The following is a 51,728-nucleotide window of genomic DNA, read 5'->3' as shown; positions in this document are numbered from 1 at the left end:
CACCCAGGCGTGCTGCGAACGCCGCACCCAGGCGGGCAAGGGCCGACGCGAGATCATCCGACGCCTCGGGCGGTATGCCGCCCCAGAGGTCTTCGACCTGGTCGGTACGGGCATCCGGCGTCCCCCGGTATAGGGGCGTCGGTGATACGGCGAGACCCCACCGAGGTCCGTCCGGGCGGGATCTCTGCGCGGATCCGTGAGACGGCGAAGCCGCACCGGAGCACTCCGGTGCGGCTTCGCCGTGAGGGCGAACGCGCTGGCGCACAAGACGCGTTCGGCTCCTCACTCCGTCAGGTTCCTGCGTTGCTTGTGGGGACGACGGATTTGCGATCGCATCCGCTGTCAACATTGCAGCCGTAAGACGACGGAACCCCGCGGGGAGGCAGGGCGGGGCTGGCGCCAGAAAGGTTGCGTGCCAGGGACCATTGAAGCTCCGCCGTGGCTGCGACCACCGACCGACCCGGAGTTTCAGTGCCCCGTCACCGTGGTGAGGGGGTCGTGCTCATGCGCGCAGCTCTCGCAGGAGCCGTAGGTGTCCCAGGCAGGGAAGGGATCGGAAGCGGGCAGAGCTACGCCTTCCTGCATGAGGCAGCCGTTCTGGTCGGCCCGCAGCACCTCCGCGTCCCTCTGGGCGCCGATGAAGACGAGTTCCTGCGCATAAGAGCTGGCGGTGTCACGAGCAGAGGAAGGCTCGAAGCGAGGCACCGAACCGGCCTGCGGCCACAGTCCCGTCACCCAGGGCCGACTGGCGAGGGTGAAGAAGCCCTTGGACCTGAGGACCTGCCCGCAGGCGCCGCTGCCCGGTGTCTCCGTCACCAACGTCCAAACCGGTCCGGGGTGAAAAGGCCTTCCGGAGCAGAGGACGGTCGAGGAGATGGCGTACTGAACGAAGTGTCGAAGGAGGGCGTGAACACCGTGTCGCCGGGCACAAGGGCTATCGCACCGAGATCCTGGCATTCGGAGCTGGTCGGGATCTACCCACCAAGGGACGAACTCAGGCCCTTGTGAAGCTCATACGCACACGCGCCTGAGCCGGAATTGACGATGGAGTTTAAAATGATCATTCTTGGGCTTATTCTGCTGATCATCGGCCTGCTTGTCGGCATGGGTCTGCTGACGACGATCGGTGGCATCCTCATTCTGGTTGGCGCCATCCTGTGGATCTTGGGTGCGACCGGTCGCGCGGTCGGTGGACGCAAGCACTTCTTCTAAAGTCAGGGCGCCTCACCAACTCTCTGCGACGAGTGACGTGTCCATGACTGCCTCCGGGTCGGAAAGTTCACACCGTGAGGAGCTTCTGGACCACTCGAGGCCGGGACGAGGTGAGAGCCCGGCCAGAGAGACAGCTGGGAACCCCGTGGGCGGGGCCATGCGCCGACCCCGCCCTGTCTCGTTGGCGATGGGGTTGCCCTGAGCCGGGCCCTGCCTGCCGGTCGTCGAGGGCAGAGCCTGGCTGCGGGGTGAGGCGGATGCTGCCGCTTTGGTCAGGAAGTGACGGGCGTGCTGCATCGGTGCCCAGAGTGCCCGCCCGATCAAGCTGAACCCCGTGCAGGAGCGCCTGGGGCGCAGGGTGGAACGGGCTCCGGGCCACGGTGCGATCGGGTCCGTCCAGGAGGAGCGCGTTGTGCACGACGCCGATGCCGCTCTGCACGTCGTGGGGGGTGTGTCCCGGGAAAGCTTCCCAGGAGGCGGTTGCGGTGAGATAGCCGACGCCGGTCCAGGCGTGCAATGGTGCCGTAGGGGATCGAACACCTCGGTGTTGCGCGGCATGGGGAACTTGTCGAAGGCCGACCGGTCGACACCGGGATCACGTAAAGCAGGTACGACTCCCCGGTCTCGCCCAGGACGTTGTAGAAGAAGGCGCCGAACGCCTCGCTCCGGCCAGGCGGGTGGCGGCGTCGACCGCGTGCTGGACCAGCGCGTCGAGGTCGAGTTCGGCGGCCAGGACGCTGCCGACCTCCTGCAGCGGCTCGACGATCACCGCCTCCTCGCGCAGCTCCCGCTGCCGCTGCTCCAGCTCCTGCTGAGACCGGCGCAGGTCCGTCGTGGCGGAGCGCAGCTCGGCCACGACCGTCTGCAGGTGAGCGGCCCGCTGCCCTGCCAGGGTCTCCATGCCTTCCAGGAGGGCGCGAGCCGCGTCCGCGGACGGTGATGCCCGTGGAGTCGCAGTAGGAGACGCCGCCGAATGGTGCTGTCCGGAGCTGGGGAATGAGATCGGTCGAAGCAGCCTGGTTGTCACAGGCGAGGCATCTGACTTGTCACACACGCTCATTCAGCAGTCCTATTGACGTCAAATGCGGAGATCGAGAACCTGTGGCTCGTCATGGCGGTTCCATGGGGCATGGCCGCTGCACGTGCTGGGTTACATCAGTGCAGTTGGCAGAAGATTTTCGTGTGTCCCAACACGGTCGAGCAGACGTCCTCATTGGCCCAGGCCCGGAATCTTCGGGTCGCAGAAGACAGGTGATGGAAATGCGAGACGAGGCCGCCAAGCGGGTCGAGCTGGTCTTCTCCCTCTTCGACGCCAACGGCAACGGAGTCATCGACTCCGACGACTTCGATCTGATGACGGGCCGTGTTCTGGAGGCGGCGGACGCTTCGGACGACGGCGCCAAGGCCGCCATCCGGGCCGCGTTCCGCCGCTACTGGACGACGCTGGCCACTGAACTGGACGCCAATGGCGACGGTGTGATCACCGTGGACGAGTTCCGTCCGTTCGTGCTTGACCCCGAGCGTTTCGGTCCCACGATCGCCGAGTTCGCTGAGGCCCTCTCCGTACTCGGCGACCCCGACGGGGACAGCCTGATCGAGCGCCCTCTCTTCGTATCGCTGATGACGGCGATCGGCTTCGAGGAGGCGAACATCCACGCCCTCTTCGACGCCTTCGGTCCGGATGCTGAGGACCGCATCACCGTGGCTACGTGGGCCGCCGGCATCAAGGACTACTACGCGCCGGACATGGCAGGGATCCCGGGCGACCAGTTGGTGGCTGCCCGGGCCGTCTGACACGGTCCGTCAGCGGCTTTCCGGCCGTGGGCGGCACCGCTACGACGTGACCGAACTGCCGCTTCCATCGGGACACGTCCCACCGAGCGGGGCCTTGCGGCGGGCCCCGCCCCTAGCCTGCGGGCGGACGTCGTGAGCGTTGCGGGCGTCAGGGCGAGGGCTTGTGCGCGAACACCCACCGGTTCCCCTCCAGTGCGTCGTTCGGCTCGGGCAGGGGGCCACGTCCGTGCCGGCGGGTGAAGTCGAAGGGGGTGTGTACCGAGGTGGACCAGCCCTTGGCCGTCAAGTCACCCGCGGAGTCGGGTCGTGGTCCCTTGTCGAAGAGGTGAAGCAGGTCGATGCCGATCTGTTCTCGCGTCGCCGTGTAGATCGGGCTGTCGCGGTATTCCAGCAGGTCCTTCTCCAGCTTGGCTTCGAAGGCCAGTGCGCTGCCTTCGGTGGTCAGCCGGTCCACCGTGTCGATGAGGTACGTCTCGGCGGGGCCTGGCAGGTAGAAGAGGAGTCCCTCGGCCAGCCAGACGCTCGGTGCGACCGGGTCGAGGCCGGCGGTGGTCAGCGCGGTGACCCAGTCGGCGCGCAGGTCGACCGGTACGGGGACGCGCTTCACCTTGGGGGTGGCCGACAGGTCCTTGAGCACCTGGTGCTTGAACGCCAGCACGCCCGCTCTGTCGATCTCGAAGACCACGCAGTCGGACGGCCAGTCCAGGCGGAAGGCGCGGGTATCCAACCCCGCGCCCAGCAGGACGACTTGGCGGGCGCTCGTACGGACCGTCCGGAGGAGGAAGTCGTCGAGGACCCTGGTCCGCAGGCCGAAGTAGCGGGCGAACCGCCCCCACAGCGGGTTGCCGTCGCCGTCCGGGACCTGCTGGATGCGCACTGGCCAGTCCGCGCACGCCGGGGCGGCGCGCACGAAGTGTTCCGCGTAGGTGTCCTGGGCCAGGCTGTCGTGGCGGTGGGTCTCGATCGCCCGTGCCGCGGCGACCAGGAGTGCGGTCAGCCCCACGCCTGCGTCCACGCCTTCCGCCTCCGTGTGCTGGGGTGCCGTGCCGACCATGTTTCCTCCGTTGGTGGGAGTGGGGGGCGCGAGGTGCCTGCTTGTCGGATGCGGTGAGGCTGCGGTGCGGTGTGCCTCGCTCATCGGCTTCTTCCCGCCGGAAGGAGTACGGGTTTGACCACGCGGCCCGCGTCGCAGTCGCGTTCGGCCTCGTTGATGTCGGCCAGTGGGTAGGTGCGGATCAGTTGGTCGAAGGGGAAGCGTCCGGCCTGCCACAGCCCGGTCAGCCGGGGTATCAGCAGTCCGGGTACGGCGTCCCCTTCGCAGATGTGGCGGATGCTGCGGCCTCGGTCCAGCGTGCCCGGGTCGAGCGGCAGCGCGGTGTGGAGCCGTGCCACCAGGCCGAGGCTGCCGGTCGGGCGCAGTGCCCGGAGCGCGTCGTTGATGCGCGGGGACGAGGCCGTGGTGTCCAGCGCGTACTGCGCGCCGCCGTCGGTCAGCCGCCGGATCTGCTCGGGCAGTCCGGCCGTTTCGGCGGGCAGCGGGATCGCACCGAACCGTTCGGCCAGGGCCAGCCGCCCGGGATGCCGGTCGACGGCCACGGTCAGCGCGCCAGCGGCGGTGGCCGCCATCACCGCGGCCAGGCCCACCGCTCCCGCGCCGAAGACCGCGAGGGTGTCGCCGGGGCCGGCGCTGAAGGTGTTCAGCACGGCTCCGGCGCCGGTGAGGAAGCCGCAGCCGAGCGGCCCGAGCAGTTCGACGGGCAGTGCGGGGTCGACCCGGACGGCGTTGCGGGCCGGGACGAGCGCGTACTCGGCGAACGAGGACTGGCCGAACCAGCGGGGAGCCAGCGCTCCCCCGGTCGCGTCGGTGAGCCGCGGCGTGTCCTCCTTGCGTCCTCCGAAGAGGTTGAGGGAGGCGAAGGATTCGCAGTAGGCAGGGGCCGCGCCGCGGCAGTTGCGGCAGTGTCCGCAGGAGTCGAAGCTCAGCACGACGTGGTCACCGACGCCGATCGCGGTGTCCGGGCCGCCGCCCGTCCGCACCACGACCCCGGCCCCCTCGTGGCCGAGCACCGCCGGCAGCGGGCTGCGGCCGGCCGATCGCCGGACCGCGAGGTCGGTCCTGCACATCCCGCAGCCCGCGATCTCGACCAGGATCTCACCGTCTGCGGGTTCGGTGTGCAGGGTCACCTCCTCGACCGCGAAGGGGTCCTCGTACGAACGCAGTACGGCCGCCTGGAACCTCACCGTCATGCCTCCTGCGGGCGGTGGACGACGAACGGCCGGAGGTTGCCGTAGAGCCCCCACGGCCCGCCGGCGACGCCGACACCGCTGTTCTTGGCGCCTGCGAAGGGCTGGGCGAGGGACAGTTCGGCGTGGTGGTTGATCCAGGCCGTGCCGCATTCGAGCCGGTCGGCCACCGCCCCGGCCCGGTCGAGATCGGTGCCCCATACGGAGCCGCCCAGGCCGAAGCCGGTGCCGTTGGCCGCGTCGACGGCTTCGTCGAGGCTGCGGTACGGCAGCACCGGCAGGACCGGTCCGAACTGTTCCTTGGTCACCACCGGGCTGCCGGGCGGGACGTCGGTAAGGATCGTGGGAGCGAAGAAGTAACCGGGCCCGTCCAGCCGGTGGCCGCCGGCCGCCGCCCGGGCCCCGTCCGCCAGGGCCTGCTTCGTGACCTGCTCGACCCGGGCCAGCTGGGGGGCGTTGTTGACCGGGCCCAGCCGGGTTTCAGGGTTCAGGCCGGAGCCGACGGCGACGGTCTGCGCGCGCTGGGCGAGGGCTTCGACGACTTCGGCGTGGAGCTGGGCCGGAGCGTAGACGCGTTTGACCGCCATGCAGACCTGCCCGCAGTTGCGGAACGCGGCCCAGAACAGCCGGTCCGCGATCCGGTCCACCGCGACGTCGTCCAGCAGGACGGCGGCGTCGTTGCCGCCCAGTTCCAGTGTGACCCGGGCGAGCGAGGCCGCCGCCGCTTCGGCGACGGCCCGCCCGGTGGGTACCGAGCCGGTGAAGGTGACGTGGCGGATGCCCGGGTGGGAAGCGAGGCGGGCGCCGAGTGGTTCGCGGCCGGTGACGACGGTCAGGACGTCCTCGGGCAGGGCGGTGGCGAGGACGGTGCCGAGCAGCCGGGTGGCGAGGGGGGTGAACGGGGATGGTTTGAGGACCACGGTGTTGCCCGCCACGAGTGCGGGCGCGAACTTCGCCGCCGCGAGCTGGAGGGGAAAGTTCCACGGCACGATCGCGGCGACAGGTCCGAGGGATCGCCAGCGGATCTCGCTGTGTACGGGCCGGCCGTCGGTGATCCGCCGGGTTCTGGGGGCCAGGTCGGCGAAGTAGCGCAGGCGAGCCGCCGTACGGGCGACCTCCGCGTGCGACTCGGCCAGGGGCTTGCCCTGTTCCAGGGTGAGCAACCGAGCGAGGTCATCGCCGGCCGCCTCAACGGCGTTGGCTGCCACGCGCAACGCAGTCGTGCGTACGACGGGGTCGGCCCGCCAGCCGTGCCAGGCCCGGTGGGCCCGGTCGACCACGGCGTCCAACTCGTCCGGCCGCTGGTCGGGGGCCTCGTCGAAGGTCTCCCCGGTGGCCGGGTCGACCACGGCGAAACGCGCGGGTTGACGTCCGGGAACGCGCTCGGACTCGGATGTCGGCATGCCGGTGGTCAGTTCACCGCGGGGACGCCGGCCGCGTGCTCCCGGGCCTGCCGGTCCATCTCCGCCCGGAAGGCGGCCACCAGATGCGGCTGAATCCTTCCAGCGTTGCGGTCGCCACCCTCGCAGACCGCTCCGCGCACGCCCACGATGTCCGTGCCGATGCGGGTCAGCGGACCGAGGTCGGTCTGTTTGACACTGCCCGCGAGGGCGGCGAGCAGACCGGACGCGTGGGCCAACCGGACGAACTCGGCACAGACGTCCGGCGGAACGTGGTCGAACAGCCGCGACCCGTCCTTGACGGCGGTGTCGAGCATGGCCGCGTCGGCCCCGGATCGGGCGGCGATGTCGGGCAGGGCGAGTGGGTTGACGCAGCCGATGCGGTGAGCGTCGGCGTATCCGGAGGCGACGACGAGCGCTTCGGGGCGGTGGTCCTTCACCGCACGGACGACCGCACGCATGACCTCGATGCCCTGATCGGGCGTCGTGCACCCGTATAGGCCGACCTTGATGTACGTGGCCCCCGAGACGACCGCGCCGAGCGCAGCCTGGGCCACTGTGCCGGGCTTGTACGGAACATCCCCCACGGTCGCGGACACCGGCTTGTCCGCCGGGACCGCTTCGCGGATCTCCCTGATGACCCAGGGGAAGTTCGCGCCGAGAGAGCCCTCATCAGGCTTCTTGACGTCGACGATGTCGAGATGCTCCGCAGCCTTGGCGCAATCGAGAGCCTCCTCGACACCGTCCGGGGAGATGAGAAGCAACACCCTGACCTCCTTCGCCGCCAGTCCGCCCGGCCGAGGGACAGGGGACCGCGGATCACCTGGCTCATGTGCGGTGCGCTCATCATTTCCGTCACCCTAGGGAACCGGGAGGGCGCACAGAGTACCCATAGGATGCTCATGTCCACGTACAGTGCGCCGTCGATACCGGTGCAAACCAGCCCACAGGCAACACTTCGCCCGGGCGGTGAATAACTCGGGGCATTGGTGATAACCGGTCTGCCCTTGTGGCGGCTATTGTGCTTCAGCTCACGGGTAGTTGATGTTCGCCATAAATGGGCTCCGAGATCAGTAGTCGAGATCCAGGTAATCGATATGGCCCGGCGGCCACCATGGTGCCCAAATGCCCTCCGCCGTTGGTGAAGTCTCTGCCCACGGTGCCCGTCCGCCGCGGCGAACCGGCACGCGGAACACTGCGTTCTGGCCCCGCTCACCGGCGGGGCAGTGCGGGGCCTGCGTCGCGAAGTCTCTCGCGCTGCGGAGAGGGGCGTTCGAAGCCTCATCCCACCGGCTCAGGAGCTTTCTGACTGCCTCCGTCCATCCCAGCAGTTGCTCCCCGACGAATCCGCCGCCCGCTGTAAGGATCAGGCCCATGGCCAGGACCCCCGCGGTGTGGGTGGCGTAAAGGCCCGTCGTCGCGGACGCCGCCTACCACGGCAAGGCATTGCGCGATCTGCCGGCGACCTGCACCTTCAACACCCGGCTGCCCGCGTCCTCGGTGCTTTTCGCCCTGGCCCGGCCCCCGACCGGCAAACGCGGGCGTCCCGAGCTCAAGGGCGCGCGGTTGGGCACGCCCCCAGCTCGCGGCCGCCGCCGACTTCACTCCGGTGCGGGTCACGCGCTACCAACGCACCGACACCGTGCACTTGGCCGAGGTCACCTGCTTGTGGTACGGCTCCTTCCATACCCGCACTGTGCGCGTGATCCTGCTTCGGGACGACACCACCGACACCGGCTACGACCTCGCCCTGGTCACCACCGCCCTGACCAGCAGCCCGGCCGAGCTGATCACCCGATACGCGATGCGCTGGTCCATCGAGGTCACCTTCGCCGAGGCCCGCCACCTGCTCGGCACCGGCCAGGCCCACAACCGCACCCGCGCCGCCGTCGAGCACACCGTGCCCTTCGGGCTGTACTGCTACACGATCACCGTGGCCTGGTACGCGCTGCACGGCCACCAGCCCGGCGACGTGGCCGAGCACCGCCAGCGCGCACCCTGGTACACCACCAAGACCGACCCCTCGCTGTCAGACATGGTCGCCAAGCTCCGCCGGGTGATCATCGCCGCCCGATGTATGCCCACCCGCCAGGTCGGCCCACCGAGCAAGAAATCCGCACCGTCCAGCAGGCATGGGCCGCCGCCAGCACCAACGCCGCCGCGTGAGCACCCAAACCTGTCAGAACGTCGAAAGTCGAGTGGCCACGCGCCCAGGCGGCCTCAAACGAGCGTGAGTGGCGGGACCGCGTTCCGTATGGTCAACAGTCCTCCGTCCAGACGTAGTTGGAGAGGTGTCGGCTCGGCGCACACGGTACGGCGCAGGTCGGCGGGAATGTAATCCATGGTCGCGAGCCGCTCGGCGTAATGGAGGAAACGGTGGCAGCCGACAGCGTGCAGCGACGAGCCCTCGGCGGCAGCGGCCACCTCAGGTAGGACGAAGCCGCCGTGTCCCTGTGCCTGGATCACGTCGACGGCGTCGACGTGCCGATGGCGCACGCGTTCGGGGAAGAAGCGCGCGGCGAAGTGTCGGTAGAGGACGTACTCGGAGGCGCCCGTCCACTTACAGGGGTCGGCGGTGCGCAGGAACGCTTGCCAGAAGGGTATGCCGTGTGCTTTCTGGGCCCGCTGGATAATTTCGCCCAGAATGGTGCGATCGAAAACCATGTGGTGCTGCATGCCGCTGTAGGCGTCCACAGGCAGCCAGCCCGGGATCAGCCGCCCAGCCGCCTCCAGCGCAGTGTGGTGGTCCGGCAGCCGGTGCACCCGGGTGTTCAGGCGCCAGGAGAGGGGATAGCCGTACGGCAACACGGAGGGCCCCTGGCCGTCGACGAATGCCATGTCTCGCAGGAACACGAAGTCCGCATCTACCACCAGGACGTGTTCCGGCGTGCCTGCGGGAAGGGCATCGAAACACTGCAGCTTCGCCAGTTGCTGGAAGTACCACGAGGCAGTGGACGGATCTCTGCCCAAGCCTCGCAGGTACTCACGCACATCCCGGCTGCTGGGTGCGCAGCTTCGTTCGTCGAACCAGACGACGCGCGAATCTAGATCGTCGAAGGACCGCGCCGGTAGGCGCTGAGCGACAACCTGCACCAGCTCCACGGGGTTCAGGGAGCGAGCGAGTACACCCCGTATACAGACGTCCAGCCCGGCCATGTCCTTCTCCGCAGCCAGGATGACTACGCTGATCGGCGGCAGTTCGCCGCCTCGGTGGCCCATGAGCCGTTCGTCGGCAGCCTCGGACGCCGGGTAGGCGAGGGGGGTGGCTAATGGTTGCTGCACTTGACAGAGCATAGCCAGTACAGCTGAGCGGTTGCCTCCAGGGAAGTGGTTTACGGGTTCCACCCGATCCGAGCGGAGGGCCTTTTGATAGCTCGCGGGTGTTGAAGCCCGAGCGGCAGCAGGCCCCGTGTCGCAGTTGGTTGCTCTTCGCTCCCGCCGTCTGGGGGGCTCTTCGGGGCCCGGCTGGAGACGGTGTCGACGACCTCGCCGGAGACGGACTGGTCCTGATCGCGGCCACCTCCGTCCTCGCCTCGACCCACCCGATGGTGGGGGAGACGAGGACGCGGTGACCCAGGCCACCCACATGACGTTACGCATGCTCGCCGAGCGCAACAGCTCACCGCGCAGATCGACGAGCTCAACCAACGCCTGCCCCGGCTCGTCGAACGCCACGCCCCACAGCTACTCGTACCGGTGGGCATCGGCCCGGACAGCGCAGTCACCTTGCTGATCACTATGGGGGACAACCCCGAGCGGCTGAACACCGAGGCGTCCTTTGCCGCCCTGTGCGGAGTCAGCCCCGTCGAGTGTTCGTGGGGCCGTCGGAGCACGCGTCGGCTCAACCACGGCGGCGACCGCCAGGCCAACGCCGCCCTGCACCGCATCGTGTTCACTCGCCTGCGCCACGCCCCGCGCACCCAGGCGTGCTGCGAACGCCGCACCCAGGCGGGCAAGGGCCGACGCGAGATCATCCGACGCCTCGGGCGGTATGCCGCCCCAGAGGTCTTCGACCTGGTCGGTACGGGCATCCGGCGTCCCCCGTTATAGGGGCGTCCGTGATACGTGAGAGGGTCTGGGGCGTGAGCGAGACACCACCGAACACCCTGCAATACCGCTTTGACGGGCCGGAAGACGCTCCGGTCCTGATCCTGGGGCCCTCACTGGGGACCACCTGGCACATGTGGGACCGGCAGATCCCCGAACTGACCAAGCAGTGGCGTGTGTTCCGGTTCGATCTGCCCGGACACGGAGGCGCCCCCGCCCACCCGGGGGGATCGGTCGGCGATCTCACCGCACGGCTGCTCGCCACCCTCGACGGCCTCGGCGTGCAGCGCTTCGGCTACGCGGGCTGCGCGCTCGGCGGCGCGATCGGCCTCGAACTGGCCCTGCGGCACCCCGGACGCCTCGCCTCCCTCGCCCTGATCGCCGCCTCGCCCCGGTTCGGCACCGCCGACGAGTTCCGCCAGCGCGGGGTGATCGTCCGGACGAACGGGCTCGACCCGATCGCCCGTACCTCGCCCGACCGCTGGTTCACCAGCGGTTTCGCGGCCGCGCAGCCGGCGATCACCGAGTGGGCCGTGCAGATGGTGCGCACCACGGACCCGGGCTGCTACATCGCCGCCTGCGAGGCCCTCGCCTCGTTCGACGTACGGGCCGAACTCACCGGCGTCGGCGTGCCGACCCTGGTGCTGGTCGGCTCGGACGACCAGGTCACCGGCCCCGCCGAGGCCCGCACGCTGGTCGCCGGGGTGCCGGACGCCCGGCTGGCCGTCGTGCCCGGCGCCTCCCATCTCGTGCCGGTGGAGCAGCCCGCCGCCGTCACCGACCTGTTGGTCCGGCACTTCTCCACGGCCTGGCAGCCCGCCTTCGAGCCCGTCACCGGACACATCGCCCTGCCCGCCGTCCAGGTCAGGGCGGGGCATGTGGTCGTGCCGCAGCAGGCCGGGCCCGTCGCGGAGATCGCCGCCGCCGTCCCGCAGCAGGCCCAGGGCGGCGGGACCGACGCGTACGAAGCGGGGATGAAGGTCCGCCGGGAGGTGCTGGGCGACGCGCACGTCGACCAGGTGCTGGCCCACAGCGACGACTTCTCGGGCGACTTCCAGGAGTACGTCACCCGCTCCGTCTGGGGCGAGGTCTGGGACCGGCCCGGCCTGGACCGGCGCACCCGCAGCTGCGTCACCCTCACCGCCCTGGCCGCCCGCGGCCACCTGGAGGACCTCGCCGTCCACACCCGGGCGGCCCTGCGCAACGGCCTCACCCCCGCGGAGATCAAGGAGGTCCTGCTCCAGACGGCCGTCTACTGCGGTGTCCCCGCGGCGAACAGCGCGTTCCGCGTGGCCCAGCAGGTCGTCCGCGAGGAGACCACACCCCAGGAGTGAGACCCGGGTGCCTCGTGCCGGAGCGGGCCGGCGGAGGCAGGATGGACGTATGAGGCTCACGAAGAAGTCGCACTCCTGCGTCCGCCTGGAGAAGGACGGCCGCACCCTCGTCGTCGACCCCGGAGGGTTCAGCGAGGAGGACGCCGCGCTCGGCGCGGACGCCGTCCTCGTCACCCACGAGCACCCCGACCACTTCGACGAGGGCAGGGTCAGGGCCGCCCTGGAGGCCGACCCGGCCGCCGGGGTCTGGACCCTGAAGTCCGTCGCGGACCAGCTCTCGGCCGCGTTCCCCGGCCGGGTGCACACCGTCGGCCACGGCGACACGTTCACCGCCGCGGGCTTCGAGGTGCAGGTGCACGGCGAACTGCACGCCGTGATCCACCCGGACATCCCGCGGGTCACCAACGTCGGTTACCTCGTCGACGGCGGTGCCCTCTTCCACCCCGGCGACGCCCTCACCGTCCCCGACCACCCGGTCCGGACGCTGATGCTCCCCGTCATGGCCCCCTGGAACAAGATCTCGGAGGTCATCGACTACGTCCGCGAGGTCCGGCCGGAGCGCGCCTACGACATCCACGACGCCCTGCTCACCGACCTGGCCCGGCCGATCTACGACCGCCAGATCGGCGCCCTCGGCGGTGCTCCGCACCTGCGGCTGGCCCCGGGGGCGACGGCCGAGCTGTGAGCCGGACCGCGGCCGGCGGCCGCCGGCCGGACATTGTCCGAGGTGCCCGGTAGGTTGTGGGACATGCGCATCGCGACCTGGAACGTGAACTCGATCACCGCCCGCCTGCCGAGGCTCCTGGCCTGGCTGGAGAGCAGCGGCACGGACGTGCTGTGCCTCCAGGAGGCCAAGGTCGCCGAGGAGCAGTTCCCGGTGGAGCAACTGCGCGAGCTGGGCTACGAGTCGGCGGTGCACGCCACCGGCCGGTGGAACGGCGTGGCGGTGCTCTCCCGCGTGGGCCTCGAGGACGTCGTCAAGGGCCTGCCCGGCGACCCGGGCTACGACGGCTCGTCGGAGCCCCGTGCCGTCCGCGCGACCTGCGGCCCGGTCCGCGTCTGGTCGGTGTACGTGCCCAACGGCCGCGAGGTGGACCACGCGCACTACGCGTACAAGCTCCGGTGGTTCGAGGCGCTGAAGACCGCCGTGGCCGGTGACGCGGCGGGCAGCCGCCCCTTCGCGGTACTCGGCGACTACAACGTGGCGCCGACCGACGACGACGTGTACGACCGCGCCGCCTTCGAGGGCTCCACCCATGTCACCCCGGCCGAGCGCGCCGCCCTCGCCGCTCTGCGCGAGACCGGCCTGACCGACGTCGTCCCGCGCCCGCTGAAGTACGACCACCCCTTCACGTACTGGGACTACCGCCAGCTCGGCTTCCCCAAGAACCGCGGCATGCGCATCGACCTGGTGTACGGCAACGAGCCGTTCGCCAAGGCCGTTTCCGACGCCTACGTCGACCGTGAGGAGCGCAAGGGCAAGGGCGCCTCGGACCACGCGCCGGTCGTGGTCGACCTGGACGTGTGATCACCCGCCCCCCGGCGGCAGTTGCCCGCGCGCCCTGTGGTGCGGACGGCGGTACGAATGTCACCCTGGAGGGATGAACATCCCCTTCCTGGGCAACCGGCGCCGGAATCTCCAAGTCCGCGACCCCGAAGGCCTCGCGGAACTCCTCGCCGAGTGCGAACTGCTGCGTTCCCAGGTGGCGCGGGCCGGTGTCCGGCTGGACGACTCCCCGGCCTCGCTGGAGGCGCTGGACCAGCTGGTCCCGGGAAGCTGGCGGGACGACGAGGACACCCTGACCTGGCTGGGCAACGACGTGGGGCTGTATCTGGGCACGGTCGTCGTGCGCACCGTTCCAGGAGCCGTCTGGGAGATCCGGCCCGACGGTCAGCCCGTCGTACGGCTCGCCTCCGGGCGGGAGTTCGACGTCGTGGAATCCGGGCACGCCTGGGCCGCCGGCGGGGTACCCGAACTGTCCCAGCTGTACGCCGAGGTCGCGGAGGCCTGAGACACCGGCCGGCGCTCCGTCCCCGGCCGTCCCCGGCCGGCCCCGACCGCCCCACCGCCCCACCGCCCCACCGCCCCCGCACTCCGGCGCGCACCGGACAGCGGCCGGGCCGGGCACTTCCTCTCCAGGCCCTCTCCAGGCCCTCTCCAGGATTCTCGAGCAGTGGGTGGGGGCTCGCGGAGACGCCCGTCCCCGGCCTCGACTACGATGTTTTCTCCGTCCCGGTGAGGAAGGTGGCTTCGCGGTCAAAGCGGGGACACCGCCGCCGGGAGGGGCCCACCGTCCCACATCCAGGGGCGGCGGTTCACAACGGCCAGTCCCGCCCGGCGGCAGCCGGAGATCACTGCCCGCGTGGCGAAGACGGCCCGTGCCACGGGTCGTTCGCCGACGGGCAGAAGGTCAGCTGCGCGCCGGACGGGTGGCGCCCGGTCGTCACCCGCCCGTGCGCGCCCTGCGGGAGGTCAGGGCTTCTGCTGCTTCCTCCGCGAGGCGGGCGCGGGAGCGGGTGCCGGGTCGGGGGAGGACTCGGTGGGGGCCGGCAGCGGGGTCTGCGCGGCGCGGGTCACGTCCCCGACCACCTCGACGACATCAGGACCGTACGCCTGCGAGTTGACGACCCTCAGCAGCAGGACGAAGGAATGGGAACCGTGCTTGCGTGCCAGCCGCTCGTGATGGCGGGCGAGGTAGCGGGTGGCGGCCTGGTTGGTGATCGCGCGCTGGCCGCAGAACAGGAACACCGGCCGGGCGTCGGGCCGTTCCCCGGCGGTGAGCCGGGCGAGCAGGACGTACTCCCTGACACCCGGCTCCATCCGGTAGAGCTCGGTGCCGATCCGGAAGGCGGCCCGGTCCGGGCCCGGTTCGGGGTCTATGTTGACGCGCACCCCCGGCAGCATCGCCGCCATGTGGGCCATCATGCGCCGGTTCGACGCGGGACCCCCTACGCAGAACTCCGTGCGCTCGCCGAAACCCTGATGGACCATGTCCTGCGTGACCACCTGGACGTGCGCCCCGCAGTCCTTGATCAGCGCCGAGAGCTCCAGCAGCGAGAACACGTCGAAGCGGTGCACGGCCGGTTCCGCCGTGGCCGGATCACGGTTGACGACGAGGAGCGACTGGGAGTGGTCCGGCAGTCCGAAGAAGGCCTGCTTGCGCCGGAGCCTGCGCTTCCACAGGTAGGTACGGGCGATCCAGCCCAGCGCGGCGAAGAGGCCGGAGGCGACCACACCCAGAACAATGTTGCGTACGTCGTCACTCATGGGCGCGCATGCTAGCGGGCTCGGGCAAACCCGTGTTCGAGACGTCCGGGAAAGGACGTCCGGGGAAACCGCGACGGCACGCCCCACGGCGTGTCCCACGATGTACCTGATGTGGGCATGGCGATGAATTAGGCTGCGGGAACGGCCCTTCAACGGAGGTGCGGATGCGTCATCGTGTCGGACGGAAGCTGACGGTTCTGGCGGTCACCGCCGTGGTGGTCTCGGCGGGAGCGGCAGCGCCCCCGACGACCGGCACGCAGGGCGGGCCCGGCCGGACCCCTGCCCCGCCGCCTGCCAAGACCCCGGTGGCCGTCGGCCACGGCGGAGCGGTCTCCAGCGTCGATGCCGACGCCTCCGCCGCCGGCATCGAGATCCTCAGAAAGGGCGGGAACGCCGTCGACGCGGCCGTCGCCACCGCCGCCGCCCTCGGCGTCACCGAGCCCTACTCGGCCGGTATCGGCGGAGGCGGCTACCTCGTCCACTACGACGCCGGCTCCCGCACCGTGCGGACGATCGACGGACGCGAGACCGCACCGCTGACCGCCGACTCCGGCCTCTTCCTGGAGAACGGCGCCCCCGTCCCCTTCGCCGAAGCCGTCAGCAGCGGCCTCGGCGTCGGCACCCCGGGCACCCCGGCCACCTGGCAGCGGGCGCTCGAGAAGTGGGGCAGCAAACCCCTGCGGACGGTCCTGAGACCCGCCGAGAAGCTGGCCCGCGACGGGTTCACCGTCGACAGCACCTTCCGCGCCCAGACCGCCGCCAACGAGGCCCGCTTCCGCCACTTCCCCGACACCGCCGAGCTGTTCCTTCCCGGTGGCGAACTCCCGGTCGTCGGCACCACCTTCAAGAACCCCGACCTCGCCCGCACCTACGCGGAGCTGAGCCGGAAGGGCGTCGACGCGCTGTACCGGGGCGGCATCGGCCGGGACATCGTGGACACGGTCAACGAGCCGCCCGTGGACCCCGACTCCGGCTGGAACGCCCGCCCCGGCGACCTCTCGGCCCGGGACCTCGCGGCGTACCGGGCCACGACCCAGCCGCCCACCAGGACGTCGTACCGCGGCCTGGACGTCTACGCCATGGCGCCCTCCTCCTCCGGCGGCACCACCGTCGGCGAGGCCCTCAACATCCTGGAGCGCACCGACCTCTCCCGGGCCGACGACGCCCGCTACCTGCACCGCCTCATCGAAGCCAGCCGCATCGCGTTCGCCGACCGGGGCCGCTGGGTCGGCGACCCCGCCTTCGAGGACGTACCGACGAAGGAACTGCTCTCCCAGCGGTACGCCGACTCCCGCGCGTGCCTCATCCAGGACGACGCCGTCCTCACCAGCCCGCTCGCCCCCGGCGACCCGCGCGACCCCGCGCCCTGCGCGACCGGCGGCCCCGCGGCCCCGACGACGTACGAGGGCGAGAGCACCACGCACCTCACCACCGCCGACCGCTGGGGCGACGTCGTCTCCTACACGCTCACCATCGAGCAGACCGGCGGCAGCGGCATCACCGTGCCCGGCCGCGGGTTCCTGCTCAACAACGAGCTGACCGACTTCTCCTTCGCCCCGGCGAACCCGGCCGTCCACGACCCGAACCTGCCGGGTCCCGGCAAGCGGCCCCGGTCCTCGATGGCCCCGACGATCGTGCTCGACGGCCACGGCCGGCCGGTCGTGGCGCTCGGCTCGCCCGGCGGCTCGACCATCATCACCACCGTGCTGCAGACCCTCACCGGTTTCCTCGACCGCGGTCTGCCGCTGGTCGACGCGATCGCCGCGCCGCGCGCCAGCCAGCGCAACACGGCCCGCACCGACCTCGAACCCGGCCTGTACGACAGCGACGTACGGCAGAAGCTGGAAGCCGTCGGACACTCCTTCCAGCCCAACCCGGAGATCGGCGCGACCACCGCGGTGCAGCGGCTGCCGGACGGCCGGTGGGTCGCCGCGGCGGAGAAGACCCGCCGGGGAGGCGGCTCGGCGATGGTGGTGCGCCCGGCGCGGTAGGCCGCAGGCCCGGTCGGCGGGAAGGGGCGCCCGCGCGCTCACCGTTCGGGCGGCGCGGGTGCTGGAGGCTCCTCACGGCCGGTGCCGGTGCCGGCCGTCGACCCGCCGCCGGCCCCGGCCCCGGCCGCGGTGCCGGTCCCCGCCTGCCTCCGGAACGTGAGGTTTCCGTCCGCCGCGTCCACCGTCACCCGGTCGCCGCCGCTGACCGTGCCGTCCAGCAGCAGCCGGGAGAGCTGGTTGTCGACCTCCCGCTGGATGGTGCGGCGCAGCGGCCGCGCCCCGTACTCGGGCTGATGGCCGCGCCGCGCCAGCCAGTCCACGGCCTCCTCGGTGAACTCGACCGCGACACCCTGCCCCCGCAGCCCGCGCCGCGTCGCCTCCAGCAGCAGATCCGTGATCCGCCGCAGCTCCGTGGCGGTCAGCTCGCGGAACACCACCACCTCGTCGATCCGGTTGAGGAACTCGGGCCGGAAGTGCTCCCGCAGCGGCCGCAGGATCTGCTCCCGCCGGGCCTCCTCGTCCGCGTCCGCGCCGCCGGCGGAGAAGCCCGGCGCCCCGCCGCGCCGCGTGATGGCCTCGGAACCGAGGTTGCTCGTCATCACGATCACGGTGTTGCCGAAGTCCACCGTCCTGCCCTGGGAGTCGGTCAGCCGGCCGTCGTCGAGAACCTGGAGCAGGATGTTGAAGACGTCAGGATGAGCCTTCTCCACCTCGTCGAGCAGCAGCAGCGAGTACGGATGCCTGCGCACCACCTCGGTCAGCTGACCCGCCTCCTCGTGGCCGACGTACCCGGGCGGGGCGCCCACCAGCCGGCTGACGGCGTGCCGCTCCTGGTACTCGCTCATGTCGAGGCGGACCATGCGGTCCTCGCTGCCGAACAGGGCCTCGGCCAGCGCCCGCGCCAGTTCCGTCTTGCCGACGCCGGTCGGCCCGAGGAACAGGAAACCGCCGATCGGCCGGTCGGGGCTGGCGAGCCCGGCCCGCGAGCGCAGCACCGCGTCCGCGACCACCCGCACCGCCTCCTCCTGGCCGACGACCCGCTGGTGCAGGTGCTCCTCGAGACCCAGCAGCCGGTCCTTCTCCTCCTCGGTGAGACGGCTGACCGGAATGCCGGTCTGCCGGGACACCACCTCCGCGATCGCCTCGGCGTCCACCACCAGACTCTGGCCCTCGTCGACCCGGCCCTCGCCACCGACCTCGGTGATCCGTTCCTTCAGCTCACCGATGCGGTCCCGCAGCTGCGTCGCCTGCTCGTACCGCTCGTCGGCGACCGCCTGGTCCTTGTCGCAGGTCAGCTGTTCCAGCTCCTGCTCCAGGGCGCGTACGTCCGTGCCCTTGGTCCGGGACCGCAGCCGCACCCGGGCGCCGGCCTGGTCGATCAGGTCGATCGCCTTGTCCGGCAGGCGGCGGTCGCTGAGATAGCGGTCGGACAGCTCCACGGCCGCCACCAGCGCCTCGTCGGTGTAGCGGACCTGGTGGTGGGCCTCGTACCGGTCCCGCAGACCGCGCAGGACGGCGATCGCGTCGGACGGTGTGGGCTCCGGCACCATGATCGGCTGGAAGCGGCGGGCCAGCGCCGCGTCCTTCTCGATCCGGCGGTACTCCTCCAGTGTGGTCGCGCCCACGACGTGCAGCTCGCCGCGGGCCAGCGCCGGCTTGAGGATGTTGCCGGCGTCCATCGAACCGCCCTCGCCGCCGCCTCCGGCGCCCACGACGGTGTGCAGCTCGTCGATGAAGACGATCAGCCGGTCGGAGTGGGTACGGATCTCGTCGACGATGGTGGTCATCCGCTCCTCGAAGTCGCCCCGGTAGCGGGTTCCGGCGACCACGGCCGTCAGGTCCAGCGCGACCACCCGCCGGGTCATCAGCAGGTCGGGCACGTCCCCGTCGGCGATGCGCTGCGCCAGCCCCTCCACCACGGCGGTCTTGCCGACGCCCGCGTCACCGATCAGCACCGGGTTGTTCTTGCCGCGCCGGGAGAGCACCTCGATGGTCTGCTCGATCTCCTCCTCCCGCCCGATCACCGGGTCGATGCGGCCCTCGCGGGCCAGCTCGGTGAGGTCACGGCCGTACTGGTCCAGCGTCGGCGTGCCCGTGGCGGTGCGGGGCCGCTCGGGGCGGGGCGGCGCGGGGTCCGGTGCGTCGGGCGGCCCTCCGGCGGCGGCGTACCGGGCCGCGTCCAGGATGTGCCCGGCGGCCGAGTCGGGATTGGCCGCCAGGGCGCTGAGCACATGCTCGGGGCCGATGTACCCGGCCCCGGTCGACCGGGCCATCTCGTGCGCGTCCAGCAGGGCCCGCTTGACGGCGGGGGTCAGCGAGAGCGACGTCGGCGGCGGGGCGTCGTCCGGGCCGTACTGGACGGGCCCGGACCGTTCGTCGATCTGCGACGCCATCGAGTCGGGGTCCGCGCCCGCCCGGCTGAGCAGGCCGCGGGTCGGCTCGGTGGCCAGCGCGGCGCGCAGCAGGTGCTGGGTGTCCAGGTCGCGGCTGCCGTGCTCGGCGGCGTACTGCGCGGCACCGCGCACCAGATCCCTGGCCGGCTGGCTCAGCAGCCGGCCGATGTCGACCTGCCGGGGGCGCGGCCCGCCGAAGAAACGTGCGAGGAACTCTCCGAAGGGGTCCGAGCCGTAGCCCTCCGGACCCGTGAACCCGCTGCTCATGGACATCCGTTCCGCCCGCCCCTGCGGGATCCCCCAGGGCCGGGCGGAACCGGGGACCTGAAGGAGGCCCGGGGCGCGCTCACTGCTCGACGTACGGTCCGGACGCGGGTGCCCGGCCGCCTCCCGGTCGCACGCATGCGTGACCCCGCGGTGCGAGTGCCGCCTTCGACGTGCCGCCTTCGACGTGCTGCCTGACGTGTGGTGGGCGCGGCGCGCTCGTAGAACACCCTCGCACGATCGCTCGGGGGCAGCACCTCGGAGCCACGTCACCGCGCGGGGCACGCTCCGGAGGGCCTGCGCGGGAGGGCTCGGCTTCAACTCCAGCGCGCCAATTAATATACCGGCATGAGGGGGGCGTGGTGCGTGACTCGCACCCCCGAAGAACGCGGACGCGAACGCGGCGCGCGCGGCGACCGCAGCACGCCGCGGGTCGCCGCGCGCCGGCATCTCCCCGGAGACCCTCCGGAAGATCGAGACCGGGCGGACTCCCGCTCCGGCCTTCTTCACGGTGGCCGCCCGCGCCCGCACCCTCGGTCTGTCGACGGGCGAGCCGGTGGGCCGGTGCGCCCCGGTCGCGCCACCGGTGGCCGCCTGAGCCGAAGACCCCGGGCGAGCGCCTGCCGGGCGCCTCCCTGCCCGCCGACCGGCTGGTCGCCGCGGCCGACACGCTGACCGCGGCGGGGCACGCGGACGACGGCGGGCAGATCCTGCGCCAGGGCGTCGTACGGCCCGCCGAGGAAACCGGCCGGGCGGTCCTCGCGCCGGACGCCGAGCACCGCCACCGCGAGGTGCGCACGCTCCTCGACGCCCACGTCGGGATGCGCGCTCCCGCCGGGGCGGCCCGCAGTGCCGCCCCCGGACCCGAGCGGCTCGTCCCGCTGCTCCTCGGTGCCGTCCGGGGCGCCTCCGACGAGCGGTACTGGGACCTGCTGCACGCCCTGCGCGTCGCCGGATTCACCACCTGACCGGGCCCCGCCGGACAGGCCCCGGCCGGCCGCCGCGGGGACTCACCCACCGGAGTGCGAAACACGATCGACTCCGCGGCTTCACGACGATGGTCTTGGCAAGGCCCTCCGAGGGGCTTACGTTCGTCCCTCTACGACCGCTTCTACGGGCGTAGAGGCGCTGACGTCGCGTCGAAGGAGCAGCTCATGGCCAACGTCGTACGTGCCGCCCTGGTCCAGGCCACCTGGACCGGCGACACCGAGTCCATGCTGGCGAAACACGAGGAGCACGCCCGTGAGGCGGCCCGGCGGGGCGCGAGGATCATCGGGTTCCAGGAGGTCTTCAACTCCCCCTACTTCTGCCAGGTCCAGGACGCCGGGCACTACCGCTGGGCCGAGCGCGTGCCCGACGGGCCGACCGTCACCCGGATGCGGGAACTGGCCCGTGAGACCGGCATGGTGATCGTCGCGCCGGTGTTCGAGGTCGAGCAGTCGGGGTTCTACTACAACACCGCCGCCGTGATCGACGCCGACGGCACCGTCCTCGGCAAGTACCGCAAGCACCACATCCCGCAGGTCGAGGGGTTCTGGGAGAAGTTCTACTTCAGGCCCGGCAACCTCGGCTGGCCCGTCTTCGACACCGCCGTCGGCAAGGTCGGCGTCTCCATCTGCTACGACCGCCACTTCCCGGAAGGATGGCGCCAACTCGGTCTCAACGGAGCCCAGTTGGTTTACAACCCGTCCGCCACGCACCGCGGACTCTCGTCCCACCTGTGGCAGCTGGAACAGCCGGCCGCGGCCGTCGCCAACGAGTACTTCGTCGCCGCGATCAACCGCGTGGGCCGGGAGGAGTACGGGGACAACGACTTCTACGGCACCTCGTACTTCGTCGACCCCCGTGGACAGTTCGTCGGCGACGTCGCCAGCGACAGCGAGGAGGAACTCGTGGTCCGCGACCTCGACCTCGGCCTCGTCGAGGAGGTGCGGCAGCAGTGGGCCTTCTACCGCGACCGCCGGCCCGACGCCTACGAAGGGCTGGTGCGGCCGTGACCGACGACCTCCTGGGCCGCCACCGCTCCGTGCTCCCCGACTGGCTCGCCCTCTACTACGAGGAGCCGATCGAGATCACCCACGGCGAGGGCCGCCACGTCTGGGACTCCGAGGGCAACCGGTACCTCGACTTCTTCGGCGGCATCCTCACCACCATGACCGCCCACGCCCTGCCCGAGGTGACGAAGGCGGTCGCCGAGCAGGCCGGGCGGATCATCCACTCCTCCACCCTCTACCTCAACCGGCACATGGTGGAACTCGCGGAACGCGTCGCCCGGTTGAGCGGCATCCCGGACGCCCGCGTCTTCTTCACCACCTCCGGCACCGAGGCCAACGACACCGCCCTGCTGCTCGCCACCGCCCACCGGCGCAGCAACACCGTCCTGGCGATGCGCAACAGCTACCACGGCCGCTCCTTCAGCGCCGTCGGCGTCACCGGCAACCGCGGATGGTCCCCGACCGGGCTGTCCCCGCTGCAGACCCTGTACGTGCACGGAGGCGTGCGCACCCGCGGCCCGTACGCCACGCTCGGCGACGACGAGTTCGTCGCGGCCTGCGTCGACGACCTCAAGGACCTGCTCGGCCACACGCGTCCGCCCGCGGCCCTGATCGCCGAGCCGATCCAGGGCGTCGGCGGCTTCACCTCACCGCCCGACGGACTGTACGCGGCGTTCCGCGAGGTCCTGCACGCGCACGGGGTGCTGTGGATCTCCGACGAGGTGCAGACCGGCTGGGGCCGCACCGGCGAACACTTCTGGGGCTGGCAGGCGCACGCCCGAAGCGGCCCGCCCGACATCGTGACCTTCGCCAAGGGGATCGGCAACGGCATGTCCATCGGCGGCGTCGTCGCCCGCGCCGAGATCATGAACTGCCTGGAATCCCAGAGCATTTCGACGTTCGGCGGCACCCAGGTCACCATGGCCGCCGGCCTGGCCAACCTCACCTACCTCCTCGAACACGACCTCCAGGGCAACGCCCGGCGGGTCGGAGGACTGCTCATCGAACGCCTGCGGGCCGTCGCCGCCCAGGTGCCCGCCGTACGCGAGGTCCGCGGGCGCGGGCTCATGATCGGCATCGAGCTGACCGGACCGGGCACCGACGAGGCCGACCCCCGGACCGCCTCCGCCGTGCTGGAGGCCGCCCGCCGGGGCGGACTGCTCATCGGCAAGGGCGGCGGCCACAACACCAGCGTCCTGCGCATCGCCCCGCCCCTGTCCCTCACCGTCGCGGAGGCCGAGGAGGGCGCCGCCATCCTCGAACAGGCTCTGCGGAGCCTGCGGTAGCGGCCGACGCCCGCCCCGGCTGCCCGCGTCCCCCGCGGGGGCGAAGCCCTCGAGGGGCGCGGGGCCGGGATCGACGTGCGGCTACCGCCGCGCGGGCGCGACCAGCCACCGACGACCCGCACCTTTCGACCACGACCCAGCGGAGCGCGCACCCATGAGCCGTACCGTCATCCGTGGTGGCCTCGTCATCACCGCCTCCGACGAACTCCACGCCGACGTCCTGATCGAGGACGGCCGCATCACGGCCCTCGCCGCCTCGGGCACCCCGGCCGCCGAGAGCTTCACCGCCCCGACGTTCGCCGCGGACCGGACCATCGACGCCACCGGGAAGTACGTCCTGCCGGGCGGCGTCGACGTCCACACCCACATGGAGCTGCCGTTCGGCGGCACCTTCGCCTCCGACACCTTCGAGACCGGCACCCGGGCCGCCGCCTGGGGCGGTACGACGACCGTCGTCGACTTCGCCGTGCAGAGCGTCGGCCACTCCCTGCGCGAGGGACTGGACACCTGGCACGCCAAGGCCGAGGGCAACTGCGCCGTCGACTACGGCTTCCACATGATCGTCTCCGACGTGAACCCGGGCACCCTCGAGGAGATGGACCGGCTGGTCGAGGAGGGCGTCACCTCCTTCAAGCAGTTCATGGCCTACCCCGGCGTCTTCTACAGCGACGACGGACAGATCCTGCGCGCCATGCAGCGCTCCGCCGAGAACGGCGGCCTGATCATGATGCACGCCGAGAACGGCATCGCGATCGACGTCCTCGTCGAGCAGGCGCTGGCCCGCGGCGAGACGGACCCCCGCCACCACGGCGAGGTCCGCAAGGCCCTGCTGGAGGCCGAGGCCACCCATCGCGCCATCCGCCTCGCCCAGGTCGCCGGCGCCCCGCTGTACGTCGTCCACGTCTCCGCGACGGAGGCGGTCGCCGAACTGGCACGCGCCCGCGACGAGGGCCTGAACGTCTTCGGCGAGACCTGCCCGCAGTACCTGTTCCTGTCCGCCGACAACCTCGCCGAGCCGGACTTCGAGGGCGCCAAGTACGTGTGCAGCACGCCCCTGCGGCCGAAGGAGCACCAGGCCGCGCTGTGGCGGGGCCTGCGCACCAACGACCTCCAGGTGGTCTCCACCGACCACTGCCCGTTCTGCTTCACCGGCCAGAAGGACCTCGGCCGCGGCGACTTCTCCAGGATCCCCAACGGTCTGCCGGGCGTCGAGAACCGAATGGACCTGCTCCACCAGGCAGTTGTCGACGGGCACCTCACCCGCCGTCGCTGGATCGAGATCGCCTGCGCCACCCCGGCCCGCATGTTCGGCCTGTACCCGAAGAAGGGCACCATCGCACCCGGCGCCGACGCCGACGTCGTGATCTACGACCCGCACGCCGAGCAGGTCATCTCCGCCGGGACCCACCACATGAACGTCGACTACTCGGCCTACGAGGGCAAGCGCGTCACCGGCCGCGTCGAGACCGTCCTCTCGCGGGGCGAACCCGTCATCACCGAGCGGGAGTACACCGGCCGCGCGGGCCACGGCGTCTACACCCCGCGGTCCACCTGTCAGTACCTCACCTAGGAGCAGTGCGAATGGACTTCGGACTCGTTCTGCAGACCGACCCGCCGGCCTCGCGGGTCGTCGACCTGATGAAGCGCGCCGAACAGGCCGGCTTCACCCACGGCTGGACCTTCGACTCCGCCGTGCTCTGGCAGGAGCCCTTCGTCATCCACAGCCAGATCCTCGCCCACACGACGACGCTCACCGTCGGCCCGATGGTCACCAATCCGGGCACCCGCGCCTGGGAGGTCACCGCATCCACCTTCGCCACCCTCAACGACATGTTCGGCAACCGCACCGTCTGCGGCATCGGCCGGGGCGACTCCGCGATGCGGGTCGCCGGCCGCGCACCCAACACCCTGGCCCGCGTGAGCGAGGCCATGAAGGTCATCCGCACCCTCGCCGAGGGCGGGGAGGCCGACCTCGGCGGCGGCACCGTCGTCCGCTTCCCCTGGATCGGGGAGGGCTCCCGCCTCCCCGTGTGGATGGCCGCGTACGGGCCGAAGGCGCTGAGGACGGCCGGGGAGGAGGCCGACGGGTTCATCCTCCAGCTCGCCGACCCCTACCTCACCGAGACCATGGTCAAGGCCGTCAAGGACGCCGCCGTCGCAGCCGGGCGCGACCCCGCCGAGGTGACCGTCTGCGTCGCCGCCCCGGCCTACGTCACCGAGGACGACTCCCCGAAGGCCCTCGCCCACGCACGCGAACAGTGCCGCTGGTTCGGCGGGATGGTCGGCAACCACGTCGCCGACCTGGTCGCCCGGTACGGTGCCGACAGCGGCGTCGTCCCGCACGAACTGACCGACTACATCGCCTCCCGCCAGGAGTACGACTACGCCCACCACGGCCGCAGCGGCAACCCCGACGCCGCGTTCGTGCCCGACCGGATCGTCGACCGGTTCTGCCTGATCGGCACGGTGGCACAACACGTCGAGAAGCTGGAGGCGCTCCGCGCCCTGGGCGTCGACCAGTTCGCCGTCTACGACATGCACGACGCCCCGGAAACCGTGATCGACGTGTACGGGGCCCATGTGATCCCGGCGGTCAACTCCTGACCCGGGCCCGCCCTGACCCGGGCCGCGCGGGCCGGGTCAGGCCCTGCCGTCGAGCAGTGCCGCCATCGCTTCCTTGGCGGCCTTGATGGCGCCCTTGTTGATCTCGTCCGTGGAGGGCGCCTTCTTCGACTCGAAGTCGCTGCCGTTGTACGTCACGACCACCAGCGCGTTGGAGGCGCGGGCCACCACCACGCCCTCACGGGTCTGCTGCTCGTCCTCGGTGGTGAGGTCCACGACCGAGTACCCGGCGTCACCGAGCCCGGGGACCTCGCCTCCGCCGCTCCGGTCCCTCAGCCGCCCCCGGTACGACTCCTCGGCCGCGTCGTCCGACTGGAGGACCTCGAAGGAGACGTCGAGCCAGCGGTACTCGTAGCCGTCGAGCGCGTTCCACGAACAGGTGCGGCGCAGCTCGGAGTCGGTGGACCTGATCTCCTTGCCGCCCGCCTTCGCCTTCGGCACAAGGGCCTTGACGGTCTTCTCGGCGATGCTGTCGCAGGGCGCGGGGGCGGCGGTGTACGTCTTCGGCGCGGTCGTCGCCGGCGGGGCGGAGGCGGACTGCGATTCCGTCGCCCCGGTCGGCTTCTTCCCGGCGGCCTGCGGTTCGGACGACGGGCCGGACGACAGGGCCCAGCCCGCCGCGGCGAGGACGACCACCGGGGACAGGCGCGCGGTCAGGGCTATCGGCAGAGGAATGGAACGCACGTCGCACTTCTCGTGGGGGTCGGTGCGGAAGGGGGCCCGCACTGCGGACGGGACGCCAGTCTCACATGCTTCCCTGTGGGGCGGAAGCACGAACTCGCTCCGTAGGTGCGGGGTGACGGGGAGCACCACCACGGGTGGTGCTTTGCCGTACTTCCCCTGGATTCAGGCGTTGTACGGCGCCCGGTCGTCGCGGTCGTCGGGTGGGAGCCGGAGACCGCGGGCCACGAGGGCCCGCGGCCCGGCGGAGGGTCACGGCTTGCGGGCGAGGCCGCCGTGCTCGGCGATGACCGGCGCGTCGGCCGCGTCGGCGTCCGGACGCCACCGGGTGACCGGGACGACGCCGGGCTCCAGGAGCTCCAGGCCGTCGAAGAACGAGGTGATCTCGTCGACGGTGCGCAGGTTGTACGGCACGGCGCCGCTCTTGTTGTAGCCGTCCTGGGCCTGTTCGAAGCCCGGGTCGATGCCCCGTGAACCGTCGTTGACGGACAGGTGGCTGCCGGGCGGCAGCGCGTCCATCAGCCGCGTGACGACGGAGCGCGCCTCGTCGTGGTCGGCGATGTGGCCCAGGATGTTGCTGAGGATCAGGGCGGTGGGGCGGGAGAAGTCCAGCGTCCGGGCGGCGGCTTCCAGGACGCGCTCCGGGGTCAGCACGTTGGAGTCGACGTAGGCGGTCGCCCCCTCGGGGGTGGAGTAGAGCAGGGCGCGGGCGTGCGCCAGGACCATCGGGTCGTTGTCGACGTAGACGATCCTGCTCTCCGGGGCGAGGCGCTGGGCGACCTCGTGCGTGTTGTCGGCGGTCGGCAGACCCGTCCCGATGTCCAGGAACTGCCGGATGCCGGCCTCGGTGACCAGATACGTGATGGTGCGCCGCAGGAAGGCCCGGCTGCTGCGGGCGATGGTCACGATGCCGGGGAAGACGGCGGTGTACGCGTCGCCGGCCTCCTCGTCGACGGGATAGTTGTCCTTGCCGCCCAGCCAGTAGTTCCAGATCCGGGCCGAATGCGGCACCGAGGAGTCGATCTTCTGGTGTGCGGCGGTTCCGGGTGTCGTCTCGGGGTCGCTCATGGGTACGGTCCGTCTCTCAGCCGAGGCAGGCGTGGTCAGCCGGCAGGTGTGTCACAGCACAACTTACGTCCCAACGGTGTTGTTGCGAAGTTCAGTTCGTTTCTCCGGCTGTTTGTCCGAAGGGGCGCGGGTGTGGCGCGGAATCCGCCCGCCCGCGCCGCACCGGGCCGGGACGGGGCATGGCCCGCGCGGCTGTCGCGGCCTCAGGCCGGCTGCCACATGCGGGCGAGTGCCGTCGGGGTGAGGAGCCGGTCCGGCGGTCCCTGGCCGGCCAGGCGGCCCTCGCGGAGCAGCAGGCAGGTGTCCGCCGAGCGCGCCGCGTCCAGGTCGTGGGTGGCGTGGACGAGGGTCACCCCGTCGGCCACCAGTTCCGTCAGCAGGGCCGCCGTGCGCTCCCTGGCCTCGGGGTCGAGGCCGGTGGTCGGCTCGTCCAGCAGGAGCAGGTCCGACTCCTGGGCCAGGCCCTGCGCCATGAGCGTGCGCTGCCGCTGCCCGCCGGAGAGCTCGCCGAGCTGGCGGGCGGCGAGCGCCGTGATGCCGAGCCGCTCCATCGCCTCGTCCACCACCGTCCGGTCGCGCCGCGTGAGCCGGCGCCACGGCCCCCGCTCGCCCCAGCGGCCCATCTCCACGGTCTGCCGGACCGTCAGCGGAAGCGCGTCACCGACGGCCCCGCGCTGCGGGACGAACGCCGGCGGCCGGGCCCCGTCGTGCCGGACCTCTCCCGCTGTGGGGCGGATCACTCCGGCCAGCACTCCGAGCAGCGTGGACTTCCCGCTGCCGTTCGGGCCGATCAGCGCGGTGACAGACAACGCCGGTATCGAGCCATCGAGTTGGTCGAGCACGGGGTGGCCGGGGTAGCCCGCGGAGAGTCCGGCGAAGCGGACGCGGGTCGGTGTCCGGCCCTCGGTGGCGGGGGAGGCGGCTTTATTGAACATGGTTGTCATTGTAGTGTGCTCGCCATGGAGTGGTTGACAGGCCCTTTCGAGGTGACCTTCGTGCAAAGGGCCCTGTGGGGCGGGATGCTGGTGTCGGCGATCTGCGCCCTGGCGGGCACCTGGGTGGTGCTCAGAGGCATGGCCTTCCTCGGCGACGCCATGTCGCACGGACTGCTGCCCGGAGTCGCGCTCGCCGCACTCCTGGGCGGCAACCTGCTGGTGGGGGCACTGCTGAGCGCGGCCGTGATGACGGTCGGCGTCACCGCCCTCGGGCGTACCCCACGGCTGTCCCAGGACACCGGGATCGGCCTGCTCTTCGTCGGGATGCTGTCGCTCGGCGTCATCATCGTCTCGCGCTCGCAGTCCTTCGCGGTGGACCTGACCGGGTTCCTCTTCGGCGACGTCCTCGCCGTCCGGGAACAGGACCTGGCCCTGCTGGGAGGGGCGCTGCTGCTGGCGCTGACGGTCTCGGCTCTCGGCCACCGCGCCTTCCTCGCCCTGGCGTTCGACCCGCGCAAGGCCCGCACCCTCGGCCTGCGTCCGCGCGTCGCCCACGCCGTGCTGCTGGGCCTGCTGGCGCTGGCCATCGTCGCCTCCTTCCACATCGTGGGGACGCTGCTGGTCCTGGGCCTGCTCATCGCCCCGCCGGCGGCGGCACTGCCGTGGGGGCGCAGTGTGCGGGCGGTGATGGCGATCGCGGCACTGCTCGGCGCGGCCGCCACCTTCTTCGGCCTGCTGCTCTCCTGGCACCTGAGCACCGCGGCCGGCGCGACCGTCTCGGCCCTCGCGGTGGGCCTGTTCTTCCTCTCCCACCTCGCATCGGGCCTCCGCCACCGGCGGCAACGCCGCCGCCCCGAGCCGCAGACCTGACCCGAAGCCCCGGCCCTGACCCAAGACCCGATCCAGAAACCCGATGGAGTCGATCCCCTTGCCCCTCCGAGGAAACGTCACTGCCGGGGCGTCCGCGCTCCTGGCCCTCGCGCTGCTCGCCACAGGCTGCGCGGACGGCCGGGACGGCGCCGCCTCCGCCCCGCCGGCGAGCCCGTCGGCCACCACCCCGCACGGATACGTCGAGGGGGCGCAGGAGAAGGCCGAGCAGCAGTCCAGACTGCTCCTCAACGACCCGAGCGGCGGTGACACCCGCGTCCTCGACCTGATCACCGGAGAGTCGCACGAGGTCTCCCGGGCGCCGGGCACCTCGGCCCTCACCACGGACGGCCGGTTCGGCCACCTCCACGGCGCGGACGGCACGCGCGTCCTGGACACCGGTGCCTGGACGGTGGACCACGGCGACCACGTGCACTACTACCGCACGGCGATACGCGACGTGGGCCGCCTCTCCGACGGCCCCCGTACACGCGTACGCAGCGACGCCGCCGTGACCGTCGTGACCCACGGCGACGGCCGGGCCGAGATCCACCGCAGGGCCGACCTGGAGGCGGGGGCCCCCGGCACACCCCGCCCGCTGCCCGGGACGCACACCGGCGCCGTCGTGCCGTACGAGGAGCACCTGCTGACCCTCACCGACGACACGGAGGGCACCCCGAAGGTCGCGGTGTACGACCGCGAGGGCGAGCGCGTCGCGGCACCGGACGCCGAGTGCGAAAAACCGCGGGGCGACGCCGTCACCCGGCGGGGAGTCGTCCTCGGCTGCGCCGACGGAGCCCTGCTGGTCCGCGCGGACGACGGCACGTTCACCGCCGAGAGGATCCCGTACGGTGCGGGCGTTCCCGAGCGGGAACGGGCCACGGACTTCCGTCACCGGGCCGGCAGCGACACGCTCACGGCGCCGGCCGGAGACCGGGCCGTATGGGTCCTGGACGTCACGGAGCGCACCTGGACCCGGGTGGAGACCGGCCCCGCCGTCGCCGCCAACACCGCGGGCGAGGGCTCACCCCTGCTCGTCCTTCGCACCGACGGGGTCCTGTACGGCTACGACATCGCCACCGGTGAGCAGGTGTCCCGGACGAAGCCGCTGCTGAAGGACGTACCCGGCACCGGACCGGACGCGACGGCGCCCCGGCCCGTCATCGAGGTCGACCGCAGCCGCGCCTACCTCAACGACCCGGAGGGCAAGCGCGTGTACGAGATCGACTACAACGACGACCTGCGCATCGCGCGCACCTTCGACCTCGACATCGAACCGGCCCTGATGGTGGAGGCCGGCCGATGACGACGACACCGAGGCGCGCCGTCCTGCGGCTGCGCCGCCTGCTCCTCACCCTGCTCGCCCTCGCCCTCGCCGGCACGGCCACCGCGTGCGCGACCGGCGACGACCGGCCCCGGGTCGTGGTGACGACGAACATCCTCGGCGACATCACCCGGGAGATCGTCGGCGGGGAGGCCGACGTCACGGTGCTGATGAAACCGAACGCAGACCCGCACTCCTTCGGGCTGTCGGCCGTGCAGGCCGCCGAGCTGGAGCGGGCCGACCTCGTGGTCTTCAACGGACTGGGCCTGGAGGAGAACGTGCTGCGGCACGTGGAGGCCGCCCGGGAGTCGGGGACCGCCACGCTCGAGGTCGGCAGGGCGGTGGACCCGCTCGTCTTCCGGGCACCGGCCGACGGCGGCCCCCAGGCGGACGCCGGGCAGCCCGACCCGCACTTCTGGACCGACCCCGACCGGGTGCGCACGGCCGCCGGCCTGATCGCCGACCGGGTCGTCGAGCACGTGGAGGGCGTGGACGGGGAGACGATCCGCGCCCACACCGACCGCTACGACAAACGACTCGCCGACCTGACCGCCTGGATGGAACGCTCCTTCGACCGCATACCCGAGCAGCGGCGCGCGCTGGTGACCAACCACCACGTCTTCGGCTACCTCGCCGAACGCTTCGGCTTCAGGACGGTCGGCGCGGTCGTACCGAGTGGTACGACGCTGGCCTCGCCCAGCTCCTCGGACCTGCGCTCGCTCACCGAGGCCATGCGCGAGGCCGGAGTGCGGACCGTCTTCGCGGACTCCTCCCAGCCCACCCGGCTGGCCGAGGTCCTGCGCACGGAACTGGGCGGCCGGGTCCGGGTCGTCGCGCTGTACTCCGAGTCGCTGACCGAGAAGGGCAAGGGCGCCGGCACCTACCTGCAGATGATGCGCGCCAACACCACCGCCATGACGGACGGCCTGACCGCCGGCTGAACCCGCGCACAAGCCCTCGATTTCGAACACCCCACCCCGAAGCCGCGCCCGCGCGGCCGGAAAGGAACACGCACAGTGAGCAAGTCGACACGCGCCAGAGCCCTCACGGGGACGGCCCTCGCCCTGGCGGTCTCCGCCGTCCTGACCGCCTGCGGAGGCGGCGAGAGCCCCTCGTCCGACGCGAAGGCGCAGAAGACGGAGAAGGCCTCGAAGGGCACCCCGGGCGGCGGGGCCGCCCCGGTCGAGGAGCCGCTGGTCGCCACCTTCGACGGCGGCCTGTACATCCTGGACGGCGAGACCCTGAAGCTCGCCTCGACGATCGAGCTGCCCGGCTTCAACCGCGTCAACCCCGCCGGTGACGACTCCCATGTCTTCGTCTCCACCGACTCCGGCTTCCGGGTCCTCGACGCCGCCGGGCAGGCCCTCACCGACATCACGTACGAGGGCGCCAAGCCGGGACACGTCGTACGGCATGCCGGCAAGACGGTCCTGTTCACCGACGGTACGGGGGAGGTCAACGTCCTCGACCCCGCGGACCTCGCCGGCGGCGAGAAGCCCGAGGGCCGTAGGTACACCTCCGCCGAACCGCACCACGGCGTCGCCATCGAACTGGGCAACGGCGAACTCCTCACCACCGTGGGCACCGAGGAGAAGCGCACCGGCGCCCTCGTCCTCGACCGGAACGACAAGGAGATCGCGCGCAACGAGAAGTGCCCCGGCGTCCACGGCGAGGCCGCCGCCCGGGGCGAGGCCGTCGCCGTCGGCTGCGAGGACGGCATCCTGATCTACAAGGACGGCGAGTTCACCAAGGTCGACGCCCCCGACGACTACGGCCGCATCGGCAACCAGGCCGGCAGCGACGCCTCCCCGGTCCTGCTGGGCGACTACAAGACCGACCCGGACGCCGAGCTGGAGCGGCCGACGCGCGTGTCCCTGATCGACACCGGGACGGCGGAACTGCGCCTGGTCGACCTCGGCACCAGCTACTCCTTCCGCTCGCTGGGCCGGGGACCCCACGGCGAGGCGCTCGTCCTCGGTACGGACGGTGCCCTGCGCGTGATCGACCCGGAGACGGGCAAGGTCGAGAAGAAGATCCCCGTCGTGGGCAAGTGGCAGGAGCCGCTCGACTGGCAGCAGCCGAGGCCCACCCTCTTCGTCCGCGACCACACCGCGTACGTCTCCGAACCGGGCACGCGCGAACTGCACGCCGTGGACATCGAAGCGGGCGAGAAGGTCACCTCCGTGACCCTGCCGAAGAGCACCAACGAACTCTCCGGCGTCGTCGCGGGGCACTGACCCCCCGGCCGGCCGCCTCCGGCGGGCCGTCGCGCACCCGGCGCGCCGGCCCGCCGGGGCCTCCACGGCTTCGGCCGCGCGGTGCCCGGCTGTACCCGGGCACCGCCGGTAACGGGACAGAGGCGTTGATTAAACGTTTCCTCCAGGGGCACTAGGTCCTGGGTCCTCGTGAGAACAGCGTGAAGAGTGCGCTTCGACCGGATGCGTGAGGTGAGCCGATGCCAGGGCTGCTGGGAACGTACGACCTGGGCGGTCGGATGATGGCGCCGCGAGGCGTCTACGCGCCTCAGGAGGACACGCTGATGCTGCGGGAGGCCCTGGAACGTGAGGCGGTCGGCCCCGGTACGGAGGTCCTGGACGTCGGAACGGGATCGGGTGTGCTCGCGCTCGCCGCGGCACGGCGGGGAGCACGCGTGTCGGCGGTCGACCGCACCCGCCGCGCCGTGCTCACCACCCGGGTGAACGCGGCGATCGCCGGACTGAAGGTCGACGTCGTCCGGGGGGATCTCCTGACCCCCGCCGCCGGACGGCGCTTCGACCTCATCCTCAGCAATCCGCCGTACGTCCCCGCTCCGGACGCCGCACCACCCCGGCGGGGCTCGGCCAGAGCCTGGGACGCCGGTCACGACGGCCGCCTCCTCGTCGACCGCCTGTGCGACGGAGCGGCGGACCTGCTGCGGCCCCGCGGGGCCGTGCTGCTGGTGCACTCGGCCCTGTGCGGGGTCTCCGCCACCCTGGAGCGCCTGGAGCGGTCCGGTCTGCGGGCCGAGGTGACCGATCGGCGCCGTGTGCCCTTCGGCCCGGTGCTGTCGGCACGCAGGAAGTGGCTGGCGGGCCGCGGTCTGATCGCGCCCGACGACGAGAAGGAAGAGTTGGTGATCATCCGTGCCGACCGCATCCGGTGACAGGCCGCACCGCGTGACGCCGACGAAGGACGGGCCGGTACTTCTCGAGGGGCCGGTCGAAGTGACCCTCGACGACGGGAGCACGGTCACGTCGGACCGTTTCGTGGTGGCCCTGTGCGCCTGCCGGCGCAGCAGGACCTACCCGTGGTGCGACACCAGCCACCGCCGCAGGGCCAGGGACTCCGCCGGCCGGGGCCCCCGCACCGGGAGCCCCGCGGCCGGCCAGGACAAGCCGGCACGACGCGCCGGTCCGGACGCCGGACGCACCGCCGACGAGACCGCTGTCCGCATTACCGACCCGAGTGGTGAGGCCGCAGAGTGAAGACCGTGCAGGAGTCCCGCATCCCACTGACCGGACCCGCCCTGCCGGCGGGCCGCGGCGACCTCAGCCACGGAGTCGTCCGTGCGCTGCGCAGCGACCCCGGCGACGAGATCCGCCTGCCGTCACGCGGGGCGGCCGACGAGGCCGACCCGTACGGAGAGGACCTCCACCTCGCGCTCTACCTCTGCTACGAACTGCACTACCGCGGATTCCACGACGTCGATTCCGCCTGGGAGTGGAATCCGGGACTGCTCGGGCTGCGCGCCGGTCTGGAACGCCGCTTCCTGGACGCGCTGCGTGCGGACACCGGGCGCGGCACCGGCCTCGAGGAGGCGTTCGCCGGGATCCTCGTCGAGCCCGTGGAGGCCGGTGGCCTTTCGGGGCACCTCCGGGACGAAGGGGAACTGTGGCAGCTGCGTGAGTACGCGGCCCAGCGCTCGCTCTACCACCTCAAGGAAGCCGATCCGCACGCCTGGGTGATACCCCGGCTGCGGGGCAGGGCGAAGGCGGCCATGGTCGCTGTCGAGTTCGACGAGTTCGGTGCCGGGCAGGCGGCACGGATGCACTCGCGGCTCTTCGCGGACCTCATGAGGGACCTGGACCTGGACACGACGTACGGCCGGTACGTCGACGTGGCGACGGCGGAGATGCTGGCGATCGTCAACCTGATGTCGGTGTTCGGCCTGCACCGCGCTCTGCGCGGCGCGCTGGTGGGACACTTCGCCGCCGTCGAGGTCACCTCGTCGCCGGCCTCCCGCCGACTGGCCGAGGCGATGCGCCGCACGGGTGCCGGCGAGGCGGCCGTGCACTTCTACGCCGAGCACGTGGAGGCCGACGCCGTCCACGAACAGGTCGTCCGCCGTGACGTGGTGGGCGGGCTGCTGGAGGAGGAGCCGTGGCTGGAGGCGGACGTGGCGTTCGGTATCCACGCCACCGATCTGCTGGACGCGCGCCTGGCCGAGAAGACGCTCACCGCCTGGCGCGACGGACGCACCAGTCTGCGCGGACCGCTCTGACCCGTCCGGCGGTCCGGGGGGCGTCGGTTCCGGACACCTCACCCGCCGCGAGGACGGCCGGCCCCCGGCCGACAGGCGGCGGATCCCCGGGATGCGTGCAAAAGTGGAGGAACAGGGGGGTGAGCCGCGACAGGCTGGGCACCAGGACTACCACCAGTGAGCCCACCGTGAACTGGAGGATCCATGGCTGAACGGCACCGGCTGATCGAACGCCCGCCCGCTGACGTCTGGGCGGTGCTCGCCGACGGCACGCGCTACGGCGACTGGGTGGTCGGCACGTCCGGGACACGACCCGAGGTCGGCGTGTGGCCCCGCGTCGGCTCCAGCATCGCGTACACCGTTCATCTGGCGCCGTGGTCGGTGTCGGGGAACACCGTCGTCCGGCGGTGCGAAGCGCCCTTCATCCTGGAGCTGGAAGCCGACAGCGGGTGGCTCGGCACCGCGCGGATCGCTCTCGAGGTACGGCCCTGGGGCGAGAACACACTGGTCACCATCAACGAACATCCCCTGCGCGGACCGGGCGGGACGCTCCACAACACGCTCGTCGACGTCCTCATCCAACTGCGCCATCGCAGCATGCTCGCCCGGCTGGCCGACGTCGTCGAGCACTCCCCGCGGCAGCGCTCCACGGTGATCTGACCCCGCCGGCCGCCCCCGCCCCCGCCCCCGCGGTGCCTTCCGCGGCGATCTCGCACGACCAGGAGGATCCATGACCCGCGCTGTCGCACTCGTCTGCACCCTCACCCCCTCGCCCGATCCTTCCAGCAGTCACCGCCTCGCCGGGCAGGTGATGTCGGAACTCGCCGGCCTCGGTGTGGAAGGCGAGACGGTCCGCGTCGTCGACCACGACATCCGGCCGGGGGTCGCCCGCGACATGGGCGACGGAGACGACTGGCCCGGGCTGTGGGAGAAGGTGATGGCCGCCGACATCGTGCTCCTGGCCACCCCGGTCTGGCTCGGTCACCCCTCCAGCCTCTGCCAGCGCGTCCTGGAACGCCTGAACGCCGACATCTCGGAGACCGACGAGCAGGGGCGCCGGCTGTTCGGCGGCAAGGTCGGCCTGGTCGCCGTCGTGGGCAACGAGGACGGTGCGCACAAGGTGAGCGCGGATCTCTTCCAAGGGCTCAACGACCTCGGGTTCTCACTGCCGCCGGGTGCGGTCACCTACTGGGTCGGTGAAGCCCAGCAGGGCACGGACTACCAGGACCTGGAGGCGACCCCCGACGCCGTGGCCGCCACCACCAAGGCCCTGGCAGCCAACGCCGTGCACCTGGCGAAACTCCTCGAGGAATCGCCCTACCCCCCGAGTTGAGCCCTCGTGGGCACCAGTCCGGTACCGGGAGACCGCGGCGACAGACGGAACCGCAGCGACAGACAGGAGAAGCAGTCCATGGCCCAGAACGAGCCGCCCACGCCCCACCCCGCCGAGCAGCACCCGCAGCCCGAGTTCACCCAGCAGGATCAGGCCCACCCCGGCTGGACCGGGCCGATGGACCCGCCGCCGGACCACGGCGAGGAGACGTACCGCGGTTCCGGCGTCCTGACCGGGCGCAGGGCGCTGATCACCGGCGGGGACTCCGGCATCGGCCGGGCGGTCGCCCTCGCCTACGCCCGTGAGGGCGCGGACGTCCTTCTCACGTATCTGCCCGAGGAACAGGACGAGGCCCGCACGACCGTCGGACTGGTCGAGGACGCCGGCCGGCGCGCCGTCGCGGTCGAATGCGACATCCGTGTGGAGGAGGCGTGCCGGAGCCTCGTCGACCGGGCGGTCGAGGAATTCGGCCGCATCGACATCCTCGTCAACAACGCCGCCTACCAGATGTCCCAGCCCGAAGGCATCGCGGCCATCAGCACCGAACAGTTCGACCGGGTGGTGCGCACCAACCTGTACGGCATGTTCTGGCTCTCCAAAATGGCCCTCCCGCACATTCCGGCCGGTGGCAGCATCATCAACTCGGCCTCCGTCCAGGGGTACAAGCCCAGCCCCCACCTGCTGGACTACGCCATGACGAAGGGCGCGATCGTCACCTTCACCCAGGGGCTCGCGCAGATGCTGGCCAAGGACGGCATTCGCGTCAACGCGGTCGCACCCGGCCCCGTCTGGACACCGCTGATTCCCGCGACGCTCCCGGACACCCAGGAGTTCGGGAAGCAGTCACCGCTCGGCCGGCCAGCCCAGCCGGCCGAGATGGCGCCCGCCTACGTCTTCCTGGCCTCCCCGCAGGCGAGCTACATCACCGGCGAGATCGTCAACGCGACCGGCGGTACCCCGCTGCCGTGACGGACCGCTACGAGCACAAACGCAGCGGTGTCCGAGGCAGGTGTACCAGGGCGGCGGGCCGCTCGCCCGCCGGCAGGACAGGAGAACCATGAACGAGAACCCGGACGGGCCCCGGAGCCCCGACCCGTCCCACCGCCGGCCCGACGGTGCCACCGACACCACGGTGAAGGCCCTGGGCGCGCTCTCGGAGGCGCTGGAGACCGTGGAACGGGCCCGGGGCAGCCTCTACGCCTTCCACCAGCTGACCGGCGGTGCGGACCTGAAGCTGGACGAGGCGCTGGAGCACCTGCGCGCCGGGGGCCACCACGCCCAGGCCGACCGGCTGCAGCACGACATCGTGGGCCGGAACGTCATTCCCGGACACTGGACCTTCGAGATCGTCGAGGAGTACAACACCCACTACTACCGGCCCTTCGCAGAGGCCGAGGCCCGTATCCGGAGCGAACTCCTCGAGGGGCGCGAGCACGTGTACGAGGCGGAGATGAAGGAAGCCCGCCGCACCCCCGGGCAGACCCCGTGAGCACACGGCGGGCATAGCGCCGGACTGCCGGCCCTCCGGTGGTGCCGGCGGGAGGGGGAGCCGGGTTCACGGGTCCTGTGGATCGACGCCGGTCCCCGCGGAGGCGTCCGTGGCGCCGCTGGGACGCTGGGAGCGGCCCCTGGGCCTTGTGTCCCGCCGGCCCTTCCCGTCGTTGCGGGCGTACTCCTCACCGGGTGTGCTGTCGCTCTTCACCGTCTCGCCCGGCACGGACTTCGTCTCTTCCTCGGACCTGGTCCGTCCCGGGCCCTTCCCGCCACCGTGCTCGGCTGTGTGGAAGGAGCGGTGGGCACTGGGGTTCTCCTGCTGGTGCGTCTCGTCCACGTCGGGAGACCAGCCGTGCTGCGAGGTCCCCTGGTGACGGCTCGGGCCCTTCCCCCGGGGTGGCTCGGACGCGGGTGGTTTCTTCGCCATGACCGACCTGCCTTCTTCCAGGCAATGCCTTTACGCCGCCACATGGGAGAACTGCCCACCTTCAGGCGCTAGGTGTATGTGGCATCCGTCGGGGCCCGTCGCACGCGCGGACCGGTGTCCGGCCGGGCGTGTGAGCGAGGCGGCGGGCGTCCGGCCTGTCATGGGACTCGCGCCGGCCTGTGGCGAGCATGTCCTCCCCCGGACCGCTTTCCCCGGGTCGCCTCCGGGGTGCGCGACGGCGGGCGGGAGGCGTGTGCCGGGGGGTGGACGGCCGGGCCGCGGTGCCGGGACGTGGAGGCCCTCCGTCAGGTGCCCGGGTGCGTTCCCCCCGGCTTCCCGGCGATCGCTGAATCTCCGTCAGCATGCCGCTGATGCAGGGGACTTGGGTCGTGATCCAGTGCGACGGCGGTCGGCATGTGGCACACACACGCGATCGTGGAGGTTTGGCGGACGATCCTGCGGCCACACGGAGGACGAGGTGGCCATGTCGAATACGAAGAACACATCCGAATCGCAAAGTTCACAACAGAGTTCACGGAAGTCGCAGAATTCGTCACAAAGTTCTCGGGACTCGACCGAGGACGACAGCAAGCAGGCAGACGACACCCCTGCGAAGGAGCGTCGGCCGAGCCCGATGGAGGTGCTGCGTCAGGCGCGCGACCAGTTCGCGGAGCTCACCGGCCTGACCGTCGAATCCGTGTCGTCCTTCGGACAGACGGAGGCGGGCTGGACGCTGGAGGTCGAGGTTCTCGAGCTCGAGCGGGTGCCCGACACGATGAGCCTGCTGGCGAGTTACCAGGTGGAGATCGACCCCCAGGGGCAGCTCGCAGGTTACCGGCGCGTCAGGCGCTACGAGAGGGGCCGGGCCGACGTGCGCGGTTCCGGCGGCCGTTAGGGCCCGTTGCGGAAGCGGCACCCGCCGTGCGACGCCCGGCGCGCGCTCTCGCCGCACCGGACGCCGCGCGGCCGCCCTCCGGGTGACGGCGCCACTTCCGCAACAGGCCCTGGGCCACTCGACCGGAGAAGCAACCACACCGACCAACACGATGGAGGAGCACCGGGTATGACTGTCGTACCGGCACAACAGACCAGCGGTGGAGGCGGCAGCAGCGGCCTCTACGACGTGCTCGAGCTCGTTCTGGACAGGGGGCTCGTCATCGACGCATTCGTGCGCGTCTCCCTGGTCGGCATCGAGATCCTGAAGATCGACGTCCGCGTCGTCGTCGCCAGCGTGGACACCTATCTGCGCTTCGCCGAGGCGTGCAACCGGCTCGACCTGGAGGCCGGGCCCCGCAAGGACCCGGGCCTGCCCGACCTGGTCGGGGAGATGACCGAGTCCGGCGCTCGCGGCAAGTCCAAGGGGGCGCTGTCCGGCGCCGCCGAGACCATTTCCGACGCGTTCAAGCAGGCCCGGGACGAGAGCGACTCCGAACGCGAGACGGCATCGCGTCCGCGTGCCCGCAAGGCCGCACCCTCGCGTCGTAAGGAGGAGCAGGAGTGAGCACGTACATCTACGGCATCATCGCCGAGGCACACCCCTCGCTCCCCGAGGGCCTGGGCGGTGTGGGCGACCCGCCGAGCGAGGTGCGGATCCTCGAGGAGAGCGGGCTGGCGGCCGTCGTCAGTGACGCGCCCGAGGGGCTGCGTCCCAAGCGCAAGGAACTGCTCGCCCATCAGCACGTGCTGAGCGAGGTGGGCGCGGCCGGCTGCGTGCTGCCGATGCGCTTCGGCAGCGTCGCCACCGACGACAAGGCGGTCACCGACGTGCTCGCGGAGCGCGCCGAGCACTACAAGGAACGCCTGAGGGCGCTGGACGGCCGGGTCGAGTACAACGTCAAGGCCAGCCACGTCGAAGAGGCCGTCCTGCACCGCGTGATGGCCGACAAGCCGGAGCTCCGTGCCCTGATGGAGGCCAACCGGCAGGCGGGCGGCGGAAGTTACGAGAGCAAGATCCAGCTCGGCGAGATGGTCGCCACCGCCGTCAAGGGCCAGGAGGCCCAGGACGCCATCGCACTGGAGCACGCCCTGGAGCCGACCGCCCACGCCGTGAGCGTGGGTCCCGAGTCCACCGGCTGGCTGGCCAACGTGTCGTACCTGGTGGACCGGGAGGCGGCCCAGGAGTTCCTCACCGCCGTGGACCGGGTGCGCGAGGAGATGCCGCACCTGGAGGTGCGGGTGAACGGCCCGCTGCCGCCGTACAGCTTCGTCGAACCCGGTCCGTCCGAGCCCGCGGGCACGATGGCCGGTGGTATGGACGCCGGCTCGGGGTGACCACGTGGGACTGATCACGGAGGTCCTGATGCTGCCGTTCGCCCCGGTGCGCGCCAGCGCCTGGGTCATCGGACAGGTGGTGGACGAGGCCGAGCGGATCTACTACGACCCCGCTACCGTCCGGGCCGAACTGGCTGCTCTGGAAAAGCGGTTGGATGCGGGGGAGATCACCGAGGAGGAGTTCGACCGGTTGGAGGACGAGCTGTTGGACCGGCTGGAGATCGCTTCGCGCAGCAGCGCGGGATTGGGCAACGGTACGGCACCATGAATCGAGTGGGACTTGGCCTCGCGGTGGGGGCCGGCTATCTGCTGGGACGTACGAAGAAACTGAAACTCGCGGTCGCCGTGGGCACGATGGTGGCCGGCAAGAAGATGAACCTGACCCCGAAGGGCGTAGCGGAACTGGTCACCACGCAGCTGCAGAACAACCCGCAGTTCAAGGAGATCGGGGATCAGCTGCGCACGGATTTCCGGGGCGTGGGCAAGGCGGCCTCGGGCGCCCTGGTCGAGCGGCAGATCGACGCGCTCGCCGACCGTCTGCACGGGCGCACCGCCCAGGTGCGCGACCACCTCTCCGGCGTGACGTCCCAGGTGCGGGGCGCGGCGTCCGGCCACTCCCGCGACTCCGAGGCCTCGGAGGACTCGGAGTCGCGCGCCGAGCGCGAGGACGAGCAGGCGGAGGAGCAGGGCGGCCGCGACGGGCGGCGCGGGGAACGGCGCGAGCCGAGAGGCGAGCGGGCCGCGGAGAAGACCGCGGCGCGAGCACCCGCGAAGAAGGCCCCCGCGAAGAAGGCGGCGGCCAAGAAGACGGCCGCCAAGAAGACGGCCGGGGCCAGGAGCGCCGCCCGAGGGGCCGGAGCCCGGCAGTCGAAGGGCGGGGGTGAGCGATGAGCGGCACGCTCGGTTCCGCGGCCTCCACGGCGGGCAGCGCGGCGAAGAAGAACCCGCTCACCGACGTGGCCAGGAGCGAGGCCGCCGACCGTCTCAAGTCGGAGGTCCAGGACTACCTCGCCGCCCAGGCCCAGCGGTTGCTGACCGGCGCCGGCCGCAAGCTCGGCGAGACCACCGGCAAGCTCAACGACATAGCCGAGGGCAACAGCCCCGGTTTCGCCAAGCTCGCCCTCGACGGCGGACGCAAGCTCGCCGAGGGCAAGAGCCCGGTGCGGGCCGCGTTCGAGGTCGGCGCCTCCAAGGTGAAGGACAACGTGGTCGGCGCCGTCAAGAACCTCGGCGGCGGCAAGGGCAGGCGCAAGGGCGGCGGGGGCCAGAAGCCGACCGTCATCATCGAGTACGCCGACGTCGGCGTACCGCTGCGCACGGCCTACGACCAGTGGACCCAGTACCAGGACTTCAGCACCTTCGCCAAGGGCGTCAAGAGCGCGAGCCGCGCCGACGACACCTCCTCCGACTGGCAGATGAAGGTCTTCTGGTCCAACCGCAGCTGGAAGGCGAAGACCACCGAGCAGGTACCCGACGACCGGATCTCCTGGACGTCGGAGGGCGCCAAGGGCACGACCAAGGGCGTCGTCAGCTTCCACCGGCTCGCCGACAACCTCACCCGCGTGGTCCTGGTCATCGAGTACTACCCCAAGGGCCTGTTCGAGAAGACCGGCAACATCTGGCGCGCCCAGGGCCGCCGGGCCCGCCTCGACCTGAAGAACTACGTCCGCCACATCACCCTCAAGGGCGAGGCCGACGACGGCTGGCGCGGCGAGATCCGCGACGGCGAGGTCGTCCGCAGCCACGAGGACGCCGTCGCGGAGGAGCAGGAGAGCGAGGAGCAGGAGGCGGAAGGCGCGCACGAGGACGACGAGGAAGCTCCGTACGCCGAGGAGGAGGGCGATGCGGAGGGCGAGTACGAGGAGGAGCCCGAGCCCGAGTACGAGGAGGAGCCCGAGGCCGAGTACGAGGAAGAGCCCGAGCCCGAGTACGAGGAAGAGCCCGAGGGCGAGTACGAGGAAGAGCTTGAGGGCGAGCCTGAGGCCGAGGAGGAGCCCGAGCCCGAGTACGAGGAGGGCGAGGAAGCTCGCGAGGACGAGGACGCGCCCCGTGACGAGGACGCGCCCCGTGACGAGGACGCGCCCCGTGACGAGGACGCCGGCCGCGGGAGCCGGCGATGACCACACCCAGCCGACTGCCCGACTCCTACGGCCAGGGACAGGGCGCCAACCTCGCCGACATCCTGGAACGGGTGCTCGACAAGGGAGTCGTCATCGCGGGCGACATCCGGATCAACCTGCTCGACATCGAGCTGCTCACCATCAAGCTGCGGCTCATCGTCGCCTCCGTCGACAAGGCCAAGGAAATGGGCATCGACTGGTGGGAGAGCGACCCCGCTCTCTCCTCGCGCGCCAGGCAGGACGAACTGACCCGTGAGAACGCCGAGTTGCGTGAACGCCTGCGCGAACTGGACGCGGGGCGCGTACCGAGGGAGGCACCATGACAGGGCTGCGCTACGTCTACGCGGTCTGCCGCCCCGGCGACGCGCCCCTCCCGGCCCTGCCGGCCGGGGTCGCGGGTGACCCGCCCCGGCTGCTGAACCACCACGACCTGGTCGCCGTGGTCGGTCAGGTGTCCGAGGACGACTTCTCCGAGGAGGCGCTGCGGGCCCGCCTGGAGGACCTGGACTGGCTCGCCGGGACCGCACGGGCCCACCAGGAGGTCATCGCCGCGCTGACCACCGCCACCACCCCGCTGCCGCTCCGGCTGGCGACCGTCTTCCGGGACGACAACGGTGTACGGGCGATGATGGAGGAGCGCGCGGAAGCCTTCCGGCGCACGCTGGACAGGCTGGACGGGTGCGTGGAGTGGGGCGTCAAGGTGTACGCCGAGACGGAGCCCGAGCGGTCGGCGGCCCCGGCGGAGCCCACGGCAAAGCCCGCCACGGGCCGGGACTACCTGCGGCAGCGGCGCATGCGGACACGGGCGAAGGAGGACCTGTGGTCCAGGGCCGAAGAGTTCGCGACGCGCCTGCACGGGACGCTGTCCTCCCGGGCCGACGACGCGCGGCTGCACGCGCCGCAGGACCCCGGCCTCTCCGGAGCCTCCGGCCAGAACGTCCTCAACGCCGCCTACCTGGTGCGGCGGGAGGTCTCCGAGGAGTTCGTGGACCTGGTGGACCGTACGAAGGACGACGGACCCGGAATGCGTGTGGAACTCACCGGTCCGTGGGCGGCGTACTCCTTCGCCGGTGACGACACCGCCGACGCGGACACCCAGGGGGAGGGCCCGTGACGGTCGTCGAACGCCGTGAGATCGCCCTTGTGGACCTGCTCGACCGGCTGCTGGCCGGCGGGGTCGTCATCACCGGCGACGTCACGCTGCGCATCGCGGACGTCGACCTGGTCCGCATCGACCTCAACGCGTTGATCAGCTCGGTCAACCGCAATGTTCCGTCGCCGTTTGGGGATTGACGTGACCGACCGCCGCAAGAGCCTCGACCTCGAACCCGACACGGTCGAGCGGGACCTGATCAAGCTGGTGCTGACCGTGGTGGAGCTGCTGCGTCAGCTCATGGAGCGCCAGGCCCTGCGCCGCGTCGACGAGGGAGACCTGAGCGAGGAACAGGAGGAGCGGATCGGGCTCACCCTGATGCTGCTCGACGACCGCATGGCCGAGCTGCGCGACCGGTACGGTCTGCGGCCCGAGGACCTGAACCTCGACCTCGGGCCGCTGGGACCGCTGCTGCCCCGGGAGTGAGCCTCCCGGGGCAGCGGCCCCGTTCCCTTGCCCGGGGCGGGGGCCACTCGCACAGGACGGGGCGCCCCGCGCCCCTTCGGCCGACCTTGTGCCCCCGCAGGGGTGCGGTGTCGGCGCCCGCGCCGTGCCGCACCCCGTCCAGGAACTCCCGCAGTACCTCCGTGGCGTCGTGTTCCGGTCGCCAGCCCAGCTCCGTACGGGCACGGGAGCAGTCCATCAGGGGCATCCGCAGGACCGCGTCGAAGAGGTGGGGCGAGGCGGGAAGGAGACGGAGTCCCCACCCGGCGGCGATGACGGACCGGGCCGCGGTACGGGGCAGCCGGAGCGGGCGCACGCCGGGCATCCCGGCGAGGAGGCCGCTGCCGACCACGGGGTCGGCCGCGAGGTTGAAGGCGCCGCGGGCCTGATCCGAGTGCACGGCCAGCCGGTAGGCCCGGGCGGCGTCGTCCGTGTGCAGGACCTGCACGGTCAGGCCGGGGATGTCCGGGAGGAAGGGCAGCAGGTCGGGGCGGGCCGCCGGGCCGGGGAGGGAAGCGCCCGCCGAAGATGCGGCGCTGCTCGCTCGCCGACTCCCGCTTGAACAGGAACGCCGGGCGCATGCGCACGACCCGCACGTCGGTGTGATCGCGGGTGAAGACGTCCAGGGCCCGTTCCAGATACGCCTTCTCACGGCAGTAGGCGGCGTCCGGCCAGCCATGCGTCGGCCAGGACTCGTCGACGGCCCGGTCCTTGGGGCCGGGGGAGTAGGCGCCCACCGAGGAGGCGTGCACGAGCGTCGGCACCCCCGCCGCGGCGGCCGCCTCGAACACCTTCATGCTGCCGAGCACGTTGGTCCGCCAGGTGCTCGCCGGATCGTGCGTGGGCTGGAACGCCCACGCCAGATGCACCACGGCGGTCGCCCCGCGGAACACCTCCGTCGGGTCGGCCCGGTCGGACGCGAGATCGACGCTGTGCCACTCGGTCCTCGGCAGGATCGGATCGGGTTTCCGCCGGGCGACGCCCCGTACCCACTCGACCTGCGGGTCCTCGGACAGAAGACGGACGAGGCTCGTCCCCACGTTGCCGGTCGCGCCCGTGACCACCACCCTGCTGTCCACTGTGCCGGTCATCCGGCAGCTCCTCTCAGCGACGGTTGTGACGCCTGCCGAGTACCCGGTCGCCGGAAACCCGCACGGCCCCGGCGGGCCCCGACAATGCCATGGGGGTGGACACCACGTGGTGTCCACCCCCATGGCCTCGCGCTTTCACAGAGCCGGCAGCTTCCCACTCCCCACTTCCTGGTCAAGGCCGGCACGGCAGGAGGGGAGGTGCTGAGGGACAGCAGGCTCGCGCGCGGTGGCACGTCCCCAGTGGAGGCATCACGCACCTGCGGACGCTGCTCGTGTGAGTCCCGCCGCCTCGGAGGTCGTGCCGGCGCGACTGAACCTCTTCCACCACGTCGGTGCGGTCACCGCAGGCGTCGCTGTGAGCGGGCTCCTCGGCTCCACCGGTCCCTTCCGTCTCGCGTACGCCGCACCGGATCGCCCCTCTGGCGCTTCCTCTCCCGGCGCTGCCGGCCATGTCAAGGCGGCCGCCGGGCCAGGCGCTCGGCACGGTCGCGCAGGCGTGACCCGTGTGTGGGGCCGCACGCGGTTGTGGGCCTTGGGCGGATCGCCGAAACGGCCGAGGTGTTGGAGGCGTGGTGCGTATCCTGTGGGCGTGATCGGATTAGAGCGTCTCGCTGTCTTCCTGACCGTTGTGACCGTACTGATCGCTGTGCCAGGACCGAGTGTCCTGTTCGTGGTGAGTCGGGGAGTGACGCTGGGCCGGCGGGCCGCCGTGTCCACGGCGGTGGGGAACGAGGCGGGGCTCCTCATCCAGGTGGTCCTCGTGGCGCTGGGGCTCGGGGAGGTGCTCGCCCGCTCCTATCTGGTGTTCTCCATCCTGAAGTTCGCGGGTGCCCTCTACCTCGTCTACCTCGGTGTGCAGGCCTGGCGGCATCGCAAGCAGCTGATGGTCCAGGAGCAGGGCGCGTCGGGGGCGGGCCGTCCGGGCCGGGTCTTCCGGGAGGGCTTCGTCGTCGGGGTGAGCAACCCCAAGGGCCTGTTGATCTTCGGTGCGGTGCTGCCGCAGTTCGTCGACCCTTCCACGGGGAACGCGCAGATGCAGCTGTTGCTGCTGGGCACGATCTGTGTCCTGATCGCGCTGGTCTCCGACGCGACCTGGGGCCTCCTCGCCGGAACGGCCCGCAACTGGCTGGCCAGGTCGCCGCGTCGGCTGTCGTGGATCGGTGGGGCGTCGGGCGTCGTGATGGTCGGCCTGGGGGTCCGGCTGGCGTTCAGCGGGCGGGAATGAGCCGTCGGCGTACGGGGGTGGGACGGGCCGGGACATGACCCGCCCGCGCCGACGTGGTGTCACGCGGTTGACGCGGTGTCAGGCGTCCAGGGTTCCGTTTGCGGGCCTCGGCGCGGGACGGCATGCGGGCGGGCGATTCCTTGAGTACCGGGCCGACGTGCCGGATCTCGTCCAGCGACCGCAGGGCCGCGCCGGATTCGGCGGAGTCGATGCCCGACAGCGGGTCGAAGCGGGACCAGTCCGGGATGCAGAGGACGTCACCGAGGATCCGCCGCGCGGTCTCCGGCGGCACACCGAGTCGCTCCAACTCCGGTACGACGTCCCGTACGACCTGCGGAAAGGGGAACGAGAAGAAGCCGGTGTCGACGATCCAGGCCGCCGGTACGCCCTCCAGCGCCGCCGACACGGCGCCCGTGACGCGGAAGTCGACGATCACCAGGTCGGGCCCGAACCCGGATGGCGGCCCGCTCCTCGGCCGGCGTTGTCGCCAGACAGTCCGGGTCGGCGAGGCGGATCCGGCCGTCCGCGGCCGGAGGCGGCGGCTCCTCGTCCGCCCGCCTGGGAGGGAAGGGCGGTAACTCGGTGACCGCGAACGAGTCGAGGCCGCGCGCGGCGACGATGTGCCGGGCGGGCTCCGCCGTACCCACCAGCACCTCGGCGCCGGCGGCGGCGAGCTCGGCGCCCACCCGGGCGCACCGGACCACATGACCGGGGCCGTGGTAGAAGGTCGGAAGCAGGAGGCGCATGCGTTCCCTTGGGGTGTCGGACTGACGGACTGCGTCGGGGGTCGGGCCGGTGGCCGGTGGCGGGGCACGGGCGGCGCGGCCGCCGTGGTGGTTGACGCGGCTGTCGGCGTCGTCGTTGACGTGGCCGTCGTTGGCCGGCCGTCTCAGCCGGTCCCCGTTCGACCGTGTCAACCCGCCCATTCGGCCCGGGTGACGCCCAGCTCGTACGCGACCGCGACCGCGCTGGCCCGGTTCCGCAGGCCGAGCTTGATCAGCAGGTTCTGTACGTGCGTCTTGACCGTACTCTCGCTGACCACCAGTTCTCCGGCGATCTCGGCGTTCTTCATGCCGCGTGCCAGGAGTTTGAGGACCTGCCTCTCGCGGAGTGTGAGCAGGTCGAGCGCCGTGTGGCGGACAGACTGCCGGCGGGGCGGGGTGCGGTCGGGCTCTGCCCGCTCGGGTATGCCGATCCGGTAGCCCCCGGAGACGAGTCTGATCGCGGACACCAGGAACTCCGGCTCCTCCCAGGCCAGCACCACACCCCCGGCGCCCAGCTTCTCGGCCTCCGCGTGGAGGGGGGTGTTCGCGTCGTTGGTCAGCAGCAGCATCCGCGAGACGCCGGCGCCGGAGTAGTGGACGACCCGGTGCATCAGGTTCACCACGTCGATGGACCGGCAGGCGGTGTTGATGACGAGCACGTCCAGCGAGGAGTCGAGCATCGCTTCGAGCGCCGTGGGACTGTCGCGGGCGCTGCCGACGAGGGTCAGATCAGGATATTCGCGTAGTACGTGGATGAGTCCGGCGTGCACCAGACTCGAATCGTCGATGAGGAAAATGCGTAAAAGTTCCGGTTTCCCGTCGCCGACCAGGTCGCCCGATGCTGGATTCTGGTCGGATCGAGCCTCGGCCACGAGCCCCCCTGCGCCGCGAGTCGCGGCAATGGACGGAATCGAACAGCACCTCATCCTGACTCACATTCCCTCCAGGAAGCGCGCGATTTTTCGCCACATTTAGCTGGCAAGTGCATAAGGGCGGAGTTGGTCACTTCGGCCTAGTCCGTTCGACGCAGGGCCCTGCCGGGGTCGGTCCGATCTGCCGAAGACGACGCCCGGCGATCACCCCTAGGGTCACGAGACATGACACAGAGCGTGGTGATCCTTGGCGGTGGAACGGCTGGGTGGATGACCGCCTCCTACCTGCGGGCGGCCTTCGCGGACAGCGTCGACGTCACCGTGGTGGAGTCCCGGCGGATCGGCACCATCGGGGTGGGAGAGGCCACCTTCAGTACGGTCCGCCACTTCTTCGACTATCTCGGTCTCAGCGAGGCCGACTGGATGCCGGAGTGCAACGGCACCTACAAACTGGCGGTGCGCCTGGAGAACTGGCGGGCGCCCGGCACGTACTTCTACCACCCGTTCGAACGGATGCGGGTCGTCGACGGGGTACCGCTCACCGACTGGTGGCAGAAGGTCGGCGAGAGCGACACCTTCGACCGGGACTGCTTCCTCATACCCTGGCTCTGCGACGCCAAGGCGTCCCCCCGGTACCTGGACCACCGGCTCTTCGAGCAGGACTTCGACGAGGACCCCGACCGTCCGCTGTACCGGACCACGCTCGCCGAGCAGAACACCCAGTTCCCCTACGCCTACCACTTCGACGCCTCCCTCCTCGCCGACTTCCTGAGCCGGTACGCCGTCGAACGCGGCGTCCGCCGGATCATCGACGACGTCGTGGACGTACGTCTCGACGAGCAGGGCTGGATCGACCGCCTCGTCACCCGCGAGCACGGCGACCTGACCGCCGACCTCTACGTCGACTGCTCGGGCTTCCGCAGCCGGCTGCTCGGCGACGCCCTCGACGAGCCGTTCATCTCCTTCCAGGACGCGCTGCCCAACGACCGCGCGGTGGCCCTGCGGGTCCCCGTCGACACCGCCGTGGAGGGCATCAGGCCGTGCACCACGGCCACCGCCCAGGACACCGGATGGATCTGGACGATCCCGCTGTACGACCGCATCGGCACCGGATACGTCTACGCGAGCGACTACTGCGAACCCGAGGAGGCCGAGCGCACCCTGCGCGACTTCGTCGGGCCCGCCGCCGCGGACCTGGAGGCCAACCACATCCGGATGCGGATCGGCCGCTCCAACCGGGCCTGGGTGAAGAACTGCGTGGGCATCGGCCTGTCCGCCGGCTTCGTCGAACCGCTGCAGTCGACCGGGATCTTCCTCATCCAGCACGCGATTGAACAACTCGTCAGGTACTTCCCCGGCACCGACCGGGACCCGGTACTGCGCGACACGTACAACCTCAGCACGGCCCGGGCCGTCGAGGGCGTCCGCGAGTTCCTGATCCTGCACTACCGGGGCGCCGCCCGCGTGGACAACGACTACTGGCGCGACGCGAAGAAGCGCGCGGTGCCCGGCGACATGGCCATGCGCCTGGAGCAGTGGCAGAGCAAACTCCCCGACAACGACACCACTTACCCCTATTACCACGCCTTCGAGCCCTACAGCTATGTCTGCATGGCCCTCGGCCTCGGCGGCATCCCGCTGCGCCACCCGCCCGCGCTGGACCTCCTCGACACCCGCGCGGCGCGCACCGAGCTGGCCCGGGTCCGGGAACAGGCGCGGAAACTGGTCGAGACCCTGCCCAGCCAGGTGGAGTACCTCTCGGGGCTGCGCTGATGGCGTACGCCCTCCAGGCCCTGGCGGTGCTGGCCGTGGTGCTCGCCCTGGCCCGGCCGGCCCGCCGGGCGGCGACGCTGGTGCGCCAGCCGCCCGTCATCGGGGAGATCGCCCTCGGCCTGGTCGTCGTCCCCCTCCTGACGGCGGCCGCCGGACCCGATCTCGTCGGGACGCTGCTGCCGCCCCCGGTCACCGACCATCTGCACACCGTCGGCCTGGCCGGTCTCGCGCTGTACCTGACGGGCGTCGGGCACAGTGCGCGGCCGCGCCGCGGCGAGCTGTCGCCGCGCGCGTACGGCCGACTGCTGGCGGGCTCCCTGCTGCCCGGGCTGCTGGCCGGGGCGCTGCTGTCCGTGTGGGTGGTGTGGCGGGACACGCCGGGAGAGCGCGGTACGGCGCCCACCGCGGCGCTGGTGCTGCTGCTCGCCGCCGCCTTCGCCGTCACGGCCGTGCCGGTGCTGGCGCGGATCCTCACCGACCGGGGCATCGAGGACACCACCGAGGGCCGGCTGTCCCTGCTCGTCGCCGTCTCCATCGACGCCCTGACCTGGCTGGTCCTGACCGCGGCGCTGGCCGCCGCGGCGGAGGGCGGCGGGCGGCTCATGCGGGCGCTCGCGGTGATCGCCGGCGGAGTGGTGGCGGCCGTGCTGCTCCGACGGCTGCTCGGCCGGGCGGCCGTCGGCAGGCTGTGCGCCCGGCGGCCGGCCGCCGCCGCGTTCGTGCTGGGCGCGGTCGCCGTCGCGGCGGCCGTGGCCACCGAGCGGGCGGGGCTCACGGCGATCTTCGGAGCCGTACTGGTCGGGCTCGCTGTGCCCCGGGACGGCGAACAAGGGTCGCGGGACGAGGAGTCGGGGCTGCGGGACGGTGAGCCGGGCTCGCGGGACGGTGAGTCGGGGGTGCGGACCAGAGTCGTGCGGGCCGTGGAGCGGTGTGGGCTGTTGTTCGTGCCGGTGTTCTTCGTGACGGCCGGGCTCCAGGTCTCCACCGACGGGCCGGACGGCTTTTCCTGGGCGACCTTCGCCCTGGTGCTGCTGCTCGCCACCGCGGCGAAACTGGGCGGCGGTTACGCTGGCGCACGTCTCGCGCGGCTGCCCGCCGGGACGGCGCTGCGCTTCGGGGTGCTCATGAACACCCGTGGCCTGACGGAGATCGCCGTGCTGCAGGCCGGACTGTCGGCCGCCATCCTCTCTCCCGGGCTCTTCCTCGCCCTGGTGCTGATGGCGCTGGTGACCACGGCCGCCACCGGCCCGCTGCTGTCGCTCACGGACCGCCGCCGCGCGGCCGTCGGAGCACCGGCCCGCCCCACCACCGGCGTACCGGCCCAGCGTGCCACCGGAGCACCGCCCCGTCCCGCGTCCGAGGAGCTGTCCTCATGACGAGGCCCGACACGGCTGCCGCGGCGACCACGGCCCTCGACGCGACGGTTGTGGGCGAGGGCGACTTCAGGGCCCTGATGTCCCTGTTCCCCACCGGTGTCGCGGTGATCGGGGCGATGGACGGTGCCGGCCGGCCCTGGGGCATGACCTGCTCGTCCCTGTGCGCCGTCTCCCTCAGCCCGCCTGTGCTCCTGGTGTGCCT

General features: G+C 71.5%; 53 protein-coding genes and 3 pseudogenes (1 of these 56 only partly in view). 40 read left to right on the top strand and 16 right to left on the bottom strand.

Going from position 1 to position 51,728, the window contains the following annotated elements; translation table 11 throughout:
- Window positions 1–468 precede the first annotated feature (468 nt).
- Window positions 469–885: pseudogene (locus ORI94_RS26210) on the bottom strand (GTP-binding protein); the annotation flags it as partial.
- A 171-nt stretch (window positions 886–1,056) separates the two neighbouring features.
- On the opposite strand from ORI94_RS26210, the gene ORI94_RS26205 reads away from it, so the two are divergent.
- On the top strand, window positions 1,057–1,212 hold the full coding sequence (locus ORI94_RS26205) for a hypothetical protein (RefSeq protein ID WP_010059700.1): 156 nt from the start codon (window positions 1,057–1,059) through the stop codon (window positions 1,210–1,212).
- Between the two features lie 595 nt (window positions 1,213–1,807).
- On the opposite strand, the gene ORI94_RS26200 is transcribed toward ORI94_RS26205, so the two are convergent.
- Entirely contained in the window at window positions 1,808–2,113 is a 306-nt protein-coding gene (locus ORI94_RS26200; protein ID WP_266079949.1) for a hypothetical protein, read from the bottom strand.
- 359 nt (window positions 2,114–2,472) lie between these two features.
- On the opposite strand from ORI94_RS26200, the gene ORI94_RS26195 reads away from it, so the two are divergent.
- Window positions 2,473–3,006 carry an EF-hand domain-containing protein gene (locus tag ORI94_RS26195; RefSeq protein WP_031144567.1) on the top strand — a complete coding sequence of 178 codons (534 nt, stop codon included), beginning with the start codon at window positions 2,473–2,475 and terminating at the stop codon, window positions 3,004–3,006.
- A 148-nt stretch (window positions 3,007–3,154) separates the two neighbouring features.
- Here the strand turns inward: ORI94_RS26195 and ORI94_RS26190 are convergent, their stop codons facing one another.
- The 4 genes from ORI94_RS26190 to ORI94_RS26175 form a co-directional block, all read right to left on the bottom strand.
- Window positions 3,155–4,060, bottom strand: coding sequence for a class I SAM-dependent methyltransferase (locus ORI94_RS26190; protein WP_031144569.1), 906 nt, complete (start codon window positions 4,058–4,060; stop codon window positions 3,155–3,157).
- 80 nt (window positions 4,061–4,140) lie between these two features.
- Window positions 4,141–5,253: an NAD(P)-dependent alcohol dehydrogenase gene (locus ORI94_RS26185; RefSeq protein ID WP_266079944.1), complete on the bottom strand. Its 1,113-nt coding sequence runs from the start codon at window positions 5,251–5,253 to the stop codon at window positions 4,141–4,143.
- Window positions 5,250–6,653 carry an aldehyde dehydrogenase family protein gene (locus ORI94_RS26180; RefSeq protein ID WP_266079942.1) on the bottom strand — a complete coding sequence of 468 codons (1,404 nt, stop codon included), beginning with the start codon at window positions 6,651–6,653 and terminating at the stop codon, window positions 5,250–5,252. Before ORI94_RS26180 ends, ORI94_RS26185 begins: the two co-directional genes overlap by 4 nt.
- An 8-nt stretch (window positions 6,654–6,661) precedes the next feature.
- Window positions 6,662–7,417, bottom strand: a complete 756-nt coding sequence (locus ORI94_RS26175; protein WP_037684233.1) for a (5-formylfuran-3-yl)methyl phosphate synthase — start codon at window positions 7,415–7,417, stop codon at window positions 6,662–6,664.
- Window positions 7,418–8,352: 935 nt separating this feature from the next.
- Here ORI94_RS26175 and ORI94_RS26170 point away from each other — a divergent pair.
- The gene (locus ORI94_RS26170) at window positions 8,353–8,988 is read left to right on the top strand and encodes a hypothetical protein (RefSeq protein ID WP_266079938.1); all 636 of its coding nucleotides are present in this window, start codon (window positions 8,353–8,355) and stop codon (window positions 8,986–8,988) included.
- Here ORI94_RS26170 and ORI94_RS26165 read toward each other — a convergent pair.
- Window positions 8,871–9,932: a DUF6492 family protein gene (locus tag ORI94_RS26165; RefSeq protein ID WP_266079936.1), complete on the bottom strand. Its 1,062-nt coding sequence runs from the start codon at window positions 9,930–9,932 to the stop codon at window positions 8,871–8,873. The genes ORI94_RS26170 and ORI94_RS26165 overlap by 118 nt on opposite strands.
- 456 nt (window positions 9,933–10,388) lie before the next feature.
- On the opposite strand from ORI94_RS26165, the gene ORI94_RS26160 reads away from it, so the two are divergent.
- The 5 genes from ORI94_RS26160 to ORI94_RS26140 all read left to right on the top strand — a co-directional run bounded on the left by ORI94_RS26160 (window position 10,389) and on the right by ORI94_RS26140 (window position 14,043).
- The gene (locus tag ORI94_RS26160) at window positions 10,389–10,700 is read left to right on the top strand and encodes a transposase (RefSeq protein WP_266079934.1); all 312 of its coding nucleotides are present in this window, start codon (window positions 10,389–10,391) and stop codon (window positions 10,698–10,700) included.
- A gap of 32 nt (window positions 10,701–10,732) precedes the next feature.
- Entirely contained in the window at window positions 10,733–12,031 is a 1,299-nt protein-coding gene (gene pcaC, locus ORI94_RS26155; protein ID WP_266079932.1) for a 4-carboxymuconolactone decarboxylase, read from the top strand.
- Window positions 12,032–12,080: 49 nt separating this feature from the next.
- Window positions 12,081–12,716 (top strand): MBL fold metallo-hydrolase, encoded by a 636-nt coding sequence (locus tag ORI94_RS26150; protein ID WP_266079930.1) that lies wholly within the window; start codon window positions 12,081–12,083, stop codon window positions 12,714–12,716.
- Between the two features lie 63 nt (window positions 12,717–12,779).
- Window positions 12,780–13,559, top strand: a complete 780-nt coding sequence (locus ORI94_RS26145) for an exodeoxyribonuclease III (protein ID WP_266079928.1) — start codon at window positions 12,780–12,782, stop codon at window positions 13,557–13,559.
- A 73-nt stretch (window positions 13,560–13,632) separates the two neighbouring features.
- Window positions 13,633–14,043: a DUF6278 family protein gene (locus tag ORI94_RS26140; protein WP_266079926.1), complete on the top strand. Its 411-nt coding sequence runs from the start codon at window positions 13,633–13,635 to the stop codon at window positions 14,041–14,043.
- Window positions 14,044–14,504: 461 nt separating this feature from the next.
- On the opposite strand, the gene ORI94_RS26135 is transcribed toward ORI94_RS26140, so the two are convergent.
- The gene (locus tag ORI94_RS26135) at window positions 14,505–15,299 is read right to left on the bottom strand and encodes a hypothetical protein (protein ID WP_266079924.1); all 795 of its coding nucleotides are present in this window, start codon (window positions 15,297–15,299) and stop codon (window positions 14,505–14,507) included.
- 164 nt (window positions 15,300–15,463) lie between these two features.
- Between ORI94_RS26135 and ggt the strand changes: the two genes are divergently transcribed.
- The gene (gene ggt / locus ORI94_RS26130; protein ID WP_266079922.1) at window positions 15,464–17,290 is read left to right on the top strand and encodes a gamma-glutamyltransferase; all 1,827 of its coding nucleotides are present in this window, start codon (window positions 15,464–15,466) and stop codon (window positions 17,288–17,290) included.
- Window positions 17,291–17,328: 38 nt separating this feature from the next.
- Here the strand turns inward: ggt and ORI94_RS26125 are convergent, their stop codons facing one another.
- Window positions 17,329–19,950 carry an ATP-dependent Clp protease ATP-binding subunit gene (locus ORI94_RS26125; protein ID WP_266079921.1) on the bottom strand — a complete coding sequence of 874 codons (2,622 nt, stop codon included), beginning with the start codon at window positions 19,948–19,950 and terminating at the stop codon, window positions 17,329–17,331.
- Between the two features lie 345 nt (window positions 19,951–20,295).
- On the opposite strand from ORI94_RS26125, the pseudogene ORI94_RS26120 reads away from it, so the two are divergent.
- The 6 genes and pseudogenes from ORI94_RS26120 to ORI94_RS26095 all read left to right on the top strand — a co-directional run bounded on the left by ORI94_RS26120 (window position 20,296) and on the right by ORI94_RS26095 (window position 25,831).
- Window positions 20,296–20,545: pseudogene (locus ORI94_RS26120) on the top strand (helix-turn-helix domain-containing protein).
- Between the two features lie 193 nt (window positions 20,546–20,738).
- Window positions 20,739–20,915 (top strand): hypothetical protein, encoded by a 177-nt coding sequence (locus tag ORI94_RS35375; RefSeq protein ID WP_323056091.1) that lies wholly within the window; start codon window positions 20,739–20,741, stop codon window positions 20,913–20,915.
- Window positions 20,916–21,101: 186 nt separating this feature from the next.
- On the top strand, window positions 21,102–21,944 hold the full coding sequence (locus ORI94_RS26110) for a nitrilase-related carbon-nitrogen hydrolase (protein ID WP_266079920.1): 843 nt from the start codon (window positions 21,102–21,104) through the stop codon (window positions 21,942–21,944).
- Window positions 21,941–23,227, top strand: coding sequence for an aspartate aminotransferase family protein (locus tag ORI94_RS26105; RefSeq protein ID WP_266079919.1), 1,287 nt, complete (start codon window positions 21,941–21,943; stop codon window positions 23,225–23,227). Before ORI94_RS26110 ends, ORI94_RS26105 begins: the two co-directional genes overlap by 4 nt.
- 154 nt (window positions 23,228–23,381) lie before the next feature.
- Window positions 23,382–24,797 carry a dihydropyrimidinase gene (gene hydA / locus ORI94_RS26100; protein WP_266079918.1) on the top strand — a complete coding sequence of 472 codons (1,416 nt, stop codon included), beginning with the start codon at window positions 23,382–23,384 and terminating at the stop codon, window positions 24,795–24,797.
- An 11-nt stretch (window positions 24,798–24,808) separates the two neighbouring features.
- A complete protein-coding gene (locus ORI94_RS26095; protein ID WP_266079917.1) occupies window positions 24,809–25,831 on the top strand; it encodes a TIGR03842 family LLM class F420-dependent oxidoreductase in 1,023 nt (340 codons plus the stop codon).
- 36 nt (window positions 25,832–25,867) lie between these two features.
- On the opposite strand, the gene ORI94_RS26090 is transcribed toward ORI94_RS26095, so the two are convergent.
- From ORI94_RS26090 to aztA, 3 genes are all read right to left on the bottom strand, one after another.
- Window positions 25,868–26,533: a hypothetical protein gene (locus ORI94_RS26090; protein ID WP_266079916.1), complete on the bottom strand. Its 666-nt coding sequence runs from the start codon at window positions 26,531–26,533 to the stop codon at window positions 25,868–25,870.
- Window positions 26,534–26,782: 249 nt separating this feature from the next.
- Window positions 26,783–27,598, bottom strand: coding sequence for an SAM-dependent methyltransferase (locus tag ORI94_RS26085; protein WP_266079915.1), 816 nt, complete (start codon window positions 27,596–27,598; stop codon window positions 26,783–26,785).
- Window positions 27,599–27,801: 203 nt separating this feature from the next.
- Entirely contained in the window at window positions 27,802–28,542 is a 741-nt protein-coding gene (gene aztA, locus ORI94_RS26080) for a zinc ABC transporter ATP-binding protein AztA (RefSeq protein ID WP_266079914.1), read from the bottom strand.
- 15 nt (window positions 28,543–28,557) lie between these two features.
- On the opposite strand from aztA, the gene aztB reads away from it, so the two are divergent.
- From aztB to ORI94_RS26025, 11 genes are all read left to right on the top strand, one after another.
- Entirely contained in the window at window positions 28,558–29,403 is an 846-nt protein-coding gene (gene aztB / locus ORI94_RS26075; RefSeq protein ID WP_266079913.1) for a zinc ABC transporter permease AztB, read from the top strand.
- A gap of 58 nt (window positions 29,404–29,461) precedes the next feature.
- Complete coding sequence (locus tag ORI94_RS26070; protein WP_416237899.1) at window positions 29,462–30,706, top strand: hypothetical protein; 1,245 nt, start codon at window positions 29,462–29,464, stop codon at window positions 30,704–30,706.
- Window positions 30,703–31,665, top strand: coding sequence for a zinc ABC transporter substrate-binding protein AztC (gene aztC, locus ORI94_RS26065; protein ID WP_266079911.1), 963 nt, complete (start codon window positions 30,703–30,705; stop codon window positions 31,663–31,665). The genes ORI94_RS26070 and aztC overlap by 4 nt, the downstream gene beginning before the upstream one ends.
- Before the next feature lie 75 nt (window positions 31,666–31,740).
- Window positions 31,741–32,961 carry a zinc metallochaperone AztD gene (gene aztD, locus ORI94_RS26060; protein ID WP_266079910.1) on the top strand — a complete coding sequence of 407 codons (1,221 nt, stop codon included), beginning with the start codon at window positions 31,741–31,743 and terminating at the stop codon, window positions 32,959–32,961.
- 218 nt (window positions 32,962–33,179) lie between these two features.
- Entirely contained in the window at window positions 33,180–33,866 is a 687-nt protein-coding gene (locus tag ORI94_RS26055; RefSeq protein ID WP_266079909.1) for a HemK2/MTQ2 family protein methyltransferase, read from the top strand.
- A gap of 13 nt (window positions 33,867–33,879) precedes the next feature.
- Window positions 33,880–34,188, top strand: coding sequence for a CDGSH iron-sulfur domain-containing protein (locus tag ORI94_RS26050; protein WP_266079908.1), 309 nt, complete (start codon window positions 33,880–33,882; stop codon window positions 34,186–34,188).
- Entirely contained in the window at window positions 34,185–35,204 is a 1,020-nt protein-coding gene (locus tag ORI94_RS26045) for an iron-containing redox enzyme family protein (protein ID WP_266079907.1), read from the top strand. Before ORI94_RS26050 ends, ORI94_RS26045 begins: the two co-directional genes overlap by 4 nt.
- A gap of 183 nt (window positions 35,205–35,387) precedes the next feature.
- Window positions 35,388–35,843, top strand: coding sequence for an SRPBCC family protein (locus ORI94_RS26040; protein WP_266079906.1), 456 nt, complete (start codon window positions 35,388–35,390; stop codon window positions 35,841–35,843).
- 70 nt (window positions 35,844–35,913) lie between these two features.
- Window positions 35,914–36,516, top strand: coding sequence for a flavodoxin family protein (locus ORI94_RS26035; protein WP_266079905.1), 603 nt, complete (start codon window positions 35,914–35,916; stop codon window positions 36,514–36,516).
- Window positions 36,517–36,594: 78 nt separating this feature from the next.
- On the top strand, window positions 36,595–37,485 hold the full coding sequence (locus ORI94_RS26030) for an SDR family oxidoreductase (protein ID WP_266079904.1): 891 nt from the start codon (window positions 36,595–36,597) through the stop codon (window positions 37,483–37,485).
- Between the two features lie 88 nt (window positions 37,486–37,573).
- Window positions 37,574–38,005 (top strand): hypothetical protein, encoded by a 432-nt coding sequence (locus tag ORI94_RS26025; protein WP_266079903.1) that lies wholly within the window; start codon window positions 37,574–37,576, stop codon window positions 38,003–38,005.
- A 66-nt stretch (window positions 38,006–38,071) separates the two neighbouring features.
- Here ORI94_RS26025 and ORI94_RS26020 read toward each other — a convergent pair whose 3' ends face one another.
- The gene (locus tag ORI94_RS26020) at window positions 38,072–38,437 is read right to left on the bottom strand and encodes a hypothetical protein (protein WP_266079902.1); all 366 of its coding nucleotides are present in this window, start codon (window positions 38,435–38,437) and stop codon (window positions 38,072–38,074) included.
- Window positions 38,438–38,921: 484 nt separating this feature from the next.
- Here ORI94_RS26020 and ORI94_RS26015 point away from each other — a divergent pair, with 484 nt between their 5' ends.
- From ORI94_RS26015 to ORI94_RS25970, 10 genes are all read left to right on the top strand, one after another.
- Complete coding sequence (locus tag ORI94_RS26015; protein ID WP_266079998.1) at window positions 38,922–39,332, top strand: gas vesicle protein; 411 nt, start codon at window positions 38,922–38,924, stop codon at window positions 39,330–39,332.
- Between the two features lie 168 nt (window positions 39,333–39,500).
- Window positions 39,501–39,938, top strand: a complete 438-nt coding sequence (locus ORI94_RS26010) for a gas vesicle structural protein GvpA (protein ID WP_266079901.1) — start codon at window positions 39,501–39,503, stop codon at window positions 39,936–39,938.
- The gene (locus ORI94_RS26005) at window positions 39,935–40,708 is read left to right on the top strand and encodes a GvpL/GvpF family gas vesicle protein (RefSeq protein WP_266079900.1); all 774 of its coding nucleotides are present in this window, start codon (window positions 39,935–39,937) and stop codon (window positions 40,706–40,708) included. Before ORI94_RS26010 ends, ORI94_RS26005 begins: the two co-directional genes overlap by 4 nt.
- A gap of 4 nt (window positions 40,709–40,712) precedes the next feature.
- Window positions 40,713–40,976, top strand: coding sequence for a gas vesicle protein GvpG (locus ORI94_RS26000; protein WP_266079899.1), 264 nt, complete (start codon window positions 40,713–40,715; stop codon window positions 40,974–40,976).
- Window positions 40,973–41,599 carry a DNA primase gene (locus ORI94_RS25995; RefSeq protein WP_266079898.1) on the top strand — a complete coding sequence of 209 codons (627 nt, stop codon included), beginning with the start codon at window positions 40,973–40,975 and terminating at the stop codon, window positions 41,597–41,599. Before ORI94_RS26000 ends, ORI94_RS25995 begins: the two co-directional genes overlap by 4 nt.
- Window positions 41,596–42,828 carry an SRPBCC family protein gene (locus tag ORI94_RS25990; protein ID WP_266079897.1) on the top strand — a complete coding sequence of 411 codons (1,233 nt, stop codon included), beginning with the start codon at window positions 41,596–41,598 and terminating at the stop codon, window positions 42,826–42,828. Before ORI94_RS25995 ends, ORI94_RS25990 begins: the two co-directional genes overlap by 4 nt.
- The gene (locus tag ORI94_RS25985; protein ID WP_042164529.1) at window positions 42,825–43,151 is read left to right on the top strand and encodes a gas vesicle protein; all 327 of its coding nucleotides are present in this window, start codon (window positions 42,825–42,827) and stop codon (window positions 43,149–43,151) included. The genes ORI94_RS25990 and ORI94_RS25985 overlap by 4 nt, the downstream gene beginning before the upstream one ends.
- Window positions 43,148–43,942 (top strand): GvpL/GvpF family gas vesicle protein, encoded by a 795-nt coding sequence (locus tag ORI94_RS25980; RefSeq protein ID WP_266079896.1) that lies wholly within the window; start codon window positions 43,148–43,150, stop codon window positions 43,940–43,942. Before ORI94_RS25985 ends, ORI94_RS25980 begins: the two co-directional genes overlap by 4 nt.
- A complete protein-coding gene (locus tag ORI94_RS25975) occupies window positions 43,939–44,121 on the top strand; it encodes a gas vesicle protein (RefSeq protein WP_003972471.1) in 183 nt (60 codons plus the stop codon). Before ORI94_RS25980 ends, ORI94_RS25975 begins: the two co-directional genes overlap by 4 nt.
- A gap of 1 nt (window position 44,122) precedes the next feature.
- Window positions 44,123–44,407, top strand: coding sequence for a gas vesicle protein K (locus ORI94_RS25970; RefSeq protein WP_042164534.1), 285 nt, complete (start codon window positions 44,123–44,125; stop codon window positions 44,405–44,407).
- A 79-nt stretch (window positions 44,408–44,486) separates the two neighbouring features.
- Here ORI94_RS25970 and ORI94_RS25965 read toward each other — a convergent pair.
- Window positions 44,487–45,516, bottom strand: a pseudogene (locus ORI94_RS25965) (SDR family oxidoreductase); the annotation flags it as partial.
- 589 nt (window positions 45,517–46,105) lie between these two features.
- Between ORI94_RS25965 and ORI94_RS25960 the strand changes: the two are divergent.
- Window positions 46,106–46,741, top strand: a complete 636-nt coding sequence (locus ORI94_RS25960) for a LysE family translocator (RefSeq protein WP_266079886.1) — start codon at window positions 46,106–46,108, stop codon at window positions 46,739–46,741.
- On the opposite strand, the gene ORI94_RS25955 is transcribed toward ORI94_RS25960, so the two are convergent.
- Window positions 46,725–47,177, bottom strand: a complete 453-nt coding sequence (locus ORI94_RS25955) for a hypothetical protein (RefSeq protein ID WP_266079884.1) — start codon at window positions 47,175–47,177, stop codon at window positions 46,725–46,727. The two genes, ORI94_RS25960 and ORI94_RS25955, sit on opposite strands and share 17 nt — an antisense overlap.
- A gap of 477 nt (window positions 47,178–47,654) precedes the next feature.
- Window positions 47,655–48,377: a response regulator transcription factor gene (locus tag ORI94_RS25950; protein WP_266079882.1), complete on the bottom strand. Its 723-nt coding sequence runs from the start codon at window positions 48,375–48,377 to the stop codon at window positions 47,655–47,657.
- 225 nt (window positions 48,378–48,602) lie between these two features.
- On the opposite strand from ORI94_RS25950, the gene ORI94_RS25945 reads away from it, so the two are divergent.
- The 3 genes in view from ORI94_RS25945 to ORI94_RS25935 are tightly spaced (each overlapping or abutting the next) and all read left to right on the top strand, a layout consistent with a single transcriptional unit that may run on beyond the window.
- Window positions 48,603–50,150, top strand: coding sequence for a tryptophan halogenase family protein (locus ORI94_RS25945; RefSeq protein ID WP_266079880.1), 1,548 nt, complete (start codon window positions 48,603–48,605; stop codon window positions 50,148–50,150).
- A complete protein-coding gene (locus tag ORI94_RS25940) occupies window positions 50,150–51,526 on the top strand; it encodes a cation:proton antiporter (RefSeq protein ID WP_266079878.1) in 1,377 nt (458 codons plus the stop codon). Before ORI94_RS25945 ends, ORI94_RS25940 begins: the two co-directional genes overlap by 1 nt.
- Window positions 51,523–51,728, top strand: partial view of a flavin reductase family protein gene (locus ORI94_RS25935; RefSeq protein WP_266079876.1) — the 5' end (the start) only. Its footprint extends 391 nt past the window's final position; 206 of the gene's 597 nt are visible here — the first part of the coding sequence; the start codon lies at window positions 51,523–51,525; the stop codon falls past the right edge of the window. The genes ORI94_RS25940 and ORI94_RS25935 overlap by 4 nt, the downstream gene beginning before the upstream one ends.

It is taken from the genome of Streptomyces sp. NEAU-W12 (assembly GCF_026242095.1).
Taxonomy (GTDB): domain Bacteria; phylum Actinomycetota; class Actinomycetes; order Streptomycetales; family Streptomycetaceae; genus Streptomyces.
This window is presented reverse-complemented; position numbering and strand designations above follow the sequence as displayed.

Excerpts from the sequence above, each read along its gene's own strand:
- ORI94_RS26025 (WP_266079903.1), top strand. The coding sequence starts at position 37,574 with ATGAACGAGAACCCGGACGGGCCCCGGAGCCCCGACCCGTCCCACCGC.
- ORI94_RS26205 (WP_010059700.1), top strand. The coding sequence starts at position 1,057 with ATGATCATTCTTGGGCTTATTCTGCTGATCATCGGCCTGCTTGTCGGC.
- ORI94_RS26195 (WP_031144567.1), top strand. The coding sequence starts at position 2,473 with ATGCGAGACGAGGCCGCCAAGCGGGTCGAGCTGGTCTTCTCCCTCTTC.
- ORI94_RS25995 (WP_266079898.1), top strand. The coding sequence starts at position 40,973 with ATGAATCGAGTGGGACTTGGCCTCGCGGTGGGGGCCGGCTATCTGCTG.
- ORI94_RS26145 (WP_266079928.1), top strand. The coding sequence starts at position 12,780 with ATGCGCATCGCGACCTGGAACGTGAACTCGATCACCGCCCGCCTGCCG.
- aztB (WP_266079913.1), top strand. The coding sequence starts at position 28,558 with ATGGAGTGGTTGACAGGCCCTTTCGAGGTGACCTTCGTGCAAAGGGCC.
- ORI94_RS25940 (WP_266079878.1), top strand. The coding sequence starts at position 50,150 with ATGGCGTACGCCCTCCAGGCCCTGGCGGTGCTGGCCGTGGTGCTCGCC.
- ORI94_RS26160 (WP_266079934.1), top strand. The coding sequence starts at position 10,389 with ATGGGGGACAACCCCGAGCGGCTGAACACCGAGGCGTCCTTTGCCGCC.
- ORI94_RS26030 (WP_266079904.1), top strand. The coding sequence starts at position 36,595 with ATGGCCCAGAACGAGCCGCCCACGCCCCACCCCGCCGAGCAGCACCCG.
- ORI94_RS25990 (WP_266079897.1), top strand. The coding sequence starts at position 41,596 with ATGAGCGGCACGCTCGGTTCCGCGGCCTCCACGGCGGGCAGCGCGGCG.
- ORI94_RS26015 (WP_266079998.1), top strand. The coding sequence starts at position 38,922 with ATGTCGAATACGAAGAACACATCCGAATCGCAAAGTTCACAACAGAGT.
- ORI94_RS26095 (WP_266079917.1), top strand. The coding sequence starts at position 24,809 with ATGGACTTCGGACTCGTTCTGCAGACCGACCCGCCGGCCTCGCGGGTC.
- ggt (WP_266079922.1), top strand. The coding sequence starts at position 15,464 with ATGCGTCATCGTGTCGGACGGAAGCTGACGGTTCTGGCGGTCACCGCC.
- ORI94_RS26190 (WP_031144569.1), bottom strand. The coding sequence starts at position 4,060 with ATGGTCGGCACGGCACCCCAGCACACGGAGGCGGAAGGCGTGGACGCA.
- hydA (WP_266079918.1), top strand. The coding sequence starts at position 23,382 with ATGAGCCGTACCGTCATCCGTGGTGGCCTCGTCATCACCGCCTCCGAC.
- aztA (WP_266079914.1), bottom strand. The coding sequence starts at position 28,542 with ATGACAACCATGTTCAATAAAGCCGCCTCCCCCGCCACCGAGGGCCGG.
- ORI94_RS25980 (WP_266079896.1), top strand. The coding sequence starts at position 43,148 with ATGACAGGGCTGCGCTACGTCTACGCGGTCTGCCGCCCCGGCGACGCG.
- ORI94_RS26140 (WP_266079926.1), top strand. The coding sequence starts at position 13,633 with ATGAACATCCCCTTCCTGGGCAACCGGCGCCGGAATCTCCAAGTCCGC.
- ORI94_RS26150 (WP_266079930.1), top strand. The coding sequence starts at position 12,081 with ATGAGGCTCACGAAGAAGTCGCACTCCTGCGTCCGCCTGGAGAAGGAC.
- ORI94_RS26010 (WP_266079901.1), top strand. The coding sequence starts at position 39,501 with ATGACTGTCGTACCGGCACAACAGACCAGCGGTGGAGGCGGCAGCAGC.
- ORI94_RS26040 (WP_266079906.1), top strand. The coding sequence starts at position 35,388 with ATGGCTGAACGGCACCGGCTGATCGAACGCCCGCCCGCTGACGTCTGG.
- ORI94_RS26125 (WP_266079921.1), bottom strand. The coding sequence starts at position 19,950 with ATGAGCAGCGGGTTCACGGGTCCGGAGGGCTACGGCTCGGACCCCTTC.
- ORI94_RS26135 (WP_266079924.1), bottom strand. The coding sequence starts at position 15,299 with ATGAGTGACGACGTACGCAACATTGTTCTGGGTGTGGTCGCCTCCGGC.
- ORI94_RS26085 (WP_266079915.1), bottom strand. The coding sequence starts at position 27,598 with ATGAGCGACCCCGAGACGACACCCGGAACCGCCGCACACCAGAAGATC.
- ORI94_RS25945 (WP_266079880.1), top strand. The coding sequence starts at position 48,603 with ATGACACAGAGCGTGGTGATCCTTGGCGGTGGAACGGCTGGGTGGATG.
- ORI94_RS26020 (WP_266079902.1), bottom strand. The coding sequence starts at position 38,437 with ATGGCGAAGAAACCACCCGCGTCCGAGCCACCCCGGGGGAAGGGCCCG.
- ORI94_RS26110 (WP_266079920.1), top strand. The coding sequence starts at position 21,102 with ATGGCCAACGTCGTACGTGCCGCCCTGGTCCAGGCCACCTGGACCGGC.
- ORI94_RS26200 (WP_266079949.1), bottom strand. The coding sequence starts at position 2,113 with ATGGAGACCCTGGCAGGGCAGCGGGCCGCTCACCTGCAGACGGTCGTG.
- aztC (WP_266079911.1), top strand. The coding sequence starts at position 30,703 with ATGACGACGACACCGAGGCGCGCCGTCCTGCGGCTGCGCCGCCTGCTC.
- ORI94_RS25985 (WP_042164529.1), top strand. The coding sequence starts at position 42,825 with ATGACCACACCCAGCCGACTGCCCGACTCCTACGGCCAGGGACAGGGC.
- ORI94_RS26185 (WP_266079944.1), bottom strand. The coding sequence starts at position 5,253 with ATGACGGTGAGGTTCCAGGCGGCCGTACTGCGTTCGTACGAGGACCCC.
- ORI94_RS26180 (WP_266079942.1), bottom strand. The coding sequence starts at position 6,653 with ATGCCGACATCCGAGTCCGAGCGCGTTCCCGGACGTCAACCCGCGCGT.
- ORI94_RS26055 (WP_266079909.1), top strand. The coding sequence starts at position 33,180 with ATGCCAGGGCTGCTGGGAACGTACGACCTGGGCGGTCGGATGATGGCG.
- ORI94_RS26035 (WP_266079905.1), top strand. The coding sequence starts at position 35,914 with ATGACCCGCGCTGTCGCACTCGTCTGCACCCTCACCCCCTCGCCCGAT.